Origin of the sequence: Psychrobacter sp. NPDC078929, from assembly GCF_050267985.1 — a bacterium.
Taxonomy (GTDB): domain Bacteria; phylum Pseudomonadota; class Gammaproteobacteria; order Pseudomonadales; family Moraxellaceae; genus Psychrobacter.
Genome location: NZ_JBNNFX010000022.1, coordinates 1 through 52177 on the forward strand (window position 1 = coordinate 1; position 52177 = coordinate 52177).

The 52177-nt window shown below is 41.8% G+C and carries 53 protein-coding genes; 39 read left to right on the forward strand and 14 right to left on the reverse strand.

Features of this window, described 5'->3' with window-relative positions; genetic code table 11:
• From ACQKCG_RS11500 to ACQKCG_RS11510, 3 genes are all read left to right on the forward strand, one after another.
• Positions 1 to 522 (forward strand): cation transporter (locus tag ACQKCG_RS11500; protein ID WP_427585405.1); only part of this gene is annotated, 522 nt, incomplete at its 5' end.
• A gap of 99 nt (positions 523 to 621) precedes the next feature.
• A complete protein-coding gene (locus ACQKCG_RS11505; protein WP_256713876.1) occupies positions 622 to 747 on the forward strand; it encodes a hypothetical protein in 126 nt (41 codons plus the stop codon).
• 208 nt (positions 748 to 955) lie between these two features.
• Positions 956 to 1114 carry a transposase gene (locus tag ACQKCG_RS11510; protein ID WP_224737862.1) on the forward strand — a complete coding sequence of 53 codons (159 nt, stop codon included), beginning with the start codon at positions 956 to 958 and terminating at the stop codon, positions 1112 to 1114.
• Between the two features lie 37 nt (positions 1115 to 1151).
• On the opposite strand, the gene ACQKCG_RS11515 is transcribed toward ACQKCG_RS11510, so the two are convergent.
• A complete protein-coding gene (locus tag ACQKCG_RS11515) occupies positions 1152 to 1361 on the reverse strand; it encodes a helix-turn-helix domain-containing protein (protein ID WP_058025361.1) in 210 nt (69 codons plus the stop codon).
• 84 nt (positions 1362 to 1445) lie between these two features.
• Here ACQKCG_RS11515 and ACQKCG_RS11520 point away from each other — a divergent pair, with 84 nt between their 5' ends.
• Together ACQKCG_RS11520 and ACQKCG_RS11525 are read left to right on the forward strand one after the other, a co-directional pair.
• Positions 1446 to 2738: a hypothetical protein gene (locus ACQKCG_RS11520; protein ID WP_057758801.1), complete on the forward strand. Its 1293-nt coding sequence runs from the start codon at positions 1446 to 1448 to the stop codon at positions 2736 to 2738.
• A 128-nt stretch (positions 2739 to 2866) separates the two neighbouring features.
• Entirely contained in the window at positions 2867 to 3115 is a 249-nt protein-coding gene (locus ACQKCG_RS11525) for an antitoxin VbhA family protein (protein ID WP_057758803.1), read from the forward strand.
• A 751-nt stretch (positions 3116 to 3866) separates the two neighbouring features.
• Here the strand turns inward: ACQKCG_RS11525 and ACQKCG_RS11530 are convergent.
• Positions 3867 to 4295 carry an elongation factor P hydroxylase gene (locus ACQKCG_RS11530; RefSeq protein WP_413786290.1) on the reverse strand — a complete coding sequence of 143 codons (429 nt, stop codon included), beginning with the start codon at positions 4293 to 4295 and terminating at the stop codon, positions 3867 to 3869.
• Positions 4296 to 4477: 182 nt separating this feature from the next.
• Between ACQKCG_RS11530 and ACQKCG_RS11535 the strand changes: the two genes are divergently transcribed.
• The 6 genes from ACQKCG_RS11535 to lysM all read left to right on the forward strand — a co-directional run bounded on the left by ACQKCG_RS11535 (position 4478) and on the right by lysM (position 8991).
• Positions 4478 to 5071 carry a YceD family protein gene (locus ACQKCG_RS11535; protein ID WP_134292644.1) on the forward strand — a complete coding sequence of 198 codons (594 nt, stop codon included), beginning with the start codon at positions 4478 to 4480 and terminating at the stop codon, positions 5069 to 5071.
• Between the two features lie 318 nt (positions 5072 to 5389).
• On the forward strand, positions 5390 to 5572 hold the full coding sequence (gene rpmF / locus ACQKCG_RS11540; protein WP_057758809.1) for a 50S ribosomal protein L32: 183 nt from the start codon (positions 5390 to 5392) through the stop codon (positions 5570 to 5572).
• A 425-nt stretch (positions 5573 to 5997) separates the two neighbouring features.
• Positions 5998 to 6966, forward strand: coding sequence for an ACP S-malonyltransferase (gene fabD / locus ACQKCG_RS11545; protein WP_201556119.1), 969 nt, complete (start codon positions 5998 to 6000; stop codon positions 6964 to 6966).
• Positions 6963 to 7691 (forward strand): 3-oxoacyl-ACP reductase FabG, encoded by a 729-nt coding sequence (gene fabG / locus ACQKCG_RS11550; RefSeq protein ID WP_057758813.1) that lies wholly within the window; start codon positions 6963 to 6965, stop codon positions 7689 to 7691. The genes fabD and fabG overlap by 4 nt, the downstream gene beginning before the upstream one ends.
• 271 nt (positions 7692 to 7962) lie before the next feature.
• Positions 7963 to 8199: an acyl carrier protein gene (gene acpP, locus ACQKCG_RS11555; RefSeq protein ID WP_057758815.1), complete on the forward strand. Its 237-nt coding sequence runs from the start codon at positions 7963 to 7965 to the stop codon at positions 8197 to 8199.
• 282 nt (positions 8200 to 8481) lie between these two features.
• Positions 8482 to 8991 carry a peptidoglycan-binding protein LysM gene (gene lysM / locus ACQKCG_RS11560; protein WP_057758817.1) on the forward strand — a complete coding sequence of 170 codons (510 nt, stop codon included), beginning with the start codon at positions 8482 to 8484 and terminating at the stop codon, positions 8989 to 8991.
• 146 nt (positions 8992 to 9137) lie between these two features.
• On the opposite strand, the gene queG is transcribed toward lysM, so the two are convergent.
• On the reverse strand, positions 9138 to 10295 hold the full coding sequence (gene queG, locus ACQKCG_RS11565; protein ID WP_227678838.1) for a tRNA epoxyqueuosine(34) reductase QueG: 1158 nt from the start codon (positions 10293 to 10295) through the stop codon (positions 9138 to 9140).
• A 244-nt stretch (positions 10296 to 10539) separates the two neighbouring features.
• Between queG and ACQKCG_RS11570 the strand changes: the two genes are divergently transcribed.
• Positions 10540 to 12363, forward strand: coding sequence for an NAD(P)H-hydrate dehydratase (locus ACQKCG_RS11570; protein WP_201556122.1), 1824 nt, complete (start codon positions 10540 to 10542; stop codon positions 12361 to 12363).
• Between the two features lie 22 nt (positions 12364 to 12385).
• On the opposite strand, the gene ACQKCG_RS11575 is transcribed toward ACQKCG_RS11570, so the two are convergent.
• Positions 12386 to 12883 (reverse strand): DUF4124 domain-containing protein, encoded by a 498-nt coding sequence (locus ACQKCG_RS11575; protein ID WP_102092415.1) that lies wholly within the window; start codon positions 12881 to 12883, stop codon positions 12386 to 12388.
• 990 nt (positions 12884 to 13873) lie between these two features.
• Between ACQKCG_RS11575 and ACQKCG_RS11580 the strand changes: the two genes are divergently transcribed.
• From ACQKCG_RS11580 to ACQKCG_RS11615, 8 genes are all read left to right on the forward strand, one after another.
• Complete coding sequence (locus ACQKCG_RS11580) at positions 13874 to 15586, forward strand: acetolactate synthase 3 large subunit (protein WP_201556139.1); 1713 nt, start codon at positions 13874 to 13876, stop codon at positions 15584 to 15586.
• Positions 15586 to 16083 (forward strand): acetolactate synthase small subunit, encoded by a 498-nt coding sequence (gene ilvN, locus ACQKCG_RS11585; protein WP_057758828.1) that lies wholly within the window; start codon positions 15586 to 15588, stop codon positions 16081 to 16083. The genes ACQKCG_RS11580 and ilvN overlap by 1 nt, the downstream gene beginning before the upstream one ends.
• 134 nt (positions 16084 to 16217) lie before the next feature.
• Complete coding sequence (gene ilvC, locus ACQKCG_RS11590; protein ID WP_101204856.1) at positions 16218 to 17234, forward strand: ketol-acid reductoisomerase; 1017 nt, start codon at positions 16218 to 16220, stop codon at positions 17232 to 17234.
• 331 nt (positions 17235 to 17565) lie between these two features.
• On the forward strand, positions 17566 to 17997 hold the full coding sequence (locus tag ACQKCG_RS11595) for a hypothetical protein (RefSeq protein WP_101204855.1): 432 nt from the start codon (positions 17566 to 17568) through the stop codon (positions 17995 to 17997).
• A gap of 363 nt (positions 17998 to 18360) precedes the next feature.
• Positions 18361 to 18573: a cold-shock protein gene (locus tag ACQKCG_RS11600; RefSeq protein WP_057758834.1), complete on the forward strand. Its 213-nt coding sequence runs from the start codon at positions 18361 to 18363 to the stop codon at positions 18571 to 18573.
• 267 nt (positions 18574 to 18840) lie between these two features.
• A complete protein-coding gene (locus ACQKCG_RS11605) occupies positions 18841 to 19410 on the forward strand; it encodes a DUF421 domain-containing protein (protein WP_179799542.1) in 570 nt (189 codons plus the stop codon).
• Positions 19411 to 19867: 457 nt separating this feature from the next.
• Positions 19868 to 20617, forward strand: coding sequence for an electron transfer flavoprotein subunit beta/FixA family protein (locus ACQKCG_RS11610; protein ID WP_057758837.1), 750 nt, complete (start codon positions 19868 to 19870; stop codon positions 20615 to 20617).
• 152 nt (positions 20618 to 20769) lie between these two features.
• Positions 20770 to 21702 (forward strand): electron transfer flavoprotein subunit alpha/FixB family protein, encoded by a 933-nt coding sequence (locus ACQKCG_RS11615; protein WP_057758839.1) that lies wholly within the window; start codon positions 20770 to 20772, stop codon positions 21700 to 21702.
• A gap of 206 nt (positions 21703 to 21908) precedes the next feature.
• On the opposite strand, the gene ACQKCG_RS11620 is transcribed toward ACQKCG_RS11615, so the two are convergent.
• Together ACQKCG_RS11620 and ACQKCG_RS11625 are read right to left on the reverse strand one after the other, a co-directional pair.
• A complete protein-coding gene (locus ACQKCG_RS11620; protein WP_101204852.1) occupies positions 21909 to 22703 on the reverse strand; it encodes a TrmH family RNA methyltransferase in 795 nt (264 codons plus the stop codon).
• 105 nt (positions 22704 to 22808) lie between these two features.
• Positions 22809 to 23792 carry a class 1 fructose-bisphosphatase gene (locus ACQKCG_RS11625; RefSeq protein WP_201556124.1) on the reverse strand — a complete coding sequence of 328 codons (984 nt, stop codon included), beginning with the start codon at positions 23790 to 23792 and terminating at the stop codon, positions 22809 to 22811.
• A gap of 389 nt (positions 23793 to 24181) precedes the next feature.
• Between ACQKCG_RS11625 and ACQKCG_RS11630 the strand changes: the two genes are divergently transcribed.
• From ACQKCG_RS11630 to ACQKCG_RS11640, 3 genes are read left to right on the forward strand one after another with little or no spacing between them, the layout of a single operon-like run.
• The gene (locus ACQKCG_RS11630) at positions 24182 to 25255 is read left to right on the forward strand and encodes an aspartate carbamoyltransferase catalytic subunit (RefSeq protein WP_201556126.1); all 1074 of its coding nucleotides are present in this window, start codon (positions 24182 to 24184) and stop codon (positions 25253 to 25255) included.
• A gap of 58 nt (positions 25256 to 25313) precedes the next feature.
• On the forward strand, positions 25314 to 26525 hold the full coding sequence (locus ACQKCG_RS11635) for a dihydroorotase (RefSeq protein WP_227673312.1): 1212 nt from the start codon (positions 25314 to 25316) through the stop codon (positions 26523 to 26525).
• A 55-nt stretch (positions 26526 to 26580) separates the two neighbouring features.
• A complete protein-coding gene (locus tag ACQKCG_RS11640) occupies positions 26581 to 27066 on the forward strand; it encodes a DUF2127 domain-containing protein (protein WP_406947850.1) in 486 nt (161 codons plus the stop codon).
• 78 nt (positions 27067 to 27144) lie between these two features.
• On the opposite strand, the gene ACQKCG_RS11645 is transcribed toward ACQKCG_RS11640, so the two are convergent.
• The 3 genes from ACQKCG_RS11645 to ACQKCG_RS11655 form a co-directional block, all read right to left on the reverse strand.
• Positions 27145 to 28419 (reverse strand): cation:proton antiporter, encoded by a 1275-nt coding sequence (locus ACQKCG_RS11645; RefSeq protein WP_101204848.1) that lies wholly within the window; start codon positions 28417 to 28419, stop codon positions 27145 to 27147.
• 154 nt (positions 28420 to 28573) lie between these two features.
• Entirely contained in the window at positions 28574 to 30190 is a 1617-nt protein-coding gene (locus tag ACQKCG_RS11650; protein ID WP_227678839.1) for a DUF2254 domain-containing protein, read from the reverse strand.
• Positions 30183 to 31766, reverse strand: a complete 1584-nt coding sequence (locus ACQKCG_RS11655) for a YihY/virulence factor BrkB family protein (protein ID WP_201556128.1) — start codon at positions 31764 to 31766, stop codon at positions 30183 to 30185. The genes ACQKCG_RS11650 and ACQKCG_RS11655 overlap by 8 nt, the downstream gene beginning before the upstream one ends.
• A 256-nt stretch (positions 31767 to 32022) precedes the next feature.
• On the opposite strand from ACQKCG_RS11655, the gene wrbA reads away from it, so the two are divergent.
• Both wrbA and ACQKCG_RS11665 read left to right on the forward strand, forming a co-directional pair.
• On the forward strand, positions 32023 to 32640 hold the full coding sequence (wrbA, locus tag ACQKCG_RS11660; protein WP_057758854.1) for an NAD(P)H:quinone oxidoreductase: 618 nt from the start codon (positions 32023 to 32025) through the stop codon (positions 32638 to 32640).
• Positions 32641 to 32794: 154 nt separating this feature from the next.
• Complete coding sequence (locus ACQKCG_RS11665) at positions 32795 to 33244, forward strand: hypothetical protein (RefSeq protein WP_201556129.1); 450 nt, start codon at positions 32795 to 32797, stop codon at positions 33242 to 33244.
• 110 nt (positions 33245 to 33354) lie between these two features.
• On the opposite strand, the gene ACQKCG_RS11670 is transcribed toward ACQKCG_RS11665, so the two are convergent.
• The gene (locus ACQKCG_RS11670) at positions 33355 to 34134 is read right to left on the reverse strand and encodes a DUF3108 domain-containing protein (RefSeq protein ID WP_201556130.1); all 780 of its coding nucleotides are present in this window, start codon (positions 34132 to 34134) and stop codon (positions 33355 to 33357) included.
• Between the two features lie 478 nt (positions 34135 to 34612).
• Here ACQKCG_RS11670 and groES point away from each other — a divergent pair, with 478 nt between their 5' ends.
• The 3 genes from groES (at position 34613) to ACQKCG_RS11685 (ending at position 37637) form a co-directional block, all read left to right on the forward strand.
• On the forward strand, positions 34613 to 34903 hold the full coding sequence (gene groES, locus ACQKCG_RS11675; protein WP_057758860.1) for a co-chaperone GroES: 291 nt from the start codon (positions 34613 to 34615) through the stop codon (positions 34901 to 34903).
• A 123-nt stretch (positions 34904 to 35026) separates the two neighbouring features.
• Positions 35027 to 36676 carry a chaperonin GroEL gene (gene groL / locus ACQKCG_RS11680; protein WP_101204842.1) on the forward strand — a complete coding sequence of 550 codons (1650 nt, stop codon included), beginning with the start codon at positions 35027 to 35029 and terminating at the stop codon, positions 36674 to 36676.
• 268 nt (positions 36677 to 36944) lie between these two features.
• A complete protein-coding gene (locus ACQKCG_RS11685) occupies positions 36945 to 37637 on the forward strand; it encodes a DUF6988 family protein (protein ID WP_145990537.1) in 693 nt (230 codons plus the stop codon).
• 173 nt (positions 37638 to 37810) lie between these two features.
• Here the strand turns inward: ACQKCG_RS11685 and ACQKCG_RS11690 are convergent, their stop codons facing one another.
• Complete coding sequence (locus tag ACQKCG_RS11690) at positions 37811 to 38266, reverse strand: Lrp/AsnC family transcriptional regulator (protein WP_057758867.1); 456 nt, start codon at positions 38264 to 38266, stop codon at positions 37811 to 37813.
• Between the two features lie 147 nt (positions 38267 to 38413).
• Between ACQKCG_RS11690 and ACQKCG_RS11695 the strand changes: the two genes are divergently transcribed.
• The 3 genes from ACQKCG_RS11695 to ACQKCG_RS11705 all read left to right on the forward strand — a co-directional run bounded on the left by ACQKCG_RS11695 (position 38414) and on the right by ACQKCG_RS11705 (position 41221).
• A complete protein-coding gene (locus tag ACQKCG_RS11695; RefSeq protein ID WP_227678840.1) occupies positions 38414 to 39331 on the forward strand; it encodes a DMT family transporter in 918 nt (305 codons plus the stop codon).
• 18 nt (positions 39332 to 39349) lie between these two features.
• Complete coding sequence (locus ACQKCG_RS11700) at positions 39350 to 40528, forward strand: aromatic amino acid transaminase (protein WP_201556131.1); 1179 nt, start codon at positions 39350 to 39352, stop codon at positions 40526 to 40528.
• Positions 40529 to 40594: 66 nt separating this feature from the next.
• Positions 40595 to 41221, forward strand: coding sequence for a glutathione S-transferase family protein (locus ACQKCG_RS11705; RefSeq protein WP_227678842.1), 627 nt, complete (start codon positions 40595 to 40597; stop codon positions 41219 to 41221).
• A gap of 109 nt (positions 41222 to 41330) precedes the next feature.
• Here the strand turns inward: ACQKCG_RS11705 and yaaA are convergent, their stop codons facing one another.
• On the reverse strand, positions 41331 to 42143 hold the full coding sequence (gene yaaA, locus ACQKCG_RS11710) for a peroxide stress protein YaaA (RefSeq protein ID WP_201556134.1): 813 nt from the start codon (positions 42141 to 42143) through the stop codon (positions 41331 to 41333).
• A gap of 497 nt (positions 42144 to 42640) precedes the next feature.
• Here yaaA and ACQKCG_RS11715 point away from each other — a divergent pair, with 497 nt between their 5' ends.
• The 6 genes from ACQKCG_RS11715 (at position 42641) to ACQKCG_RS11740 (ending at position 47413) form a co-directional block, all read left to right on the forward strand.
• A complete protein-coding gene (locus tag ACQKCG_RS11715; RefSeq protein WP_102092430.1) occupies positions 42641 to 43792 on the forward strand; it encodes a Re/Si-specific NAD(P)(+) transhydrogenase subunit alpha in 1152 nt (383 codons plus the stop codon).
• A gap of 115 nt (positions 43793 to 43907) precedes the next feature.
• Entirely contained in the window at positions 43908 to 44246 is a 339-nt protein-coding gene (locus ACQKCG_RS11720) for a proton-translocating transhydrogenase family protein (RefSeq protein ID WP_197707696.1), read from the forward strand.
• Positions 44243 to 45643: an NAD(P)(+) transhydrogenase (Re/Si-specific) subunit beta gene (locus ACQKCG_RS11725; RefSeq protein ID WP_413786291.1), complete on the forward strand. Its 1401-nt coding sequence runs from the start codon at positions 44243 to 44245 to the stop codon at positions 45641 to 45643. Before ACQKCG_RS11720 ends, ACQKCG_RS11725 begins: the two co-directional genes overlap by 4 nt.
• A gap of 278 nt (positions 45644 to 45921) precedes the next feature.
• Complete coding sequence (locus ACQKCG_RS11730; RefSeq protein ID WP_201556135.1) at positions 45922 to 46458, forward strand: acyl-CoA thioesterase; 537 nt, start codon at positions 45922 to 45924, stop codon at positions 46456 to 46458.
• Positions 46459 to 46634: 176 nt separating this feature from the next.
• The gene (iscX, locus tag ACQKCG_RS11735) at positions 46635 to 46844 is read left to right on the forward strand and encodes a Fe-S cluster assembly protein IscX (RefSeq protein ID WP_021812734.1); all 210 of its coding nucleotides are present in this window, start codon (positions 46635 to 46637) and stop codon (positions 46842 to 46844) included.
• Between the two features lie 65 nt (positions 46845 to 46909).
• The gene (locus ACQKCG_RS11740) at positions 46910 to 47413 is read left to right on the forward strand and encodes a GyrI-like domain-containing protein (protein WP_102093259.1); all 504 of its coding nucleotides are present in this window, start codon (positions 46910 to 46912) and stop codon (positions 47411 to 47413) included.
• Between the two features lie 142 nt (positions 47414 to 47555).
• Here the strand turns inward: ACQKCG_RS11740 and dapE are convergent, their stop codons facing one another.
• Together dapE and ACQKCG_RS11750 are read right to left on the reverse strand one after the other, a co-directional pair.
• Positions 47556 to 48773 carry a succinyl-diaminopimelate desuccinylase gene (gene dapE / locus ACQKCG_RS11745; RefSeq protein ID WP_201556136.1) on the reverse strand — a complete coding sequence of 406 codons (1218 nt, stop codon included), beginning with the start codon at positions 48771 to 48773 and terminating at the stop codon, positions 47556 to 47558.
• Between the two features lie 62 nt (positions 48774 to 48835).
• Positions 48836 to 49591 carry a 2OG-Fe(II) oxygenase gene (locus ACQKCG_RS11750; protein ID WP_201556137.1) on the reverse strand — a complete coding sequence of 252 codons (756 nt, stop codon included), beginning with the start codon at positions 49589 to 49591 and terminating at the stop codon, positions 48836 to 48838.
• Positions 49592 to 49732: 141 nt separating this feature from the next.
• Here ACQKCG_RS11750 and ACQKCG_RS11755 point away from each other — a divergent pair, with 141 nt between their 5' ends.
• The gene (locus ACQKCG_RS11755) at positions 49733 to 50620 is read left to right on the forward strand and encodes a 23S rRNA (adenine(2030)-N(6))-methyltransferase RlmJ (protein WP_057758888.1); all 888 of its coding nucleotides are present in this window, start codon (positions 49733 to 49735) and stop codon (positions 50618 to 50620) included.
• Positions 50621 to 50646: 26 nt separating this feature from the next.
• A complete protein-coding gene (gene pssA, locus ACQKCG_RS11760; RefSeq protein ID WP_227678841.1) occupies positions 50647 to 51561 on the forward strand; it encodes a CDP-diacylglycerol--serine O-phosphatidyltransferase in 915 nt (304 codons plus the stop codon).
• Positions 51562 to 52177: the final 616 nt, after the last annotated feature.

Below are 52177 nucleotides of genomic sequence, written 5' to 3' on the forward strand. Positions count from 1 at the left end.
AACTTTGCTTTCTTTATTATTGAAATGAGCACGGGACTGATTTCTCGTTCGATGGGGTTGGTCGCCGACAGCTTAGATATGTTAGCAGATAGCTTGGTGTACGGAATTAGCTTATTTGCGGTCGGTGGAACGGTCATTAAGAAAAAACGGATTGCTAGAATTGCCGGATATTTTCAAATTACGCTAGCGATTCTTGGTTTTTTAGAAGTACTAAGACGTTTCTTTGGCAATGAGCAGTTACCTGACTTTTCTACCATGATAGTCATATCGATTCTTGCGCTAATTGCAAACTTGATTTGCCTCTATTTACTACAAAAATCGAAAAGCAAAGAAGGAGAAGAAGCCCATATGCAAGCCAGTATGATTTTCACTTCAAACGATGTGATTATCAATTTAGGGGTAATTGTTGCAGGGATTTTGGTTAATTGGTTACACTCTAGTACGCCTGATTTGATTATTGGTAGCATCGTATTTGCTTTAGTTATTCAGGGCGCCTTTAGAATATTGAAGTTGAGTAAGTAGCCAAGCCTAATAACTGAAGCAAATAGCTCAAGTAAGTAGCTTAATTAAACCGCTAAGTGTAAAGTAACTGGGTTTGAAGCAAATAAACATCATAAGGATATGAGACCTCAAGCAATGATTGAACAAACTTTAAATCTAGTCACCACCAAAGACCATCAGCAAGTTGCCGTTTGGCGAATAATAGATGATGAAGTCTTTGATAAGAATCTGGTGGTGGTCAACTAATTTAGGACACTAATAAAATTCAAACCTACATCGCCATTACTTATAACCCTGAGTCGAGAACGGATAATAATTATAAGCGTTGGGGCAACTTTTATGACCGCCAAGATCTGTTAGTAGGTGACGAGTTGTGTCAGGTGGTTAATTTTCAGAGACCTTCCTAAATTTTGTGTAAGTATTTAATCTAAACGTCAGTTACACAGAATCTGGGATGGTCTCTCGTATTCTTTGGTTGCCACCCTACAGCCCTGATCTAAATCCCATTGAAAAGAAGTGGGCACAGGCAAAATTTCTACGTCAAGGCTGGATGGAGAATAATCTACCTAAGCTGTTTCATGATATGGGTTGTATCTCTTTTATTCTAGACTGACTATAGTTAACTATCATATTATTATGAATCGAACAATTTAGACTAGATCCTTAATATCTATATCCAATGCATCGCAAATATCATAGGCCTTTTTGAGAGTGACATTCTTCTCTCCACGCTCGATATTTCCCATATAACTTCGATCAATATCTGCCATCTCTGCCAGCACTTCTTGAGATATTCCTTTGCTTCTGCGCACATCACGGATACGCTTTCCAAAGGCTATCATGCGTTCATCTGTCTTCATCTCACCAACCACTGCTAAAAATAGCAATACTCACAGTGGTGGGCTATAATATCCACGGGATATAGTCGGTATTATGAGGTGAGTATGAAAACAAAACTAGAGTATCAGCCAGATATAACAGAAACTAATAAGCTGATCTGTGAGAGGTACTGGTTAAGAGAAGGCGATAAACGAAGTGGTTTTATATATACCTGTAAAGAAATAGGTCAAGAGTTTGATGTTAAGCATCAGGATATACCTAGTATCGTTAAAATAAATGCTCATCTTGTCGTACTAGACTGCCAATGCATAGACTGCGGTACAACTAAGATTTGCTATACTCGCTCACAGCTAACTCGATTGGATCTTATTAGATGGCGGTGTGATGATTGCAGGGCGGCGCTTGAAAAAAGAATGGATCAAGAGTACTTAGAGTATCGTCTTAAACAAGACCGTTTAGCAGAAGAAAAGAGACAGACCGCTCTAGAGTACATCAATCAATGCCGAAGCATTCAATTAAGCAGTATTCCTTCAGTCACTGAGCTTAACGATGTGGATAAACTTCTACTCGCAGCGACTGTAGAGAGCCTAGGGGCAGATAATATAAGGAATACAGTCTCTCTACGTGACAATTTATCATTACCTTTATCACCGTTCTCTAAATTAGATGAAGAGATACTACAGCATCTTTTTAACCGAAATCTGCTCATACTCGCTTCTGAAAATAGCTACGAATACGTAACTATCAACGAAGAAAAAGAGCTAGAGATAGATTTCTATCAAGCGATCTTTGAGTTTGCTTATAGTATTGAGAATCTTACTAAAATCTTGATAAACGCTAAATCTCAGAAAAATACCAGTGCTCTAGTAGCGAATGATCAATTTAAGAACTGGTGTGAAAAGTTACAGCTAGGAGAGTGTTTAAGCTACCTGATTACTAGGTCAAGATTGAACTATCTAGCACCGCCTATTGGCGAAAAGCTAATTAGTATTCTCAGATCATGTTTAGCTGAATGCTCTGTATCAACCATGCATTATATCATTTGGAAGTCTGTGGAAAATGCTGCTGCATACGTGCAAAAACCAGGTATTACTCGAAAACATGCTTCAAATTCTGTTTCTGGTAATATAGAGAGAGTATTCAATAAAATATACAGTGGTAGTTGGAGTCACAATAAATCTTTTCGCGATGCTAGCCACCCTCAGTCTGCAATGGCCAAAATATTTTTTGATTATGTATTTGCAGTAGATGATGGTGGTTTTCACCATACTCTTGATGAGCTATTCAGCCCATATAGGTCCCAAAAAACTTTAGAGCAAGTAAGTTACGCAACTCTAGGAGATGCTAGAAGTACGAATTATTCAGTCACAATAGCTCTTGATATTAAACAATCATGATTTACCGATGTCTAAATCACTAATACAATTAAATCAGCCGAATAAGACATAGCAATGAGAGAAAGATTGTCTAGATAGAAGACTATCTGACTTGCTGAACAATTTTATTACTACTGATAGGAGCTAGTATGGAAGATTCTAAATTTGAAGCATCGATTACCGATGATCGTCCTATCCTCGTTAGCAAACAAGAAATAGAAAAGCGCCGCCGCATTAACTTTGATACTTTGGGCAGCTTCGCAGTCGATAATATTCCTATTAACCCAGATACTCAGCACATCTTTCAAGACTTTGAGGAAGGTAAAATTGCAACTAGCAAGGAAGTAAAAGCTTTGCTACATGCTCACTATACTAAGATAGCGCTCGAAGATAATTAGCTCTTATAGTTTGAGCCCGACGTTGCTAAGCTATTATAGTATTGCTTTTCACAGCCAGTATCGAAAGATGAAACATAATTAATTGTGCTATTCAATCATATTTATCAAATCATTTCACCTATGTAAGATTACTAGTCCAGTATCACTAACTCTCGTCCAGCCATCTCCGAAATAAAGAATAACTATTCTGCCCACAAACATAATAATGCTATAGCTAGTCAGCTTATTCGCTTAGTGAATAGATAAGCATTAAGACCTAATATCACCGTGGTGAATTACATCCTTGGGTCTGCTTCTATCTACACTCGCGTGCTTTAATATTACCATCATTATATCCGTGTTCATATGATTCGATATCTTGCAACTGACAATACTATGTGCAAAGACGTTAATGATAAACATGAATAGCAGAAAACTACTTTTACTTCTACCTATCTGACATAGATAAAATCTACTGGATTAGAGGATGGTACGATTGATCAAAAGTAACCATTAATAGATAGACGTAGCGAAGCGCATCATGTCCGCGTTTATAGCTTAGATAGGATGATATTAGAAAGAATGCTTCTGAAGATGTGAAAGATACCTGAAAAACTTAATTGTTATGATACCTAATTGATAGAACGACCATTATCTTTTGGATAGGTAAAAGTGATTTGTTCTGATAGGTTGTAATAATCACCGAAGTGATAGTTTTAATTTAGATGCCTACAAATAATATAGCGATGTACACTATTAGAATAAGAGGTTTCTAGCATGTCAACCTATAAGGAGATGTGTGCAGCTCATGCAGAGCACTAGCAAAAAAGCCATGAGCGAATTCAATTCGAGCGGGTTCATTATTTTTAGCTGGAAAATACTCGGGTTCATCATTGCTACGAACCAATATAACTTGCTGATCAGCGAACAAAGTATTAAATAACTGTATGAGCCAGTCGGTAGCTAATCGTTCGCTATCAATTATCATTTCTGCTGAGTAGGTATTGTCAGATTGAGTACTAGACAATTCTTGCCACTGACTTCTCCATTCTTTTAAATACTCATTTTTATCATGAGAGAGTATATTGCTAGATGACTTTTCAGTATGACTCTTTAATTGAATAAGCTGTTGTAGCAACGAACTTGCTTCAGTAGAAGAAAGTAAATCAGAAAAATTCATTTTATTATCGGATAGATTCATAGAGAAGACATTGACTTAATAAATACTAAAGACAAAAAACTTTAGGTAAAAAGGTAAGTAATAAAAGAGCTTAAACAAATTTACTATCAAAAAATCTTAACATACTAGCGCTAGCAGAATATGGCACTTTCCGTTAGTATGGCAGGCTATATTATACACCGTTTTTATGAATGAGGCCGCGCATGTCAAGCACTCCAGAAACTAAACCGTCAGCACCTCAAGCTGACAATAAAAAAGCGCCTGTATCTACTGGCATGCCTGAGCATATTTCTTTAGATAAGTGGGCAGACACTGGTTATGAATGGTCAGGAGAGGTAAAACCAAGCTCGTTTGATCGTCTTGCTACTACTCTGAGCACTGAACATGAGCAGTCAGATATACAGCTCAACGCTAACTTGTATCGTCGCAACAACGTCTTGCATTTAGCATTTACTTTGACAGGTGATGTTTGGCTAACTTGTCAGCGTTGTTTACAACCAATCGCTATAGACTTATCTGATGATTATGACATCGCGCTACTCGAAAACGATAGTCAGGTTCGTTTAGTCAAAGATGAACAAGATTATTTATTACTGGATGAAATCGTCACTGAGCAGTCGCCAGAGCGTCTGTTACCATTTAAGAAGTTGGTAGAAGACGAGATCTTGCTCAAAACACCAATGGCACCAAAGCATGACGATTGTGAGATGTCTGTTGAGCAGTTTGGCGAGATACCAGAAGAAGAGGAAGGTGAAAATCCTTTTGCTGCTTTAGCCTCGCTAAAAGGCAAACTATAAGCGTCAAAATTATCTACTCGATGCATTTAAAAAACCTTTTATCAGCTTTGTACAGAAGAGTGCGAGGCAGGGCTTTATTAATTTAATAAACATGCGTATAATGTCCGGTTTATTGCATTCGAGCAACCTGTTGCTTGCTGATAGAAACTGACTGGGTAAATTTTTTATAGAATTCAGCCTTGGTCAGTGCTTTATGTGAGTGGCAATCTATTTAACTAATGATGCTTAAGACTTAGGTTGTTGTGATTATATAGCCTCTGTCAGTATCGACTTAAGCTGAATTTCAAGCTTATCCCTTTTAAGTATAGGAGCTATATCATGGCTGTTCAAAAAAGTCGTAAAAGCCGTTCTCGTCGTGACATGCGCCGTTCACATCACCGTATGGAAATTGCTGAACTAAGCGTAGATGCTACTACTGGTGAAAAACATCGTCGTCATCACATGACTAAAGATGGTTTCTACCGTGGTCGTCAACTGTTCAAAGTCAGCCAAGACGCCTAAGACATTGGCTCTATGATAGCTTAGGCGAAGATAATAATAGTACTGGTGACTATTATTGTTTTTGCCTAGTTATTATTAGTCAATAAGCTTTGAGCTAAAAAAAGCCAAGTTATTTCGCTATCATATATTATGTGGCTGGATAACTTGGCTTTTTGTTATTTATAACTAGACTTATTGCTTAATTCGCTTGTTATTTTTAGTAGATTTAAAAATGTGCTGATATAATCTGCTCCTTTAATTTGGGCAGCGTTACTCTTGCTGTTTGGTTTGCATCCGCTATGATAATAGTGTCTGTCAGTGTATAGTTTACTGACAATCCGTTTTCTTGCATAAATACTTGAAGTAGCGGCTTTGTATAGCATCTAATAATATAATACACCCCATTGTTTTTAGGGATATTTCTAATCAGATAAGGAATATTGGTTATGGCTTCTGTACCCGATATGGTAAAAAAGCAACCCGCTCGTATCGCGGTCATTTTTCCTGGACAAGGATCTCAAGCAGTCGCGATGACGAGCGAGCTTGCCGAAATCTATCCAGAGATACGTGATACATTTACCGAAGCGAGTGATGCGCTTGGTGAGGATTTGTGGGCAATCTGTCAGGACGAGGAAAAACTCAATCAAACCCAATATACTCAGCCTGCGCTTTTGACAGCTAGTATTGCTATTTGGCGTGTCCTACAACAAAAAATAGAAGAGACGCCTTGTTATTTAGCTGGTCACTCTCTGGGCGAGTACAGTGCCCTGTGTGCTGCCAATGTGATATCTCTGGGTGATGCAGTCACTTTAGTACATAAGCGCGGTCAGTTGATGCAAGAGGCCGTTGTAGGTGTCGATACTGCTATGGCAGCAGTACTAGGACTAGAAGACAACCGAGTCGAAAACCTGTGTGAACAGGCAACCGAACACGTAGAAAATGCGGTAGTCGGTGCAGCCAATTTTAATAGTCCAGGACAAGTGGTTATCTCGGGTAACGCTGCTGGTGTTAATGCTGTTATTGATAAAGTCAAAAATACTGGTAAAAAATCTGTTCCTCTAAAAGTGAGTGTGCCGTCTCATTGCGCACTTATGGAACCTGCCAGCAATGCATTGGCTGAGATACTAGCGGGTATCAAGTTTGATCAGGCAACCATTCCTGTTATACAAAATCGCTATGCACGCGTTGAAACCAGTGCGGTCGGTATTAAGCAAGCATTGACTGAACAGCTGAGCGAGCCAGTACTGTGGTCAAAAACCATGCAAGAGTTAGCTGACAAGCAAATCAATATCTTAATCGAATGTGGCAGTGGTAATGTACTGAGCAATTTGGCGAAGCGTCAGGCGCAGCCAATCGCCAGCTATCCTACTGACAAGCCTGCCCGTCTAGAAAAATTATTGGAGGTGTTATCATGAGCCGTACGATTACATTAGTGACTGGCGCTAGCCGAGGTATCGGCAAGGCAGTGGCCAAGCGTTTTGCTAAAGAAGGACATTTTGTCATCGGAACCGCGACCACTGAAAAGGGCGCTGAGCTTATCGATGACTACCTTCATGATACTGGTGGTATTGGTCGTGTTTTAGACGTACGTGATACTGCTCAAATTGACAAACTGTTTGAAGAGATTGAAAGCGTCTATGGTGCGGTGCAAGTATTGGTTAACAATGCCGGTATTACCCAAGATGGTTTATTGATGCGTATGAAAGATGAAGATTGGGAAAATGTTATCGATACCAATTTGACATCGGTATATCGCATGAGTAAACGTGCCGTACGCGGTATGATGAAAGCACGCCGTGGTCGTATTATCAACATTACCTCTGTCGTCGCTCAAATGGGCAATGCAGGCCAATCTAACTATGCGGCGACCAAAGCTGGCGTAGAAGGGTTTAGCCGTACACTTGCACGTGAGATTGGTTCACGCCAAGTGACCATCAACTGTGTGGCACCAGGCTTGATCGAAACGGATATGACAGATGAGCTTGATGAGCGCCTATTGAACTCTATGTTAGATGCTGTACCTATCAGCCGTCTTGGTCAGCCAGAAGACATCGCTGCAGCGGTACATTTCTTGGCTAGCGACGAAGCTAGCTATATTACAGGTGCTGTTATTCCTGTCAATGGCGGCATGTATATGTAGTCAATATATGAGCGTTACATAGTTATAATAAAAAACTGTGTGAACGAGTGTAAACTATAATAAAGGGTGCTATAATGACGGATACTTTTGAGTCAAAGCCCTGTATGATAACAGGGCTTTATTAGACATCAGACAGACTGTATAACATGTCATAGAGTACTCAGACAGCATTGCTAGTCTGGCAAACGCATTTTATATACCATGCTATAGCGTTTAAACAAGGCGATATAGCAGTTTATTAAAAATAATAGATGATAACGGAGTGATCTACATGAGTAATGATATCGAGCTAAGAGTAAAAGCAGCAGTAGCTGAGCAACTAGGTATGAATGTTGAAGACATCAACAACGATGCTTCATTCATGGAAGACCTAGGTGCGGATTCTTTAGACCTAGTTGAATTGGTTATGTCATTTGAAAGTGATTTTGGTATCACTATTCCTGATGAAGATTCTGCAGAATTGACTACTGTTCAAAAAGCAATTGATTACGTACAAGCCCAACTATAATTTGCTACTTATTTAGCAGATTTATAATGCCGCTTATCTGATTAGATAGGCGGTTTTTTTATGGGCGCGTGATTATTATCTTTAAACGCAGCAATCGAATTTAACATTGACTACGTCAATTCAACATTATTCAACATACTATTACTATCTACATCGACTCACTTTATCTATACTTATAATAGTAAGCCGTAGAAGAAGATGCCAGTTAGACATTTAAAATATTGTTTGATTGCGTGTTTTATTAAAAGAATGACAAATAATAATATTTCAAGGAGTATATATATGGGTATGTTTAGCTTTGCAAAAGATATCGGTGATAAGATTTTCAACCGTGATGACGAAAAGCATGATGCTAAGACAGAAACGAAAGCAGATGCTAATACACCAGTACAAAGCAGTGAACCGAGTGCACAGTCAGTTGCCAATATTTTATTGCGCCGTATTCAGCAGCAGAACCTCAATATCAGTAACCTAAAAATTAAATATAATGGTTCTACAGATACTGCAGAAATCAGTGGTAATGCTAAAACTCAAGCTGATCGTGAAAAAGCAATTATCGCTATCGGTAACGTGCAAAATGTTGCAAAAGTTATTGATAACATTGATATTGAAGAAGATGCACCTGAATCTACAATGTATACGGTAAAGTCTGGTGACAGCTTATCTAAGATTGCTAAAGAAGTGTATGGCTCATCTGGCGATTATATGAAGATATTCGAAGCGAACAAGCCAATGTTATCTGATCCAGATAAAATCTATCCAGGCCAAGTATTACGCATTCCTAAGCCATAATGTTAAAAGAAGCGTATAGAACAATAATATTTCAAATATGACATTCTAATCAAAAAAGCCTCTTATTATTAAGAGGCTTTTTTGATGTTGTACACTTCAAATAAACACTTTATTTCAGTGACATTTGATAGTCATAAAGTGATTGGTTAATTAGTCGAGTCTAGCTTGTTGTGCTGCTCAGCTAGAGCCCATTGGATATGCTCATCTAGCATGTCATTATGTATGGTTAATTTAGATTTTAACTGTTCGACTACTTCTAAGCTGGCATTAGCATTGCCAAGGCCGATAGCGATATTACGTAAAAAATTCACATAGCCAGTGCGTCTTAGCGGACTACCTTGAGTGTTCTTCATAAAGTCGGCTTCTTGCCACTGCCATAGTTCAAGCAAGCTACTATTATCCAGTTCATGCCTTGGTGCAAAATCATCAACGGTAGTTAGATTGGCATAACGATTCCATGGACAGATTAACTGACAATCATCACAGCCAAAGACCCGATTGCCAATTGCGCGTCGATATTTAGTATCGATGATGCCATCATGTTCGATAGTTAAATAAGAAATACAAGCAGAGGCGTTTAGCTCATGGGGTGCTACAATTGCTTGAGTAGGACATATATCAATACAAGCGCTACAACTACCGCAATGCTCCTTGACAGGTTTGTCATCGGGTAGCTCAAGGCTCAAAAATAGCTCACCGAGCACAAAAAATGAGCCAGCTTGCTTATTTATAAGTAATGTATGTTTACCTGTCCAACCGAGACCTGCTGCATCTGCAATAGGCCGTTCAAAGATAGGCGCCGAATCGCTAAAAGGTCTAAACACAAATTCTTTCTCTGAACCGATATCCAAATGTTGCCATTCAGGAAGCATTGTTTCTATCTTCAAAGCCAATTGCTTTAAACGACTACGCATCGTTTTATGGTAGTCGCGCCCTCTTGCATAACGCGCAATGATGCCTTTATTAGGGTGATCGTTATCAGTGACAGCACGCGGTATGGGTGCTTGAGTTAGATAGTCCATACGTACGCTGATGATGGTCTTTGCGCCTTCGACTAGCTGATCAGGATGAGCGCGCAGAACATGATTATTGTGCATAAACTGCAGTTGACCCTCATAACCTTTATCTAGCCACTTCTGTAGTTGTTCAATCTGCTTAGTAAACAAAGGATGATGCACAGATAAAAAACCACAATCAGCAAATCCTAGTGCCTGTGCTTGTGCTTTGATCCATTGCTTAACATCAGCTGTGGTTGCAAATACAGTTGGATTGGTAATGGTAATTTTATTTTTATCAGTAGGCATAGAGAGTAGGTGCTTATTAGATGTTTTCTCGTTTGTTTTAATCAGATTATTCATATCTGACAATCAGAGATAATGTAAATACCGCTATGATAAGCCAGTGAGCAATGAGTGCAAGTATAAAAGAAAATAAACTCACATTCATATTGATACATAAGTCGAGGTAAGCTTTTGCTAAGCTGATATGAGAAATGAGCAATCAAATTTAAATAGAATAAAAAATGAGTAGAAACACCAAGGATAAGTTATGAGAAATAATACCAATTTGTCACCTATAAAAAATACAAAACCTATTGCGCTATATAATAGTGAGCAGGTTTATGCGATGGAGCAGGCTTGGTTTGCAGAGGGATACGACAGTTTTGGTTTGATGAAACAAGCCGCTTGGCAAACGACACAGCAAATAGAACAGATTTATGAGCGAAAAAATGTCAGTGCCAGCCATTCTACCAATACTAACGTTTATCACCGTAGTGCTCATCCACGTCGAGCAAGTATCTGGGTAGGGAAAGGTAATAATGGTGGTGATGGTTGGCTTATCGCTCATTATTTACAGCAAGCTGGCTGGCAAATCGAGATAATAACGGTTGGTTTTAGTGAAAATGATTTTGTTATCGATAATCAATCAGTCACTTCTAAAAATTCTAACAATGAAGACAGTGACAGTGGGAATATAACGGACGCGACAAAGGCATTACAGGTAGCTTTAGCGAGCAGTTGTCACTATCAACTGTTTGAAGATATTATTAGTCACGATGATGCGGATAAAAGAGTTTTGCCAGCTGATATCTATATCGATGCATTATTTGGTATTGGCTTAGATCGTGCACCAGAGGGAGCCTATAAAGCAGCTATTAAAGCTTTTAATAACTTTACTCAACAAAATAACGCCTTAGCAATAGCAGTCGATATTCCGAGTGGGTTAGTAGCCTCTACTGGTGAGGTATTCGAGCATATAGCAATACAAGCTGACGTGACTTTATGTTTGATTGCGCGTAAGTTTGGTCTGCATACCAAAGACGGTACAGACTATAGCGGAGACGTAGTCGATATACCGTTGATACCTCATCAAATGGCATGTCCGCAAACAGCTAGCCATCATATGATACCTAAGAAAAATACCAGTCAAGCATTTGCGCCAGTTGCTACGCTGCTGACGGCTGCACATAGTATGAAGCCACGTCGCCAAAACAGCTACAAAGGCAGCTATGGTCATGTATTAGTCATTGGCGGAAATCGCGTCGATGGCTCTCAAGGTATGGGCGGTGCTGCCATACTGTCTGCGGCCAGTACGATGGCGACAGGTGCCGGTAAAATAACAGTTGCCTGCCATGAGGCTTTTCATGGGTCACTATTGACCTCATTGCCAGATGCGATGACCATTAATTTACATGACGCAAGCGGCGTAAAAAATTTAATCAAGCAGGCCAGTGTCGTTGCCATTGGGATGGGACTTGGCCATGACGAAAAAGCCAACGCATTATTTATTGATTACGTACAGGCTGCTATAGAGAATGAAAAATCAATCGTGATTGATGCTGATGGTCTTTATCACTTGGCATCACTACATGTGGACAATCATGAGCTGATAACAGAGCTACGAGAATATAGTACTAATCATCGGGTTTGCTTGACGCCGCATAGTGGGGAAGCAGCTAGATTGCTTGAGCAAAAAGTAAGAGAGATTGAGTCCAATAGACTGCAAGCTATAAAACAGTGCGCCGCGACATACGGTGGTGACTGGGTGTTAAAAGGGGCAGGATCGTTAGTGCTAGAGCAAGAAGAAGGAAAAGAGCAAATATACGTCTGTGATGTGGGTAATGCTGGCATGGCAACCGCTGGCATGGGTGATGTGCTATCTGGGGTGACTGCTGGACTATTGGCACAGCAAGATTTATCAGCAGAGGCGCGTAGCTTACATCAAGCAGTTCTTATACATGGGTTTGCAGGAGATGTATTAGTCAATCAAGCGAATAGCGACACCAATACATTACTAGTGGGGCAACAAGGGCTACAAGCTCAAGATATGCCAGCAGCCATTCGTCACGTCATGCAGCTTATGATAGTTTGATATTTGCTTTCAAGAGGTCTGGCTAGGTAGAAGGGTTGGAGCAATACTGAGTAATCGCTTGCTGTACGCGCTCGCGCTTAAGCTCAATCTCACGACCATCTAGGTACTGACGTTTGCCATTGGCATCCATCTCATAGATGCGTCCGCCTACATTTAGGTTGGTCAAGTTATTACGTAGTGATTGGCAGCGCTGAGCATTAGCCTGAGCTTCTTGTTCTTTAATACGTGCTTCAAGTGCGGCTACTCGTTGTTCTTCTGCAGTTTGAGCATTGCTGCTCTGGTTGGGATCTGTTTTTCCTGCCATTTGTCCTGCATTGTTCTGTCTACCGTCACTACGAAACTCAATCAGTTCGATATTTTTGCCGACTTGCGGCGCATGTTGGCTATACTTTACCTCACCATGTGCCCCAATAGATTTATAAACTTGAATAGCCTGACTGGCATTCATGGACAGCATTAGCATACACGCGGTACTCATCAACAGTTTGGCAGCGGTATTTATCTTAGACGCATATGCCATAGTAGCAATCCTCTTATTTAATAAAAATCAAATGTATATGGGTGTAAATATAACACTTGAACGTTTTATTGGTAGTAATAATGTATCGACTATCGATTCTAGCAAATAATACTTATCAATGTATATTATTTAATAACTAATAGTTTGGGATAGGCTTTAGAAGTTTTGCTTGACAATAACTCGTAAACCATCGAATATAATAGCAGTTGACTGGTCAGTGAGCGGCTTTTACGATGTTGCCGTGGCACTTGAGAAAGAGAACTACAAGTTACTTATCGGTAGCTTACGCAGTTTTATTTCCTTTGTGATAATGATATAGCAAGCATAGTGGCACAACGATCACTATTAATAGCGATACATTGTCTCCGGACTTATCTGTCTACAATGACTAAGATAAACTTATTATTTGAAATGTGCTAAATGTGTTTTTAGCAGTTGTATCAAACGCGATATAGTATGACGTTAAGAGATTTCCCCAAAGCCTATTGTAAGTTTTAAAAATCTTATAATTTAGCATTGGTTATGAAGTTTTTTTGCTTGTGTATATCGATGCATCTGTACAAATAGAGTCACACAAATAAAGTCACAATAGGTACTTGCTAGTATCAAATCTCAATAATAAGCCTCTTCTTTTATAGATGCACTCGCATCTTGTCACTGTATATCGATAAACATCCATCACAAAGCTGACCTAAAATACACTGCTATGTTTGATTAGTATTGTCCTATCAGACAGTGTTAATTAAACCTATTAGGCAGATATTCTTGATATGGACAAGAATTAGCGATCATTCAGTAAGTGAAAATAACGACGGTAAGTAATTATTTTTACTCATAGAATCCCGCAAATTCTCGCCGCAAAAAAAGGTGATGACAGTGACGCAAACCACGCAAAGTCCGAACATGACGGGACATACCCAAACGGGTAATGCCGCCAAAAATTTTGAACAAAAGCAACAACGTCTTGCAGAAGGTAGTGCACAGCCTGTGATGCTATCGGGCGCTGAAATGCTGGTGCAAGCACTGACTGACGAAGGTGTCGAATACATCTTTGGCTATCCAGGTGGCGCGGTCTTACATATTTATGATGCGCTGTTTCAGCAAGAAAATATTGAGCACATCTTAGTACGTCACGAGCAAGCAGCGGGCCACATGGCCGATGCTTATTCGCGAGTGACTGGTAATACTGGCGTCGTGTTGGCCACATCGGGCCCTGGTGCGACCAATACCGTGACAGCTATTGCTACTGCCTTTATGGATTCTGTACCAATGGTTGTAATCGCAGGTCAGGTGCCAAGCAGCCTAATCGGTGAAGACGCTTTCCAAGAAACAGATATGGTAGGCGTATCACGTCCTATCGTTAAGCATAGCTTTCAGGTACGCCATGCTAGCGAAATTCCAATGATTGTAAAAAAGGCATTTTATATTGCCCAGACTGGTCGCCCAGGCCCTGTCGTCATTGATGTGCCAAAAGATATGACTGCGCCTAGCGAAAAATTCGCTTATGAATATCCAGAAGAAGTTTTTATACGCTCTTATCAGCCTTCACTCAAAGGCCATAGCGGTCAAATCAAAAAAGCCATGGAAACGCTATTAGCAGCGCAGCGTCCTGTTGTATATGCAGGCGGCGGTGTGATTTGGAGCAATGCGCACGAAGAATTAACAGATCTTGCACATCGTTTGAATTTACCAGTGACTAATACCTTGATGGGTCTTGGTACATTCCCTGGCTCTGATCGTCAGTTCTTAGGTATGCTTGGCATGCACGGTACTTACGAAGCCAATATGAGCATGCATCACGCTGATGTGATTTTAGCTGTCGGCGCGCGTTTCGATGATCGTGTGACCAACAACGTCAAAAAATTCTGCCCTAACGCAACCATCATTCATATCGATATCGATCCTGCGTCAATTTCAAAAACGATTCTTGCGCACATTCCTATCGTAGGTGATGTGAAGTCGGTCTTAACGGACATGCTAGAGATCGTTGGTCAAGACAAGCAGTTAGAGCAGCACGCATTGCTCGATTGGTGGTCACAAATTAATGAGTGGCGTAAGCGTCATGGCTTACGTTATGACACCAGCACAGATAATGGCATTAAGCCACAAAGTGTCGTACAAGCTCTAGATAAAGTGACTAACAGTAACGCTATTATCACAAGTGACGTCGGTCAGCATCAGATGTTTGCGGCACTTTACTATACTTACAATGAGCCACGTCAATGGCTGAATTCAGGTGGTCTTGGTACCATGGGTGTTGGTCTGCCGTATGCAATGGCTGCCAAACTTGCCAATCCTGAGCGTGATGTGGTTTGTATTACTGGCGAAGGCTCTATTCAGATGAATATCCAAGAGCTATCGACCTGCTTGCAATATAACTTACCAGTTAAAATTCTCAACATTAACAATGCGCAGCTTGGTATGGTGAAGCAGTGGCAAGATATGCTGTATGAAGGTCGTCATGCCCAGTCTTATATGAACTCCTTACCAGATTTTGTCAAATTGGCTGAAAGCTATGGTCATGTCGGTATCAAAATTACTGACCCTGCGACCATGGAGGCACAATTGGCTGAAGCAATGGCTATGAAAGACAAACTGGTATTTATCGATGTTTACGTCGATCGTAATGAGCATGTATATCCAATGCAAATCGCTGGACAGGCCATGCGTGATATGTGGTTAACAAAAGGGGAGCGTACCTAATGCAACAACAACATCTGATTTCGGTATTGATGGAAAACGAAGCGGGTTCGTTGTCGCGGTTAGTCGGCTTGTTCTCACAACGTGGCTACAATATCGAAACTTTGAACGTCGCGCCTACTGATGACCCAAGTATCTCACGTCTAACGGTTACGACCATTACATCACCTGAAAGAATTGAGCAGATCACCAAACAATTGCATAAATTGATTGAAGTGGTTAAAGTGCTTAACCTAACGGAGAACGTACACGTTGAGCGTGAATTAATGCTCATTAAAGTCCGTGCAACAGGCGGTGTTCGTGAAGAGATTAAACGTAGCGCAGATATTTTCCGCGCACAAATCGTCGATGTAAATTCGAATTTATATACGATTCAAATCGTGGGTGACAAAGCCAAACTTGATGGTTTTATCGATGTGATTGGCCGTGAGCGCATTATGGAAGTGGTTCGCTCAGGTGTTATCGGTATTGCCCGCGGTGAAAAAACCCTCAGCATTTAATTATTTATCAAAACCAGTTTCAACCAATATTTATTTATCTAATCAACAAAGCGCTTATCTTAGTTATTATATTGACTACAGCATAAGCGTTTACTATCCATGGCAAGCCATGATTGAGAACAAGGACTCTATTTATGAACGTTTATTATGACAAAGATTGTGACCTATCTATTATCCAAGGTAAAAAAGTTGCCATTATCGGTTACGGTTCACAAGGCCATGCACACGCGCTTAACCTACAAGATTCAGACGTCGATGTCACTGTTGGTCTACGTGCAAATTCAAGCTCATGGAAAAAAGCTGAAAATGCTGGTCTAAAAGTTGCTGAAGTAGAAGAAGCAGTAAAAGCTGCTGACGTTATCATGATTTTGACGCCTGATGAGTTCCAAAAAGAGCTTTATAATGATGTAATCGAGCCAAATATCAAAGAAGGTGCGACGTTAGCTTTCGCTCATGGTTTCGCGATTCATTACAACCAAGTAGTACCACGTGGCGATCTTGATGTCATCATGGTTGCACCAAAAGCACCAGGTCATACTGTACGTTCAGAGTTCGCTAAAGGCGGCGGTATCCCTGATCTTATCGCTATCTATCAAGACGCTTCTGGTCAAGCCAAACAGTTAGCATTATCGTATGCTGCTGGTGTTGGTGGTGGTCGTTCAGGCATCATCGAAACAACGTTCAAAGATGAGACTGAAACGGATCTATTCGGTGAGCAAGCGGTTCTTTGTGGTGGTGCAGTAGAGCTAGTTAAAATGGGCTTTGAGACACTAACAGAAGCGGGCTATGCACCAGAAATGGCTTATTTCGAATGTCTACATGAGCTAAAGCTTATCGTTGACTTGATGTATGAAGGCGGCATCGCTGACATGAACTACTCAATTAGTAACAACGCTGAATACGGCGAATATGTTACTGGCCCTGAGGTTATCAATGAGCAGTCACGTGAAGCTATGCGTAATGCACTAAAACGCATCCAGTCTGGTGAATACGCGAAGATGTTCATCTCTGAAGGCGCAACCAACTATCCATCAATGACTGCGCGTCGTCGTAACAACGCTGATCATCAAATCGAAATCACTGGTGCTAAGCTACGTGGCATGATGCCATGGATCGGCGGCAACAAAATCATCGATAAAGACAAAAACTAAGTTTTATACAGATAAAAGTCTTATTCAGATAAAAGTCTTATACAGATAAAAGTCTTATACAGATAATAATCTGATTTAGATGAAGTAGCCCATGTTATCACTTGATAGCATGGGTTTTTTTATGCAAAGTATTTGATAGATACTTTTTGCTTTGATTTGAATCGAGGTCATCGGTTGAAAACAAGTAATTGCTGCCCAATATAAGCAGGCACCTTAACATTGGCTAAAGCGCCTTTGCGATTAACATTCATTATTGTTCTCATTCGTTTCTAAGTAATTGAATCGGGCGGATGCTTCATTCTCACTTTCTATAGATAATAGGTTGTATGCTGTGCAAATATCTTATTCAGACTGGCTAACGCCGCAATTCGTATATATTACTCTTAGCGCTGTGGTAGCAGTTTTAATTTGGATAGAAGGGGAGATGCTCAAACAGACCGATGGCAAACTGCCTCAATCTAAATTCTTCAAAGTCAGTTCATTGTTAGATACTCTATGGTTCTTCATATCAGTGGTGATTTTATACGTTATTGATTTGACCCCATTAGCTATCGCAGTGCCAGCAGCATATGGCATATACACGACCTTTGGCTGGATATATGGTACCAAGCTACTGAAGCGTAAAGGCATTCCTGACTCTCCTAAAGATTTGGTCATTCCAGCAAAATATATTGCCTACAGTCAGTCATTTTCATTGGTGTTTTTTGCGTTATGTTTGCTCGTATTGAGTTCAGCATGGCTACCGACATCACCATTGCAGTGATTGATATTCCAACCTGCTATCATCTATGTCGACTTAGTTAATTAGTGATTTACTGATGAAGTTGTAGTATATCTATAAATAAAAACTATTTTATATCAATAAGATATGAAACTGATTACTATCGATGTTCGCTTGCAACAATGGTTAGTATTTATTTACAAAAATCAGCAATTTAGACTGTTCCTACCATAGAAAACTGTTATAATCAGACTGTACTCAAAATATTTGAGGCAAAAAATTCAAATTTTCTTTAAGATTGTTTAGCATTTTTGGCCGCCGCATTTAGCAGAAAATATTAGGGTATATATCAATTAATCGGTGATGACACAAGTCTCGCCAACAGTTAAAGAGTCAGGAAAATTTATGTCAGATAAAGTTGAAGGCACTGTAAAGTGGTTTAATGAAGCTAAAGGTTTTGGTTTTATCGCTCAAGACAACGGCGGACAAGACGTATTCGCTCACTACAGCGCTATCCAAGGTAACGGTTTCAAAACTCTAGCCGAAGGCCAAAAAGTGTCTTTCATCTTAGGTGATGGCAAAAAAGGCCCACAAGCTGAGCAAATCGAAGCTATCTAATCTCATTTATTGTTAAGCTAACTGCTTGCCAGTAAGCTTAATGACAATAAGATTATCAATACGCATTGATTACTTTGTTTGTTAAAACAATAAAAATACTGTATCGACTTTAAAAAAAAGCAACCTCTTATCAGGTTGCTTTTTTTATGGGGCTTTTTTGGCATGACAAAGTGTTCTTTAGATAAAGTGCTATTGATTTTGACGGTCAACATCATCAGGTAATAGCGAACAATGATTTAATAAAAATGTAATAGATAAGGTTGTATTATGAAGTGGGAAAATTGGCTTTCAATTGACTGGCAACAGGTGCTCGGGATTTCTTTATCTGCTGTAGGCTTTTATGTAGGGCTGATGTTGTTTACTCGATTGATGGGTTTACGCAGTTTTTCTAAGTTATCAAGCCATGATTTTGCGATGACGGTTGGTATTGGTAGTATATTGGCGTCGACGGTATTGTCAGATAAGCCCTCTCTATTTCAAGGATTGTTTGCTGTTGCGGTATTATTCTTAATTCAGGGCGTTATTTCAGTTATCAGACGCAAAATAAAACCGCTAAAAGCACTGATAGACAATCAAGCTATTATCCTAATGGCTCATGGTGAGTATCTAGAAGACAACTTAAAAGAAGCCAATCTTAGTACCAGCGATGTGCAGGAAGTGCTACGTAAAAATGGTATCAAAGCGAAAACAGAAGTGTTTGCGGTGATTATGGAGACGACAGGTGATATGAGTGTCATCAAAAGTAACGATGTTGAACCTGACTGGTCTTTATTTGACGATATACGAGATAGCGAATTATTGCTTGGCGCTAGTAAGAATAGTAAGTCGCAGGTCTAGCTTGACTAATTAACTAACTATTCTTATCCGTTAACCTCAAAGAGATAAATAATAACAAAATATTAAGTAAAGCTAAGGCTTAGAATGCTATAAAGGTACGAGTATTTTAAGCTGTTGAACAACGCAAATCATGAAATGATGCGCTTATAGACTATTTATTGTAGAGTGTTGACAAATTTATGACGCATTATTCACGGCGTTGTCTTGACCTTATCTGCCTGCTGACGCAAGATACATAGGTCTGATAATAACGGTTGGCTTAGCTTTAGCAGATTTCATTAGTAAGAGATACAATGCTAATATGCTCTTAGATATTGGCTCATCTTTCTTAGTTAACTATATTCTGTTGATGTAGTAATAACCTTGAGCAGTATTTTGAACGACAATTTGAACCACAACGAACCTTTGGTTCTTAACTGACAATTTTTAACTCATAACATTAATAAACGAGGAACGTATGAAAGCATTAGTAGCGGTCAAGCGTGTCATTGATTATAACGTAAAAGTTCGTGTAAAAGCCGACAACTCTGGCGTTGACTTATCAAACACTAAAATGTCAATCAACCCTTTTGATGAAATCGCAGTAGAAGAAGCGGTTCGCCTAAAAGAAGCTGGCGTCATTGATGAGATCATTGTTGCTTCAATCGGTCCAAAAGAGTCACAAGAGCAGATTCGTGCAGCCCTAGCGCTAGGTGCTGACCGTGGTGTATTAGTAGTAAGTGACGAAAAACCATATCCTTTACAAGTTGCTAAGATTCTAAAAAGTATCGCCGAAGCTGAAAGCACTGATATTATCTTATTAGGTAAGCAAGCGATTGATGATGACAACAACCAAACTGGTCAGATGCTAGCGGCATTGATGGGTATCGGTCAGGGTACGTTTGCATCAGAAGTGAAAGTTGAAGGCGACAAAGTAAACGTAACGCGTGAAATCGATGGCGGCCTACAAACTGTTGCTCTTGATTTGCCAGCGGTTATCACGACTGATCTACGTTTGAATGAGCCACGTTACGCTAAATTGCCTAACATCATGAAAGCGAAGAAAAAGCCACTTGATGAGAAAACGCCAGCAGATTTCGGTGTTGATATGACATCTAAGCAAGAAATTATTAAAGTCGTGCCACCTGCTGACCGTAAAGCTGGTATTACAGTAGGGTCAGTTGATGAGTTGGTCGATAAGCTAAGAAACGAAGCAAAAGTCATTTAATTTTTTAATGATTGGATACTTCGCTACGGCATATCCTGTACAAGGCTAAGAATTTGACTGCTTTATTTCATACTAAATGATAGTTGCTCAAATAGCTTTGTACACAAACAACCGCATGAATAGATAATACGAATATATAAAGGACTAAAACCATGGCAATTTTGGTATATGCAGAACATGACAATGCCAGTCTAAAAAAGGCAACTTTAAACACGATCGCTGCTGCTAAACAAATGGGTGATGATATCCATGTATTGGTTGCAGGTAGTGGTAGCCAAGCTGTTGCTGATGAAGCGGCAAAAGCAGAAGGCGTGACTAAAGTACTATTGGCTGACAATGCTGCTTATGAGCATCAATTGGCAGGCAACGTGGCGCTATTGGTTGCTGATATCGCTGGTGATTACAGCCATATCCTAGCGGCTGCGACCACGACTGGCAAAAACTTTATGCCACGCGTTGCTGCGTTACTTGACGTAAGCATGTTGTCTGAAATCTCAGGTGTGGTAGATGCTCAAACGTTTGAGCGTCCTATCTATGCAGGTAATGCGACAGCGACAGTAAAAACAACAGAAGACAAAGTGGTACTAACAGTACGTACCACTGCGTTTGACCCAGTGGCAAGCGAAGGCGGTTCAGCTACTGTTGAAACTATCGACAACGTACAAGAAACTGGTAAAGCTAGCTTCGTTAACGAAGAAATGGCTAAGTCTGATCGTCCAGAATTGACATCAGCTGGTATTGTTGTTTCTGGTGGTCGTGCATTGGCAAACGGTGAAAACTTCACCAAGTACATTGAGCCATTGGCCGATAAGCTAGGCGCTGCTGTTGGTGCATCACGTGCCGCTGTTGACGCCGGATATGTACCAAACGATATGCAGGTCGGTCAAACGGGTAAAATCGTTGCACCGCAGCTATATATCGCAGCTGGTATCTCAGGCGCAATTCAGCATTTGGCTGGTATGAAAGATTCTAAAGTCATCGTTGCTATCAACAATGACCCAGAAGCGCCTATTGCTAGCGTTGCTGATTACTTCTTAGAAGCTGATTTGTTCGAAGCACTGCCTGAGCTAACTAGTAAGGTTTAATATATAGTCACAGAACTACTAAACGGCTACGGCGTTACCCTCCTTAGATGTACTACTTGTACAATCTGCAGTTGGATGCTTTATATCCGTTTTAGACCTCTTTGACTATATCAGTAGTAGGCAGATAATAAAAAACCCACTATCAATTGGTAGTGGGTTTTTTTATGCTTAATAAATTAGGCTTTAATAACAGTTATAAATGCATGCTAAGAGTATTGTCTTTGGCGTAAGGTCTCATACAGACATAAAGACCCTGCAATCGCTACATTTAAGCTCTCTTGACCATTTGGCTGCGGTAATGCTATCGGCGTGGCACATTGCATTAGCTCGTCGCTAACGCCTTGACCTTCATGACCCATAATCCATGCTACAGGTGCAGATAAATCGTGATTGTAAATGATAGTATCTGTATGTGAGCTAGTTGCCAAAAGCGGCACTTGTACTTGATCTAAAATATCTTGTGTACTCAAGCCCTCATAAATAGTCAGTGCAAACTGTGCACCCATACCTGCTCGTAGCGTCTTGGGAGACCAAGCTTGAGCGGTCGCACTGGTACATAAGATATTGCGGATACCAACGGCTGCAGCTGTGCGTAGTAGCGTACCAACATTCCCACTATCCTGTACGTCGTTCAAGATTAAGCAGTCTTCATTGATCATCGATAAGCTAGGCGTTGGTACTTTGATAATCGCCATGATATCGATGCCTGTACCCAAGCTACGAATACTCTCATAGAGTGAGTCTGACAAAGTAAGAATAGGCGTATAAGTGGGCAGGCGAGTCAATATCTGCTGAACTTCAGAGTGGCTACGCGCTGACTCAGACAGTAGTATTTGAGCGAAAGGATAATCACTACGCAGCGCAGCATCTATCAAATGGACGCCTTCTATGACTGTCTGACCGTTCTTTTTACGCTGGCGTGCTTGGGACAACAGTGCTTTTACAAGCTTCACGGTTGTGTTCTTATCTGAGGTAATCAGCTCGGTGGGATTTAATACCATAGTGGATCGCTTAGAGAAGAGTAAAGGAGTCGTTTAGATAACCAGCAAAATATCTATTATTAATTTAGCGTTCTGCTGACTGTTCTTAACAGGCGCGTCAATCAATTATTTCTCAGAATAATTGACGTGTAAGTCTTTCACGTAACTGACTTCGTTTTTGCTACCGAGTACTACTGGTACACGCTGGTGGATATCAGTCGGTTCGATATCTAAGATACGATTGACCGCGTCTGTCGCACCGCCACCCGCGCGTTCAATCAATAAGCTCATTGGGTTGGCTTCATACATCAAGCGTAGTTTACCCGCTTTATGAGCGTATTTGGTATCAAACGGATAAGTGAACAGACCACCGCGACATAAAATACGATGGACGTCACCAACCATGGCTGCTACCCAGCGCGTATTGAAATCACGTCCACGTACACCTGTTTCACCAGCGATTAACTCATCAATGTACTGCTGCATCGGCGCACGCCAGTAGCGATAATTTGAGCTATTGATAGCATACTCGCTCGTATCGGCATCGATTTGAACATTGTCTTCTATCAGCACATAGTCAGAAGTCTCTGGATCTAGGCTAAACATCACAACTTTATCAGCGACGGTTAACGCTAGGACAGTAGAGGTACCATATAGCAGATAACCGGCTGCTAGCTGTTTGTTACCTGCCTGTAGATAGTCGCTGTTTTCACTGGTTTGACCTTGACGTTCATACGGTAAGATAGAAAAAATCGTACCTACAGCCATATTGATATCGATATTTGATGAGCCATCTAATGGGTCAAATAACACCAATAGGCTACCGTCATCATTAGCAGGGGTCGCGTCATCGAGCTCTTCTGACGCAACACCAGCACAATGTGTATTTTTTGCCAATGCATCTAGTAGTAAGTCATTGGCTAGTACGTCTAATTTTTTCTGATCTTCGCCTTGGACGTTTTGGTTACCTGCTTCGCCCAAGATGTCTGCCAGAGCGCCTTTTCTGAGCAGTTGTGAAATCGTCTTACCGACATCAGTGACAGTGGTAATCACGTCGTTAAGTGCAGGGCTAGTAGCATGTTGGTTTAGATAGTCTGCTAAGGTCGTCATAAGGCTTCCTAATAAATAGTATGGAAAGTAAAAGAACGGATAGGTGTCAAAGTAAAGAAGTAGGTGGCATTTAGCACACCTGAAATAGGTAAATTCTTAAATAGCTAATACGGCATCTTTGTCCCGACCATAAAATCGGCTACACTATATCTATTGTTATTCATTTATAGTTTTGTCAGAATTATTCTCTATGAGAATACAGCATGTCTACTCACGCTTTCTGATTGTCTGCTGAGGCTATTTTTTGGTCGAATTTGATTACGGTAAATTGTAGCAAATAAGCGTCAAAATGTCCTTTGTATCTATGCCTATCAGTGATAAATGATCGAACAAAGATGAATAAGTGATTACTATAGACTCATATAAACCCACAATAAAGACTCGCCATTATGTCAAATTCTATCGATAGTAGCGCTACACAACCAGTCTCACCGACTGATTATGCAAAATTTGATCCCAATACGATTCATCAAAGGCTCAATACTTCACTAAGTCGTCCGCAGCTCAACACTGATGGCAGTATCCGGCATTTCTTAGGTGTTGAAGGTCTTAACAAAGCACAGCTCAAAGCTATTATCGCAAAAGCAGAGACTTTCTTTGATGAAAACGGACAGTTAATTAATCGTCCTGAGTTAGACGGCTATACGGTGATGAATTTGTTCTTTGAACCATCGACTCGTACACGGACGACATTCGAGGTGGCAGAAAAACGTTTGGGTGCCAATGTACTCAATATCGATATCGAACGTTCTAGTACCAAAAAAGGCGAGAGTCTGCGCGATACGTTGTGGAATCTACAGGCAATGACTGCGGATATCTTTGTAGTTCGACATTCAGCATCAGGTGCCGCGCATTTTATGGCGACAGAAGTGACGCCTGATATCGCTATTGTCAATGGCGGTGATGGCTGGCATGCGCATCCCACTCAAGGAATGCTCGACATGTTGACCATTCACCGTGAAGCTCCGCGCCCGTTTGAAGAGCTGTCTATCGCAATCGTTGGTGATATTAAGCACTCACGCGTGGCACGCTCTGATATCAGTGCATTGCAAACACTAGGTGTGACAGACATCCGTGTTTGTGCGCCGCGCACTTTACTGCCAAAAGGTATTGAGCGTTTTGGCGTGCAAGTATATGAAAACATGGACGAGTGTGTCACCGACTGTGATGTGATCATGGGATTAAGAATACAAAATGAGCGTATCGGTTCGCCGCTATTGGCATCCTCAAGTGAATACTATAAGCATTATGGAATCACGCCAGAGCGAGTAGCTCTCGCTAAACCTGATGCACTAGTGATGCATCCGGGGCCGATGAACCGCGGTGTTGAGATTGCCTCTAGTGTGGCTGATGGCGCGCAATCCGTTATCTTAAAGCAGGTAAATAACGGCATTGCCATTCGCATGGCAGTCTTATCACTTGCGATGGAAGGTCAACGCGCTCATCAAGCGGCTGGCAAATAATAGGCTGCCGAGCGACTTATTCTCATTTATTTAATTTTATTGATACGGTAATAACGTTATGTCTACCATGCTTAATACGGATGCACCCATTCTTGACCATTTACCAAAAGCATTTAAAGATGCATTGCCGCAAATTGCAACAGAAAAACTATCTACACTCGATTCTGACCGTGAGATGTGGTTATTGCCACCACTAGTAGATCTATGCGCGCGTTTGCGTGAGCCAGGCCAGCAGCAACACGGTACGCTAAAATCAGAAGGCAGCGCTGCTCGTGGTAATGGATTTTTACATGTGGTGACGCCACCTGATACCAATCCTATTTTAGAAAATGGCTCACTCTTAAAAGGTTTACGTGAGCGTGCCTTGAGTGATGGCGGGATTTACTTGCATATTTTGGGTGCATTGACCACAGGGTTAGAGGGCGAACGACCGTCTAACATTGCAGGGCTTAAAAAGGGCGGCTGTATCGCAGTATCTAATGCGCGTAGACCTTTTCGCAATGACTTAGTATTGCTACGCACATTAGAATATGCAGCAACCTTTGGCATGAAGGTATTCTTTTATCCTGATGAGCCAAGTCTGTCTGGAGACGGTGTGGCACATGAGGGCTATATTGCTTCTTATCATGGTTTGCAAGGGATTCCTTGGATTGCGGAAACTGTTGCACTGTCTACGCAGCTACTGATGGTTGAAGAGACCGGAATCGCTGCTCATTTTAGCCAGTTATCCTGTAAGTCTTCCATTGAGCTCATGCGCTGGGCAAAAGATAAAGGCTTGCCTGTTACGTGTGATGTTGCGATGCATCAGCTGTATTTAACTGATGACAATCTTGAAGGCTTTAATGCTCAGGCATATGTGTTACCACCACTGCGTAGTAACACGGACCAGCAGGCAATCCGCCGCGGATTAAAAGATGGCACTATCGACGCTATCTGTAGTCATCACGAGCCACTGAATAGTACCGCCAAAAAAGCACCGTTTGCTGAGAGTACGCCCGGTATCTCAAACTTTGATACGTTTATGGCGTTGGCTTGTCAGCTGGTAAATGACGATGTCTTAACACTCTCGCAATTAGTAGATAAAATCTGCCTGAATCCTGCAAAAATCGCAGGTATTAGCGAGCAGTATGAAGCTATCGGCGGTGCAGTATTAGTCGATCCTAACCTTGAGTGGCAAGTAACGGCACAATCTATGCTATCAAGTGGTAAAAACACGCCATTTTTCAATCAGCAGTTGCAAGGACGTGTTGTGGAGACATTCTTTGGCTAATTTGCCCCAACAGGATGACCGTCTGCCGCCATCCTCGAAGGATAAAGGGGTTGCCATGAATGGTCAGCAAGAAAAATCGCGCAGTACGGCGAGTGAGTCTATCAAAGCAGTGGCCATTTATGAGGTAGTCAAAGGTGTTGGTGCGTTACTAGGAGCAGGGGCATTATGGTGGTGGCATACCAATCTTGAGCATTGGCTGACGACGGCAACGGTTACTTGGCAGCGCAGCTTCGGCCATATGCTTGCCCCGCAAATCGATAGTGCCGTACGTATTGCTCAGCAGGCAAGTAAAAACTGGCCGATGTTTTTATTATTGATATTCGCTTATGCCAGTTTGCGTTTCCTCGAAGCCTATGGCTTGTGGCATGACAAAACATGGGCGTATTGGTTCGGGGTGTTAGGCTATGGGGTATTTATTCCTATAGAAATCTACTATCTGATCGTTAGCCCATTTGACTGGTTTAAGCTTGGGATACTGGTTTCTAATCTGCTCATTATTGTTGTGGTTTATCGCAATATGAAACGAAAGGGCTTGATATAACGTTTAAATTTAAGTTAAAAAATCCAGCATAAGATACTTGTCTGATGCTGGATTTTTTGTGCTTGCTATATTTTTAGCTTATACGTCTACTGTTTTTTCATCGGTACGAATGCTTTTAGCGACTTTTCCAACGCTGAGACCTTGTACCAAAATGGAGAAAATCACCACCGCATAAGTGAGTGCCAATAAAATCTCGCGTTCAGCCCCGATAGGTAGCTGTAATACTAACGCGACTGAGATGCCTCCGCGTAAGCCGCCCCACGTCAGAACTTTCCATGCGCCCGTAGGTAAATCAAGCTGACGATGAAAAGTCTTGGTCGTCATGCCTACCACGATAAATCTGGCAACGAGCGCAATCAAAATCGTCAAACCGCTCGCAATAAATAAATTGCCTGAATAAGCAATCATCACCACTTCTAGACCGATGAGTACAAATAAAATGGCGTTTAAAATCTCATCAATCAATTCCCAAAACAAGTCAATATAGTGCCGTGTCTTGTCACTCATGGCTAGCTCGCGACCACGATTACCAACCATCAGGCCCATCATGACCATGGCGAGTGGCCCTGATAAATGCCAATGACTGGCCAGCGCATAGCCACCGATGACGCCTGCTAATGTTAATAGCACCTCTTCTTGATAGCTATCAATACTTTTAAGCAAGTAATACAAAATTGCGCCAAGTACCAGTCCGAATACAACGCCGCCACCAGCTTCAACCGCCAAAGTATGTGCGACGTAGTTGGCAGTAGGGATATCACCGCTAGATAAAATCCCCAGCAGTAAGACGAAGATAACCACTCCGATTCCATCATTGAACAATGACTCGCCAGCGATGACAGTCTCGATACTCTTTGGAGCACCTGCTGACGACAGGATACCCATGACGGCAATAGGATCGGTAGGGGAAATAAGCGCCCCAAATAACAGGCACCAGAGAAACGGTAGGCCAAAACCAAACAACGGCAGCATAAAATAAATCGCGGTCGCAATAAGCATCGCCGATATGATCGTACCAAGTCCGGCAAGGATGCCGATAGGTAACTTGTAACGTCTTAAATCACCAATATTGACGTGTAATGCACCTGCGAATAGCAACATCGATAGCATGCCGTCTAAGAGTACTTCGGTAAAATCAAGCTGCTCCAATAAACTGACTTCGTAATCGATCAGCTGATCAAACCCTAAGAAGCCCAAAAATATCGCACCGATTGACAGTAAGATAGAGATGACCATGACACCGATAGTGGTCGGCAGACCAATAAAACGGTGATTAATATAAGTTAACGAAGCAGTAATCGACAAAAATATGGCGCTGATTTCTAGAATGGTGAGGCTGGTTGCAGATGCCATAAAAAGTAGGTCTCATATGAATATAAAAAGTATCTAAAGCGCAGGGCTTATAGGGACGTTATAAGTGTTGCTAGCTATAGGTATTGTGCTTATAAGTAATGTGCTTATAAGGGCTGATACGGCCGTTTATTTAAACAGTTAATTGGTCATGTCGTTAACTAGACTGTGTCTGTAACGCTTGACGAATATCAGCTTCAAAATCACTGACATAATTAAAATGCTTATGCTGCGCATCGTTATCAAGAATAAACTGCTTGGCTTGTTCGCACATAGCGACCAAGTCATCGACCAGCTCCTGATAATTTAAATTCTCTTCTCCAGCACGCTGAATTAGATGCAATTCATGTAATAGCGTTTGCTGCTGTGCGCTGTTTACCCGTGCATAGTTCAGATTGACCATTGCCTGACATAATGCTTTTAAGACCATTAGGTCAGCAGCTGCATAACGACGTATCTCACCGAGTGATACATTGATAAAGTCGGAAATTTTGGGGGTATGAGTGACTAGTGCCAATATGGCCAGTCGCTTCTGTTTGATAGTAGTTTCAGAGCTATCGTTAGTGTCTGACTGCGGTATGTGAAAATGATAAGGGCTTGGTGGCTGACGACGCATCATAATGCTTAGACAGCTGGTTAGAGATTGGACGCAATTGACCGCAGTCTTTGGATCATTGATACCAGGGGATAACGCGCGTACAGCAATTTCCGTCATCTGACCTAAGCTATATGCAATGTCGTTGGAGTGCGCCAATCGTTGCTCAAGTCGTAGGCAACCTGCAAGACGTTGCCAAAACAGTCCATCGGGTGCTCTCGGTATTATTGCCAGATGCGGAGTCGCTGTCCTTTGGCGATTATTTGGATGAGATTCAGGCCGCTGATAAAAGTAGCCAATGACGTTTTTGTCAGTGACGTAATTACCGAGGTTGACATGCATCTGTACCACGCCACCATAATCCTGTGACAGCGCAATCAATGACTCAAGATAAATCTGCTGTAAATAACCTGAATTTGGTGAATAAATCGGCATAGCAGGCCAGTTTTGGAACTGCTCGATATCGTGGTGCTCAGCATCGCGTTGATGTTGAATATCACATCGATCATTATACCAATAGTAAATGTTTGCAATCGCATCGTTGCTAGCATTTTGAATGACGTGTGATGCTTGAATGGCATGCACCATATGCTGTACAAAATAAACTAAAAGCAGCGCACAGATAATCGCCATGATAATGGCAAAGGTCACTGCCAATTGCGGCACACCAAAAGCTACGTCAGACTTATGGATAGACTTCAATACCAGTAAGCTATAGCTAAATGTACCGATAAAAGCGCCAAGGACAAACTGATTTGGGGTGTCGGTCAAAAAGTTACGTAGCAGTCTTGGACCAAACTGTGAGGATGCCATCGACAGGACGGCGATTGTAATCGAAAATGTCGTACCGGCCACGCCCAATACCGCACCAGCGATAGCTGTCATAATCGCGCGCGCAGCCTCGTCATCCCCAGTAAAGGCAAAGGAGATCTCTTTTACCGTTTCACGATCAAAATGCTGATCAATCGCGACTAGCAAAGGAGCAAGTAAAATACCGACGATGACACAAGCGGTTGGAATAAACCAATAAGAGCCAATCAGCCATTGCCACAAGTTATTTAAGCGATCAGGCAAGTCGGTCAGCGTTTGTATTGACCACAACTTAGTGAACTGCTTAAGCCTGTTTTGACCTGCATTGATCGTACGTGTCCAGACACTGTCTCCATCATTTTTATTCACTGTGATGAGCCTTAGGGTTATCTGCTTCTGTAATAATAGCGTTTTTGTGCGTACGTCTGCTCATATTTGTCTCAGCATGACTCTCACTAGTCCCTAGAGGTATGATGGCTTCATTGTCGTGATCGTCATACTCAATATCACTGTCTTTATCATAAGCCATAGGCTCTAGGTGCGGTGAGGCTTCAATATTTGAATCATTACCGTTATAAATATTCTCATTATGTCTATCTAGATTATCATGTCGTTGTACATTTTCAGTGGCGGCAGAGGTTTTTCTAAATAATTTATGGTCATCGCTATGCTTACTATTAGATTGTTTACGAGGTTCGCTATTGGCAAAGATAGCATTTAGCGGCAGATGCAGTTGCTGTTTGGCATACGCTTCAGTATTCTCAAAACGTTTTACCAATAAACTTAGCCAAGGCTTTTGACCTTCCAATTTCATCTCATCCAACTCGTCCTTGATAGGAAGTGGATAGGGCAAGGTACGATAAAAGTCCCATAACGTCATCCTACTCAGGTCTCTTTTGAGTACATAGTCGTCATCATCTGTCATGGTAATCAGATTGCTGTCTTGTAGGTAGTTAATATAGGTATACCATTTTGGCAACTCTTTGCGACCTAAGACATTGCGCAGCGCTTGTTCGCTAACGGCTTCACCTTTTAAGTGGTGGGTATAAACCAAGTTCAACATGTCTAACAAGCTGAGTAACGGGTGACGAGGGTAGACTTCTTCTGTCTCAAAAATCGTCAAGGTATAGCTGATTTCAACGCCTAATAAAATCAAATTCCACGACAGATAAATCCATAGTAGAAAAATAGGCAAGGCAGCAAAAGCGCCGTAAATCGCTTCATAGCTAGTAAAGTTAGCCATCACTGTACCAAACAGATGCTTCATTAATTCAAAGACAATGGCCACGAACACGCCAGCGATGGCTGCATTTTTTGCTGGTACGCGCGCCTTTGGAATAAACCAGTACATACCGATAAAACCCGCCATCGTAATACCAATCGATGCCATTTGTACCCAAAAGCTCCAGTCGATACCGTAGCCAGCAATTTGACGATTAAGAAAACTCAGACTCTGTACAGTACTTGAAGCGATAAAAGCGGTGCCCAATACCAATGGTCCCAAAGTAACGATAGTCCAATAACGCAGCATGCTTTTGATGCCACCAGAGCGATCTTCTACTCGCCAGATTTGATTAAAGGCACGCTCAATGGTGGTCAAGGTCATGATGGTGGTAAAAAATAGCACCATGGCGCCGATGATGGTTAGATTGGAGGATTTTTCGGCGAAGTCATTGATATACTCACTGACTTGCATGCTCGATTGCGGCAATAAGTTGCTATAAATGACCTCGTATATCTGCGCTCTGACGGATGCCAGTGCCGGTACAGAGGACAATATCATGAGCAAAACGGTTAATACAGGCACGATCGACAGCATAGTCGTATAGGTTAGCGATGCTGCTTTTTGCTGACAGTTGTCTTCAAAAAAATGCCGAGTCAAAAACCGTAAAAACTGAAACCAGCGCTGCTGTAAAAACGGGAGTTTTTGAGATAATTTTTCCATGTCGACCATTAAGCAAAAGTAAGAGTGACAATAGTGTAACAAAGATGAACGGTTATCATCTGCGGTTTAATTGTGTCAAAATGCACTGCGTAGCACATCAGATACAATATAAATCAGGTTATCAATCATGGTTATTTGCATGACAGTGAATGACTCGGGCATAATGTGCACATATTCTACAATGCTAGTTAGTCGTATATTTCGCCGCATTTTTAATGGCCAGTACGACTAACGATTTTATAAGGAAGCTTTGCTAATGAGTCAGACCGACCCTTATGTTTTGGTGCTTTATTATTCTAATTATGGTACGACTAAGACATTAGCATATGCTATCGCGCAAGGTATTGAAGATGCTGGCATGACTGCGCGTATCCGTACGGTACCGACAGTGGCACCTGAAACCACCTCGAGTAAGCCTGCGATACCTGATGAAGGTGATTTGTACTGTACGATGGACGATCTCAAGGACTGTAGCGGTCTTGCGCTTGGTAGCCCAACGCACTTTGGTAATATGGCCGCACCTATGAAGTATTTTTGGGATAATACCGTGACCCTATGGCTAGCAGGGAATCTACAAAACAAGCCTGCATCAGTGTTTACGGCGACAGGCTCTATGCATGGTGGCCAAGAAACGACGTTGTTGACGATGATGTTGCCCCTGATGCATCACGGCATGGTCATCGTAGGTGTACCCTATGCAGAGCCAGCATTGAACCGCACTCATCGCGGCGGTACGCCTTATGGTGCCAGCCATGTCAGCGGTGCATCGCATGATCAGCCTATATCTGCTGACGAGCGAGATTTGGGTATTGCGCAGGGTCGCCGTTTAGCGATTACGGCGGCTGCATTAGCACAGGCTAATTGGGGCCGATAAGCAACTGTTATAAACCTGCTGTCTAGAAGCGTCTAAGTTTCAAAATCTATGATTGAGTGCTTATAACTACTCGGTTATAAGCAAGTGGTTATAACAAAGAGCTACTTATTAATGTTCAGCAGTATATTATTCATTTAGGAAATCAAAATATCTAATGGCCACAACCCGCTCTAATACAAAGCCTCTTAAAACGGTTAAGCCTATCGCACCTATTGCACAGCGCTTGATGGTGACGTGGTTAATTTGGCTCATTTATAGACTGCTCGGATTGCCTATCTTTATTAGTATCTTTAATCCTAGTAGTCCTGATATCGTTGGCGGTATTGCTTGGCAGGCATTATGGCTAGTGCCCGCGTTGATTCTGACGCCGTGGATATTGCGCGGTCGTTCACCTTATGCGTTGTTGATAAGCAGTATGTTCACTCTGGTATATTTGGGCGCGAGTGGCGTGGTGTTATTTACTCGCATATATGGCAGTAGCTGGACAGAAATCGCCGTATACTTAACGGATTTTTTACTATTGCTTGCTATCAATGTTTGGCTATTTATTTTGCTTAAACGCCTGCCTTCGATGAACAACGTTGTGAAGAAACCTCGCCAATAATTAAACTTACCTGAAACCTAATAAATTATATCCATTAATCTAAAACCATAAAAAAGCGGCACTCCATCTGGAGCGCCGCTTTTTTGTTTATAACTTTAAAGATAAGTAGATTAGTTAATCTTAGTCAATTCTAAATCCATCTTCTTACCATCGTTAATTTGGCTAACTTTAACTGGCATATAGTCTAAGCTTGGGGCTAACCAAAAGCTGGTAGAGCGGCTATCGTCATCGTGGACGCGGTCAACACGTACTGTATCAAAGGTACCCGCTGGTACGGTAATCTTAGTGCTGCCTGATTTTTTAAATGGCGTCTTCTCAATTTTGTCTTTTTTCGCCATGTAATAATTACCAGAGAACTTACCGTTTAATAAATCCTGACGAATCTGTACCTCAAGGCTCAAATCATCAAAGGCTTGTTGCGACATGTTCATAGTCGTCGACTTGCCTTTATAGTTACTGGTGACTTTTTTGCTGCTTGGGTTGAAGTCTAGTTTATGCGTGCGCCCCATGCCAAGTAGTTTGTACGTAGTACTTGCCTGCGTCGGATTGACATTGTTGCCATTAATCGTAAAAGTGCTGTTTTGCGAGGCGCTAGCCACACCAGCGACGCGAGCCTTAACGTTATATTTCCACGTATTACCAGATTTGCTTAGCGTACGAGTTGCTGTGCCTTTGTATTTGTCCTCAACGGTAAAACTATAATCGGCAGACGATGGTTGAACAGTTTTTGCGCTGGCAAGGGTAGGTGCGGTCATACTCAAAGCTCCAACGGTAGAGATACTAATGCCTGTTACTAAGGCAGACAAAAATTTAGATGGACTGCGTTTTGCGTTATTAGCATTATCAACATTGTCGCTTGATGACTTTTTGTGCATTGATGAAAAACTCATAGATACCCCTTCATTAATTTATTGCCGTTATAGCAATTTTTTTCGTTCGTTCTTATTATGTTTACCAGACCTATAATGGTCATACGCTGTTACATTTTCAAGCATGGTGTCATACCGCTTCGTGTAGTGCTTGTAGCAAATGTTTCTATAGTTAATTTAGTATTGGTTAAAATACAAATTCAGCTCTTCAATATCTTTAAATATTCCTACTTCTTGTCCTTTACCTAACTAGCATAGCGGCTTTATTAAACGTAAAGCATCGATATGAGATGTTGATTGATCAATTTTTGCAAAATAATCTTGTAAATTTTTGGGCTTTACACTTGAACCGAACTCACCTTGCCCCCACTTTTTGTTACAAGCTCAAGGCTTATCTATAAAGCGTTGTTTTTGGCAGCGTTTCCTATAGATACTGGTATTGAGACCATTAATTCAAATAAACCCTTAATTTTATTAACCAACTTTTGGAGTCATATCGATGAACATTCGTCCTTTACATGACCGTATTGTCGTCCGCCGCATAGAAGAAGAAACAAAGACTGCTGGTGGTATCTTGCTTCCTGGTTCAGCACAAGAGAAACCTTCACAAGGTGAAGTGCTTGCAGTTGGTAATGGCCAAGTTCGTGACAACGGTGAAACTCGTGCGTTAGATGTAAAAGCTGGCGACAAAGTTTTGTTCGGTCAATATGCTGGTCAAACCGTAAAGGTTGACGGTGAAGAACTATTGATTATGAAAGAGTCTGATGTATTGGGTGTGTTAGAAGGCTAGTCCTTTTGAGTATTATTTTATACTCAGCACATTTTGATAGCAGTTTCTAATAATCGCTTTTGATAAGCAACTATCAAATCAATCAATTGTATTCTCATACTTATAATAGTGGAGTAATTTAACATGGCAAAAGACGTAAAATTCGGCATTGATGCCCGTAAACAAATGATGGACGGCGTAAACGTTCTAGCAAACGCAGTACGTGTAACACTAGGCCCTAAAGGTCGTAACGTTGTTATTGATAAATCATTTGGCGCGCCTACCATCACTAAAGATGGTGTATCGGTTGCCAAAGAAATCGAGCTTGAAAACAAATTTGAAAACATGGGTGCACAGTTGGTCCGTGAAGTTGCTAGCCGTACAAATGATGTCGCTGGTGATGGTACTACTACTGCAACTGTATTGGCTCAGTCAATCTTGCAAGAAGGCATGAAGTCAGTGGCTGCTGGCATGAACCCAATGGATCTTAAGCGCGGTATCGACAAAGCGGTACGTGAAGCAGTTAAAGAAATCCATAAACTATCAACGCCAGCTGACGATCACAAAGCAATCGCTCAAGTTGGTTCTATCTCTGCAAACTCAGACACCAAAATCGGTGAACTGATCTCGCAAGCGATGGAAAAAGTAGGCAAGCAAGGCGTCATCACTGTTGAAGAAGGTTCAAGCTTCGAAGATACCCTAGAAGTTGTAGAAGGTATGCAGTTTGACCGTGGTTATATCAGCCCATATTTCGCTAACAAGCAAGACAGCCTAACTGCTGAATTTGAAAACCCATATATCTTGTTGGTTGACAAAAAAATCAGCAATATTCGCGAAATCGTGCCATTACTTGAGCAAGTAATGCAGCAGAGCAAGCCATTGCTAATTATCGCTGAAGATGTAGAAAACGAAGCACTAGCGACACTAGTTGTAAACAACATGCGTGGCGGCTTGAAAACTTGTGCCGTTAAAGCACCAGGTTTTGGCGATCGTCGTAAAGCAATGCTAGAAGACATCGCAACGCTAACTGGCGGTACTGTAATCTCTGAAGAAATTGGCCTAAGCCTAGAGACTGCTACTCTAGAGCAACTTGGTACTGCTAAGAAAGTGACTGTCGGTAAAGAAAACACCGTTATCGTTGATGGCGCTGGCAACAAAGCTGACATCGAAAACCGTGTTGAGTCTATCAACCGTCAAATAGAAGAGTCTACTTCTGACTATGACAAAGAAAAGCTACAAGAGCGTGTTGCTAAACTAGCAGGCGGCGTAGCAGTGATCAAAGTCGGCGCAGCAACTGAAACTGAAATGAAAGAGAAGAAAGACCGTGTTGACGATGCGCTACATGCAACTCGTGCAGCGGTTGAGGAAGGTGTTGTACCTGGCGGCGGTGTTGCCTTAGTTCGTGCGATGAATGCATTATCTGAACTACGCGGTGATAACGACGATCAGAACGCTGGTATGAACATCCTACGTCGTGCGATGGAAGCACCACTACGTCAAATCGTAACTAACGCTGGCGAAGAAGCTTCAGTTGTGGTCAACGAAGTGAAGAGTGGCAGTGGTAACTACGGTTACAACGCAGCGACTGGCGAATATGGCGATATGCTAGAGATGGGTATCCTTGATCCAGCTAAAGTTGCTCGTTCAGCACTAGAAAACGCAGCATCTGTTGCAGGCTTAATGCTAACGACTGAAGTTATGATCACTGACTTACCGCAAGGTGATGACGGTATGGCTGCTATGGGCGGCGGTGCTGGAATGGGCGGTATGGGTGGAATGGGCGGCATGATGTAATTTTACTTCTGCTGCAAAGCGATTTATCTTTGTCAGATACGCTCAATGTACAACAAGTACTATTTTTGCTTATCTTACCTCGGTAAATCGTTTTTCGCTAAAAGTATGATTTTGTCATAAAGTCTATTTGACTATTAAAAGCTCTGTTATCGAAAGATAGCAGGGCTTTTTTATGCAATCTAATATGACGGTTTTTTTATGTGAAAAATCTTTGAGTTATGATAGATTGTTATTAAATTAGATTTGTATTTTTTGAAGAGGAAGTATATTGAGCGCTGCTTTCACAAGGTTTTATTCACAATCAATGGATTTCCGTAAATCTCTGTTAAGTGAAACGAATAAAATTCCTAATATCGATGATTTTAATCATAGAGAGATAGCAACTTTGATTTTGGCAGATATTTCATCTGAACATGGTCATGCTGTACACTTATTAGCTAAAGAAGGGTGTAATATTTCGGCTAGTAGCTTGTTGCGCCTGCAATTTGAATCATTAATAAGAGCGCAATGGATATATTGGGTTAGTAAAGATGATATCGTTGAAAGATTCTATAAACCTTTGACTCAACAAAATGCATCGCAAGCCGAGAAACGTATACCTACAATTAATATTATTTTAAAGGATTTAGACGACGCTGCAAAAGAGGGAATAGTTCCTGAGAGAGCAGTAGCAATGATGAGAGAGTTTAAAGAGTTAACGATGAAACCAGCAAATTCATATGTCCATACAGGTATGCATGCATTTTCAAGAAAGAAGGATGGTTTTCCTGAGCCGTTGATTATTCAGATATTACAGAACTCTAATGGGTTAGAAGCATTAAATGCAATGCTTTTAGCTACCGTGGTAAATTCTGCCGACATGATACAAAAGGTACTAGCTCTACAGTATCTTTATATAGATAGCCTACCGATGCACATACCTCAAATAATGGAGAAATTTTACAATATGCGTTATCAATAGATTTCTATATCAAACTACTGATCCACTGCATTCCTTCTAAGAACCCAAGTCTTATCATCAGACACTTCTTTATCATAGCCATATTCTATCAAATTCAAATGAACTCATTATGGGTCTTGCTACTCACGAATGATCGAGTGAGACATTGTTCTCCTAATCGGTATAAAAGAATCTCACACAAAAATAGGTAAAGTCGTCTTATTGATTACCTTTCTTACCGATAAATGAGTGTGTATATCTTTTACGCTAGCAAGCTTGTGTAGCTTACGGGTGAACCGCTCATAACCATCAAGATTTGGGCTCACCACTTCTAACAAATAATCATAAGAACCCGATACCACATGTCCATTGATTACCTCGTCCATATTGGACAGAGCACGTTCGAAGGCTGCGATAGATTCTTCTTGGTGGCTGTTGAGACTGACCTCCACAAAGAAACTCATCGCAATACCCGCTTTGGCTTTGTTTACGTTTGCTTGATAGTTCTCTATATAGCCTTCGTCCTCCAAACGTTTGAGGCGTCGCGCGCAAGGAGACGGTGACAGCCCTATACGTTCGGACAGTTCCGCCGTAGATAAGCGCGCTTCTTTTTGGAGCACTTCCAAGATATGGCGATCGATTTTGTCCATAATTTACCTTTTGGCTTTTTAAGCCAATAATTTTGATTTAGTTAGCATTATCCACCAAATATTTGTAAAATTGCAATGAATAAATAGAGATAAAAGCGCGTATTTTAATCGATAATTGGTCTTTGTATACCAGCATAAGACACGACTATGAATACGATATTCCACCCCTCATCGCGCAAAAATCCTTTGTTTGTAATGTCGCCACTAACAAAAGGCTATGTGGCGATGAGCGTCGTCTTATTGATTTGGTCAGGCTTTGCGTTGACTGTAAGAGCGGTTGGGGCGTCGTCGCTAAGCATTGCGGATGTCATGCTCATTCGCTTTAGTGTACCGCTGGTTTTGTTGACTCCTTGGGTACTCTCTAGTTGGCATGAAGTCAAAAATATCAGACTGCCAGATATCATGTTTGTTTTACTTGGTGGCGTGCCTTTTCTTTTATTAGCCGCTTTTGGTGCAAGTACGGTACCAGCAGCTTACGTTGGTACTATTTTGACAGGTACGCCAGTCTTCTTTGCCGCAATATTGTCTTTTATTTTTTATCGTCAACGAATATCATTGAGGAAATTTGCCGCATTAATCCTTATTCTTTTTGGTATCGCTACTATGATTGGCGGGCGTGCACAGTCAATACCTAATAGTCTTCTGTACGGTGTGGGGTTATTATTGATGGCAAGCCTGATTTGGGCGGGTTATACCTTAGGGTTAAAAAGCACCAAATTGAGTCCAATAGCGATCGCTATCGTGCTTTCTTATACCTCATTTTTTCTGACATTGATGATGGTCCTGTCTGGTATTGTGGAGACGAATATAGGTTCTGTATCTTTTGATGAAGCGCTTCCGTTTATCCTAGTACAAGGACTTGGTGTAGGGGTGGTATCAACCATTGCGTTTTCTTATGCAGTCAAAAAGCTGGGCTCCATTCGTACCTTATTACTTGGCTCTTTGTCACCAGGATTAACCGCTATACTGGCTACGCTGATACTTAATGAGTCTCTATCAGTCATTATGATATGCGGCATCGTACTCAGTACCATTGGTGTCATCTTGTCCAATCGAGCGACATAAATTAATTAAGGAAGTATCATGATGTTAGATAATATGCCTGTTATCAATGGTGATCCACTGTGGGCATTGTTAGGTAGGTTTCGCGCTGACCAACGCAAACATAAAATAGATCTATTGGTTGGTGTCTATCGAGACGAGCATGGCAATACACCTGTGATGAAAACCGTGCAAGACGCAGAAATACATCTTGCTCATGAAGCTCATTCGAAGGCTTATGGTATGCTATCGGGTAACGCTAATTTTAACCAGCAAATGGCAAAATTTGTACTGGGTGACAGTTCAAGTCTAAAAGACCAGTGCACGATTCAGACGGTTGGAGCATCAGGTGCATTACGACTCATTGCTGATTTGATTGCCACGCTCTCTCCAGATTCAACCATTTGGATCAGCGACCCTGGCTATATCAATCATCGTCCGCTGATGGAAGGGGCTGGGTTAACGGTTAATACGTATCCTTGGCAAAATAAAAATGGTCAGTTAGACATTGATGCGTGTTTTGCCGCGCTAGAAAAAGCAAAAGAAGGAGACGTGTTGTTATTACATGCGTGCTGCCACAATCCTACCGGTATAGATCCTTCTTTAGAACAGTGGCAACTGTTTTCTGATAAATGTAAACAGAAAAATATTGTCCCGTTTATTGATATGGCGTATCAAGGTTTTGGCGATGATCCTGATACCGATGCTGCAGGTCTTCGTCTAATGATCGAAGACGCTGACTTTGCATTTATCGCCGCCAGCTGTTCAAAAAATATGGGGCTGTACAACGAGCGTACGGGTATTGCTACGGTGATGACGACGAACCATGAGCGTCACGCAGATATACAGACACTTTTAGAAACCATCACACGTGCCAACTATTCTATGCCGCCCAATCACGGTGCCGCAGTTGCTTCTTATTTGCTAGACAAACCAAACGCATGGCTAGACGAACTAGCAGGCTACCGTGATAGGGTGGATACTATTCGACAAGCATTAGGCGCAGCATTAAAAGATAGGGGTGCACCTGCAGAGTTTTTGGATATTTCGCAACAAAAAGGCATGTTTTCTCTATTACCGCTAACCAAAAATCAAATGCTGATATTGCAAGATGAGTTCGCTATCTACGGCATGCCAAATGGCAGAATCAATATTGCCGGTTTGAAAATGACGGAAATCCCTCAACTGGCGGACGCTATCATGTCGATTATTTCACGTTAGAGAATAATCTTTATTATTCAGTGCAATATTTTATGCATTAATCGCAACATCAAGAAGGACACGACTATTTATACTTTATATTGGGATAAGGGTGGTGCCAATATGGCCACCCATGCTGTCTTTGAAGAGCTAGGCGTGTCTTATGAAATGATAGAAATAGACCTGTCTAAAAACATGCAAAAATCAGCTGAGTATCTAGCCATTAATCCAAATGGCAAAGTACCTACGTTGGTGCATCAGGGACAGGTCATTTATGAGTCTGCGGCAATTTTAATGTACGTGTTAGATCAGCACCCAAAGTCTGGGCTAGCACCTGACACAGGATGCCCTAGGCGCGGTGTCTATTACCAGTATTTGTTTTGGATGTCTTCTACACTGCAAGAAGCCGCTAATCACTGGGCACATCCCGAGCAGTACATTAGCGGTGAGCACAATTTGCAGCAAGTGAAAGATCAAGCGAATGATGTGCTAACCCACTGCTGGGATATTATTGAAAAGGGATTGGCGAGTCATGGTCCATGGTTATTAGGCGATAAATTAAGTGGGGCTGATTTTCATTTATTTATGATTGCTCATTGGAGTCAGCGATATGCGAGTCGAGCACAGGATTGGACACATTTAAACACACATTATCAAGCCATGCTAAACCGTGCCTCGGTACAAGAAATGATGGCACAAGAAGGATTGTTGTAATCTGTTCATATGTTCAACTAAAAGATATTAAATGACTGGACTAGAAGCACTGAATACAATGCTTCTAGTGACTTCTAGCGATTGTAGTAAATATAGTTTTTATATCAAGCTACTGATCCGCCGCATCTCGTCTAAACGTCCAAGTCTTATTATCAGACGCGTCTTCACAATAGTAATAGCCTGCCAAATCAAACTGCTTTAGCTGCTCAGCATTGGTCAGCTTATTATCAGCAGCATATTTCACCATCAAACCACGTGCTTTTTTGGCATAAAAGCTAATCACTTTGTATTGACCATTTTTCTCGTCTTCAAATCGTGGCGTAATGATATCTGCCTTCAGTGCTTTTTTCTTTACCGCCTTGAAGTATTCATTAGAAGCCAAATTCACTAATACCTTGTCATCGCTGTCAGCCATACGCGCATTGATAACGTTAGTCACTTCCTCATCCCAAAACTCATAAAGATTGTCACCGCGCTCATTTTTTAGCTTGGTGCCCATCTCTAAACGATATGGCTGGATCAGATCTAGTGGCTTTAGTACTCCATACAGTCCAGACAAAATACCTAAGTGCTCATTGATATAAGTAGCGGTATCTTTGTCCATATGATACATATCAAGTCCAGTATAGACATCACCATCGAATAAATAGCCTGCAGGCTTGGCGGCATTATCAGAGGCATCATTGGTAAATGGTTGCGCTTCGCTCCAATGCCATTGTTGATTGCGCGTGGCATTAAGCTGAGCCAAATCGTCAGATATGCTCATCAGCTCTTGTAGGTCAACAGGCTCTTTTGACTTCAGTACTTTCATCAATTCTTGTGAGCGCTTGATTAGCTCGGGCTGGCTATAGTAGTTGCCTAAATTCAATGGTATAGCGTCTGTTTCGTTCAGGGATTTGGCAGGGGAGAGCAAAAAATACATAGTTATTCCTTATTATAATGAATCGATGACGGGTTTTTTCGAGTGTCAAGTATTCTTATTATACGGTATGCATGGGTGGAACTTGACTTCACCTTGCTTATTTTATGTTTATTGACGTTATATTTTTAATAAAAAAACAGATTTAGGGTTAGAGAATAAATGGAGGTAGGCCTGTATCTATAAGGGCTAAGCGTTTTTTGGAAAAATAAAAGGCTTTAATATACCAACAAAAAGTATGCCAATGGTGTAAATACCTAAATTTTTATTTTACTTGTGGGTCATCATTAGACAATGAAACTTGACGAACGATATCTCTATAATAAAAAGGCATGATGGTAAAGTAGCTATCATTTATTAAATTGATAACCTTTGGTCGCTGTAATGGATTAATCATGATCAATGGGTTTTGTCCCCTGTGCTTTTTAGATGTGCGTTGAGGGTATTAAAGGTAGTCGTGAGACGTAAATATAGTCATTGGACGTAAGTAAGGAGACGGTATGAAAATCGGTGTAATCAGTGCAGATATCACGAGCGAGAGCCGTGTAGCCATAACCCCAGACGCAGTAAAAAAATTGCGTAAACTTGGGTTTGAAGTCGTCATTCAGTCAGGTGCAGGCCAAGCAGCATACTATGCTGATGAGTTGTATCAGGCTGCGGGTGCCGACATTGCCAGTAGTCGCACCGAGGTGATCACCCAGTCTAAGATTATTACCACCGTCAATGACCTACCAGCGGAAGCCACTGAAAGCTTGTCGTCTGGTCAGATCGTCATTGGCATGCTTGACCCGTATCGCAACACTCAGCTTGACACTTATGCAGCCAAAGGTGCGACAGTCTTTGCGATGGAGTTATTGCCTCGTACACTGTCACGTGCACAGAATATGGATGTATTGTCATCACAAGCCAACCTTGCTGGTTATAAAGCAGTATTGCTAGCGGCCAATGAGTATTCGCGTCCTTTCCCGATGTTTATGACCTCAGCCGGTACTGTTAAGCCAGCCAAAGTCGTCATCTTAGGTGTCGGGGTTGCAGGTTTGCAAGCGATTGCGACAGCCAAGCGTTTGGGCGCTGTGGTAGAAGCCAGTGACTTACGTCCGACCGCTCGCGAGCAAGTAGAGTCACTCGGTGGTAAGTGGCTAGATGTGCCGATGAGTGCAGAGGAAGCTGAAACAGCCAAGTCTACCGGTGGTTATGCGTGGACACCATCCGAGCAGTATGTCAAAGATCAAGCGGCAGTCGTGGACAAAGCCTTGAGCAATGCGGATATCGTCATTACTACTGCACAAATTCCTGGTCGTAATGCTCCGCGTCTGGTGCATGGTGCAACCCTCGCTAAAATGAAAGCAGGTTCAGTATTGATCGATATGGCGGCTGGTACTGGTGGTAACGTCGAAGGCAGTGTGCCGGACCAAACCATCACGACAGACAACGGCGTACGTATCGTTGGCGCTGCCAATATTCCATCTATGCTAGCCGCCCAGTCTTCAGATTTGTATGCCAATAACCTTGTTAACTTTATTACGACATTGATTGCACCTGCTAGCGATGACGCATCAGCCAGCTTGGCACTTAACGTAGACATGGAAGACGAGATTCAGGGCGCACTGGCAGTGACACATGACAGTCAGGTACGACTAGCCAAACGTTAGTTTGAACAGTCTATTACCACATACTTTGTCACTACACATTTGCCAGTAATGAATAAATTTTTAGGAGAATTAGATGATTGCCACTATTTTAGCTGCAGCGCCAGCCGGTGCGGCCATGAGTAGCACACCATTTGTAGCGATTTTCACTGTATTTGTGCTCGCTATTTTTGTCGGATACTACGTGGTTTGGGGCGTTACGCCTGCATTACATACGCCATTGATGGCGGTAACCAATGCCTTATCAAGTATCGTCATCGTGGGTGCGATGCTACAGACCGTCACGATTGATGGTTCAATGTTTACACCGACCAGTTTGCTTGGTGCCTTTGCGGTATTTTTAGCCAGTATCAATATCTTTGGTGGCTTTGCTGTGACTGAGCGTATGCTTGCGATGTTCAAACCGAAAGTGAAAAAAGCACCAGTAGCAACCACTGATGCCGGAGGTGACGCATGAATGATTTCTCAGCAATGATTGCAGCAAATGCAGATTGGTTCTATCTAGTCGGCGCTATCCTCTTTGTCTTAACGTTACGTGGTTTGTCTAGCCCAAAGACAGCGATTCGCGGTAACCGTTTTGGTATGGCAGCGATGGCGATTGCCGTTGTGACAACCTTCTTTTTAGCAGAAGGCCCTGTGCTTTGGTTGATTATCGGGGCGATGGTGTTGGGTGCCCTTGTTGGTATGTGGAAAGCGAAAACAGTCGCAATGACTCAGATGCCAGAAACAGTTGCTTTGATGCATTCATTCGTTGGTTTGGCAGCGGTTGCGATTGCACTTGCGACGGTATTGCACACTGAACAGCAGCATGGCGCCGTTGCCCGCATCGAGCTATTTATCGGTTGCTTCATCGGTGCAATTACGTTCTCAGCCTCAGTCTTTGCCTTTGGTAAATTAGCAGCGAAAAGCTGGGCAAAAACATTGGTTGGGGTCTGGGTAAAACCGGTCCAAGCGCTACTATTCATTGCGATGATTGGGTTCGGTGGCGTGTATTTCGTCACTGATTCATTACCAGCATTTTATGCGATGGCTGTGATTGCCGTTATCTTCGGTTGGATGTGGATTGCCCCAATTGGCGGCGGTGATATGCCAGTGGTTGTATCGCTATTGAACTCATTCTCAGGTTGGGCAGCAGCAGGTATTGGTTTTACCCTTGGCAACTCGATGCTGATTATCGCAGGTTCTCTGGTCGGTTCATCAGGTGCGATCTTGTCTTACATCATGTGTAAAGCCATGAACCGCTCACTACTTAATGTCTTATTCGGTGGTATGGGTACATCAGCTGTTGCCGCAGGCGGCGATGATGGGGCACCGAAGAACTACAAAGCAGGCTCAGCAGAAGATGCAGGGTTCCTGATGTCTAATGCTAGCAGCGTTGTCATCGTACCAGGTTACGGTATGGCACAAGGCCGCGCACAGAATGCAGTAAAAGAGCTATATGAGTTGTTAAAAGAAGAAGGCGTCAACGTTCGCTTTGCTATCCATCCCGTTGCTGGTCGTATGCCAGGTCATATGAACGTCCTATTGGCTGAAGCTGATGTACCTTATGATGATATTTTAGAAATGGACGAGATTAACTCAGATTTCGCAAGTACAGATGTGGTCTTAGTTATCGGTGCAAACGACGTTGTGAATCCATCTGCGAAAGATGATCCTACTTCTCCAATCTTTGGTATGCCGATTCTAGAAGTTAGCAAAGCCCAGACGGTCATGGTCATCAAGCGTTCAATGAGTACCGGTTATGCTGGTCTGGATAACAGCTTGTTCTACATGGACAAAACGATGATGATCTTTGGCGATGCCAAGAAAATGGTAGAAGAGATGGTACGTACTATCAATGGCGGCGGTCATTAATCTCTAAGCTATGTTTTTAACCATCATCATGCACAGATAAGTTTTAGATAAAGAAAGTCACTGAGGTGGCTTTTTTTGCGTTAAAGTGGGCAGCATTTATAAGCCGACTATAGACTGAGGTCGTTTACAATTATGGTCAGTTTCTAATGATCACAAAATTAACTGTGCTTTGTGTACTCACTATACGATTTGCGCTTGATTAACCTTTCAGCCCATCTGAATTGCTTTAACGATAGACAATCACCAATTATAAATACGATGAAATAAGAGAAAGATTTATGAACATGTTACTGCGCTTTTTTATTATGGTTAGCTTACTTAAACAACAGCTCAAGCATCAATCGACGAGCGAAATTATCAGTCTAGAGACATTGACTGCACCGACCGTCCGTCATTATCGAATTTTGCCCCACGATATGGGATTTCGCGATCATTTACCCAATTATCGTTATTTATCATTTATCGAGCTAAACGTCACACGCTGGGTAAAGGCGTGCTGTCACCAAAAAGGCATTAAACCGTTGAATTGGGTGATTGCCATGCAAGAGATGATTTATCTGAAGCAAATTAAATTTTTGGATAAAATGACGCTTAGCAGTGCAGTCGCAGGATGGGATCATAAATATGTGTATTTTGAGCATCGGTTCTTTGTTAAAAATCAGCTGATGGGCGTTGGTATGACTAAGTTTGTTTTTACAGATAGTAAAGGTATGCGCACACCAGAAGTATTAGACATGATGGGCGAGCAATTGACAGATACGATTAACACATGGAATGAGCACCAAGTCGCGGTAAAATCGACTAAATCAGTCTAAGCCATATCGCAAAACAGTCTTGAAACCCATTATTGAAAAACAACATCGTAAAATAACTTGGCTATAATCATTTGCTGAATTTTGGTAGGATAGAGCCCATCAAGTCGTCAGTATTAGGACGATGGCATCGTTTTTAATATGATGATTCTCAAAACGACTAAAAATAAGGTACCGTTATGACCCCACAAAAATTAAAATGGACAGACAGCTTAGATATCGCGATTGAGCTTTATGAAAAATTCCCAGAAACAGACCCACAGTATATTCGTTTTACTGACTTGCATCGCTGGGTAACTGAGCTTGAAGGCTTTGATGATGATCCACAAAAATCAAATGAAGGCATCTTAGAAGCCATTCAAATGAACTGGATTGATGAAGCCGATTAATCGATTCGGTCTGCCAGTATTACTACAAACAGAAAACTAAATAAACAGATAGAAAAGGCCGCATCATGACCTCACAAATTAAAGAGCTACCAGAAGCGATAGCTTGTAGCGGTATCAGCGTTCGTACCACTAATAACGCTGAGATAAGCCATGATACTGCCAAGCTTGGTAGATTATGGCAGAAGTTTTATCAAAATCACGCGGGTGAGCTCCCTGAAGGTGAAGACATTTATGGTGTCTATCACAACTATGAAAGCGATGATCTGGCAGGGGCGTTTGACGTTGTGGCCAGTTGGAAAGTAGCCAGCGAGCAAGATGCACAATCAGAAAGCGACAGTGTAGCCAATGCTAGTAACGTAGTGACGGTTGATATTCCTGCAGGAAAGTACTTGGTATTTTCTGAAGAAGGCTACATGCCTAACACTGTGATGAATGCATGGGAAAGTGCTTGGGAATATTTTAATACTGCAGATTGCGAGCATACCCGTACTTTTAACGTAGACTTCGAGCATTATATCGGTGGCAACTTAGAATATGGTCAAGTTGATGTCTATATTGGTATCGAGTAAAGCTAGTAATTGGCTTAAGTAATTTAAGCCGCTCAAGCCATTGTCGATAAAAACAATGACAAAAAAAGCGCTAACCTAAATTAGGTAGCGCTTTTTCTTTAGATAGATGTAATCAATTAGACAGTCGCAATTAATACTACATTCAATCTAGCAACAAATTTTCCAAAATGCCTTCGTAAATCTGCGCAAGCTTTCCTAGGTCATCGACTTCTACTTTTTCATCTACTTGGTGAATCGTCGCATTACGCACACCAAGCTCCACAACCTGGGCACCAGTTGGGGCGATAAAGCGTCCATCGGAGGTACCACCAGAAGTCGATAGGGTGGTATCGACATCGGTCACTTTTTTGATGGCATTTTGACAGGCCGAAACCAGTTTTCCTTCAGGGGTCAAAAACGGCTGACCAGATAACTTCCAATGAATATCGTAGCTCGCTTTACTGTTGGCAAAGTGCTTATCAAAAATAGCATGCGTTTTTGCCTTTAGTTCATCTTCAGTCGTTTCAGTTGAGAAACGGAAGTTAAAAACCACGTTTAGCGTTTCAGGAATGACATTGGTTGCGCCAGTGCCGCCGTTGATATTCGATATTTGTAATGATGTGGCTGGGAAGTAGTCGTTGCCGTTGTCCCATGCGGTAGAAGTCAATTCAGCAAGGGCAGACATCGCCGCATGAATCGGATTAGATGCCAGATGTGGATAGGCGACATGGCCTTGTTTGCCTGTAACGGTAAGCTCTGCACCTAGTGAGCCACGACGACCGTTTTTGATAATATCACCTAACGTATCGGTACTTGATGGCTCGCCAACGAGACAGTAGGTGATTTTTTCTTGACGAGCTTCTAGAGTCTCGATTACTTTGACCGTACCATTAATTGACGGGCCTTCTTCATCTGAAGTAATTAAAAAAGCAATAGAGCCATTGTGTTCAGGATGATTGGCAACGAAACGTTCGGCTGCAACGGTAAAAGCTGCAATACCCGTTTTCATATCGGCGGCACCGCGTGCCCACAGATACCCATCAGCGATAGTTGGAGTAAACGGAGGGTAGGTCCAGTTTTTCTCATCACCCGTTGGCACGACATCAGTATGTCCAGCAAAGCAAATCACCGGCTCGGTAGTACCGCGGCGTGCCCACAAGTTTTTGACTTCGGCATGTTCACCGCTTTGTTTTCTATCACCAAAATACATAAATTCGCAATCAAAGCCTGCTTGTTCTAACCGTGCTGACAACATATCTTGGCAACCATCGTCATCGGGCGTTACTGAAGGACGCTCTAACAGTGCAATACTTAAATCTAAGGTTTCTTGCTGATGAGTCGTTTGTTGAGACGCGCTTGATTGGTTATGAGAGTCAGACATGGATAAGCCTTTTATATAATAAATTAAGATGGTAAATATAAATAAAGAGTAGAGGATAAATGCTAAATGGCTACTTCGACAAAGGGTACAAGACCATCACGGCGCATCCAAGTAGCGATAGAGTAGCGTTGGCGATGCGCAGTTTGTACTTGATGACGTAAATCGCTATCAAAAATGATTAGTCTATTGGCAACTGGCATCACTTCATGGTGCGTGCCATGCTTATCAACGACTTCTAGTGCGCCGCCGTCAGTTGTTTCCCAATCATCATTGAGATAAAACACCGCCGAGATAACACGTTCATCACGTCCAGCAGGGTTGTCACTGTGCCATTGATAGCCAAAGCCAGTTGGATAGCACGCATAATGCGCTTCACTATGGCGAATACCAGCAAACAAGCTACGATTGAATAGCGAGGCCAAAGCATTGATGCTTTGCAGATAATAGTAGCCTGCAAAAAAATCTTCAGTAATCCAGCGTATTCTATCACCGCGAATATCACTGATGCGAACACCAGCGGTCAGCTCTGCATCACGATAGTCAATAAAACCGCTTTCTGCTTGTAGTGCTAATAAGGCAGTACTATTGAATACGTCATCAATAATGAGCCAGCCGTCAGTGACAAAGGTATCGAGCTGTTTATCCGTCAGCTTATCTTCCCAGTCCACCGCAAAGTCAGACATTTGCAATACGTGCTGAGTAGGAATTTCTTGGCTAACATTATGAGTATTTGGCAGCAGTAATGGTGGATTATCCTGACCTATCGGATGATCAACGACCAACGCTGTCTTGTTAAGGTTGCTAATAATCTGCGTCATTTCATCTCATTATTATCAATCAGCTGTCAATATACCGTCATTCAATACGTTTTTATTGAAAGCACTTACTAAAACCACATTATCTTTTACTCTGCCTATGCTACCATAGATGCAATTTTTCTTATTTAAACTTTTGAGATTATGAACTATAAACACGCCTACCACGCTGGTAACTTTGCTGATGTGGTTAAACACATTTTATTGGTACAACTGCTTAATCAACTGGGGCAGAAAAACAAACCTTTTTATGTGCTTGACGCTTATGGCGGTCGTGGACTGTATTCACTAAGCAGTGAAGAAGCGCGCAAAACAGGTGAGGCCAAAGGCGGTATTCAGGCTTTTCTAAAAGCAGATACCGAAAAAGCCCCAGCTGCTGTCAAAGATTATATGGAAGGCATTAAGCAAGCCAAATTCACTTACGACAATAAAGTCTATCCTGGTTCGCCATGGTGGGTGGCCCATCACGTTGAAAAAACCGCCGCTAAAAAGCCTGATGCTGGCGTGCGTGCTGAGGCTTTTGAAGCCAAAGCGACTGAATACGATGCGTTGAACTATCAGCTACATAAGTTGCCAATTGGTATCCAGCATCGTGATGCTTTTGAAGGTATTACCGCTGTTATTCCACCAAAAGAAAAGCGCGGTTTGATTTTCCTTGATCCTCCTTATGAGCAAGAGCACAAAGATTTTACGCGCCTGATCGACTTATTAGTCGCGGCTTATAACAAATGGCCACAGGGCACTTATGCGCTTTGGTTCCCAATCAAAAACATCGAAGCTGTAGAGCTCTTCTATAAAAAGCTCAAACGTACTGAAATGAGACGTCAGCTGGTTTGTGAGCTAAACATTTATCCTAATGATGTGGCAGTTGGTCTGAACGGTACAGGTCTACTGGTTATCAATCCGCCATGGCAGTTTGATAACCATGCACGTGAGATATTACGTTTCTTACAGCCAGTACTGAAAGTAGAAGACGCGCCAAACTTGACGCCTGATAGTGCGACCAATGTGCGCTGGCTCGTCGGCGAATAGCAATAACGGCCAATAAGGATATTAAGATGACGACTCAGCCACCTATCGGCCAGCCGAATAATGTACCTTTGAATAATTCATCGCTAAACGACGGCTCGTTGCAAGATAATGCAGCGACTCAGCCACCGTTTATTGATGAGCACGAGTTTAATATTCGCCTAGCGGATAACGACAGCTATGATGGTTTGACATTTGAGGTGATTGAAGCTGAAGTAGCCGAAGGTAAGCGAGTGGTTAGTCGCGGTGTTTATTTGGCACCCAATCTGATCACTACCTTATCGCTACTGTCAGGCTTTTACTCGATTTTGGCGAGTACGCAAGGCGAGTTCTATAAGGCAGCTTTGGCTATCTTTTTATCCGCTATTCTTGATGGCGCAGATGGACGTGTCGCACGTATGCTCAATGCGCAAAGTCCATTCGGTGAGCAATACGACTCTTTAGCAGATATGCTAGCGTTTGGTGTTGCTCCTGCTATTCTGATTTATAGTTTCGCTTTAGAGCCTTTGGGTCGTATCGGCATTGGCTGTGCGTTTGTCTTTACCGCTTGTGCTGCTTTTCGCCTTGCACGCTTTAACGTTCAGGTCGGCATCGTTGATAAAAAGTACTTTGTTGGTTTAGCCAGTCCGCTGGCTGCTATATTGGTAACGTCCGCTGTGATGGTTGCAGTCGATCATAATGAGTGGATTGGTCAATACGATACAGCTGTCATGCTATTGTTTGCAGCTTGGGTAGTGACTTGTGGTCTACTGATGGTCAGTAATGTCAAATACTATAGCTTTAAAGAATTTGACAAAAAGAAAGTACCTTTTGTAGTGCTTATCATTGGGGTGCTAGTCATGAGCATCGTGCTCTATGATATTCCCGTTGGTATCTTAGCCATCGGTATTATCTATGCGTTATCAGGTATCGTGACGACGATCAGAACAAAAGTAAAAGGTTAGACACTGTATTCAGATTCTACATAAAGGAACTTACCATCAGGTAAGTTCCTTTTTTTACGCGCTCTATATACTGCTGAAGTACGTCGACCACTGTAAAAAAGCTAAATCTGTAGATATAAAAGACAGTATTTAAAGTTTGATAGCGATAACAATAGGTTAGGTTAATACGATATCTTTGATAGAAAATAACTGAGATTATTTATAGAGTTTCCTTGTTTTCTATTTAAAATTCCGTATAATGCCACCCAGTCGAAAGGGAAGTGGGTTACTGATTTGAACGATGTAAATTGTTTGGATTAAATAGAAAATACTTCTTGACTAAATAAATATAGCGTCTATAATACGCACCTCATCAAGACGAGCTGGAAGTAGCTAGTGTGTAGATTACACATTAATAACCCAGTTAACTTGTTGAAACAAATTAAAAAAAGAAGTTGACAGACTATTAAAACATGATATGATGGTCAGCTCGCTAAATAGGATAAGCCACATTGGCTGACTTGGTTAGTTTGAAATACTAACACTGGACGACAGTGTCAGACATTATTTAAAAGCATAACTAAAGAACAACTTGTGTGGATTTTTGCTGATTCAGAATGCTAAAAAATAAAGTTGA

Bases quoted from the DNA above. Each gene is read 5' to 3' on its own strand.
- ACQKCG_RS11505 (WP_256713876.1), top strand. From the start codon at position 622: ATGAGACCTCAAGCAATGATTGAACAAACTTTAAATCTAGTCACCACC.
- ACQKCG_RS11510 (WP_224737862.1), top strand. From the start codon at position 956: ATGGTCTCTCGTATTCTTTGGTTGCCACCCTACAGCCCTGATCTAAAT.
- ACQKCG_RS11515 (WP_058025361.1), bottom strand. From the start codon at position 1,361: ATGAAGACAGATGAACGCATGATAGCCTTTGGAAAGCGTATCCGTGAT.
- ACQKCG_RS11520 (WP_057758801.1), top strand. From the start codon at position 1,446: ATGAAAACAAAACTAGAGTATCAGCCAGATATAACAGAAACTAATAAG.
- ACQKCG_RS11525 (WP_057758803.1), top strand. From the start codon at position 2,867: ATGGAAGATTCTAAATTTGAAGCATCGATTACCGATGATCGTCCTATC.
- ACQKCG_RS11530 (WP_413786290.1), bottom strand. From the start codon at position 4,295: ATGAATCTATCCGATAATAAAATGAATTTTTCTGATTTACTTTCTTCT.
- ACQKCG_RS11535 (WP_134292644.1), top strand. From the start codon at position 4,478: ATGTCAAGCACTCCAGAAACTAAACCGTCAGCACCTCAAGCTGACAAT.
- rpmF (WP_057758809.1), top strand. From the start codon at position 5,390: ATGGCTGTTCAAAAAAGTCGTAAAAGCCGTTCTCGTCGTGACATGCGC.
- fabD (WP_201556119.1), top strand. From the start codon at position 5,998: ATGGCTTCTGTACCCGATATGGTAAAAAAGCAACCCGCTCGTATCGCG.
- fabG (WP_057758813.1), top strand. From the start codon at position 6,963: ATGAGCCGTACGATTACATTAGTGACTGGCGCTAGCCGAGGTATCGGC.
- acpP (WP_057758815.1), top strand. From the start codon at position 7,963: ATGAGTAATGATATCGAGCTAAGAGTAAAAGCAGCAGTAGCTGAGCAA.
- lysM (WP_057758817.1), top strand. From the start codon at position 8,482: ATGGGTATGTTTAGCTTTGCAAAAGATATCGGTGATAAGATTTTCAAC.
- queG (WP_227678838.1), bottom strand. From the start codon at position 10,295: ATGCCTACTGATAAAAATAAAATTACCATTACCAATCCAACTGTATTT.
- ACQKCG_RS11570 (WP_201556122.1), top strand. From the start codon at position 10,540: ATGAGAAATAATACCAATTTGTCACCTATAAAAAATACAAAACCTATT.
- ACQKCG_RS11575 (WP_102092415.1), bottom strand. From the start codon at position 12,883: ATGGCATATGCGTCTAAGATAAATACCGCTGCCAAACTGTTGATGAGT.
- ACQKCG_RS11580 (WP_201556139.1), top strand. From the start codon at position 13,874: ATGCTATCGGGCGCTGAAATGCTGGTGCAAGCACTGACTGACGAAGGT.
- ilvN (WP_057758828.1), top strand. From the start codon at position 15,586: ATGCAACAACAACATCTGATTTCGGTATTGATGGAAAACGAAGCGGGT.
- ilvC (WP_101204856.1), top strand. From the start codon at position 16,218: ATGAACGTTTATTATGACAAAGATTGTGACCTATCTATTATCCAAGGT.
- ACQKCG_RS11600 (WP_057758834.1), top strand. From the start codon at position 18,361: ATGTCAGATAAAGTTGAAGGCACTGTAAAGTGGTTTAATGAAGCTAAA.
- ACQKCG_RS11605 (WP_179799542.1), top strand. From the start codon at position 18,841: ATGAAGTGGGAAAATTGGCTTTCAATTGACTGGCAACAGGTGCTCGGG.
- ACQKCG_RS11610 (WP_057758837.1), top strand. From the start codon at position 19,868: ATGAAAGCATTAGTAGCGGTCAAGCGTGTCATTGATTATAACGTAAAA.
- ACQKCG_RS11615 (WP_057758839.1), top strand. From the start codon at position 20,770: ATGGCAATTTTGGTATATGCAGAACATGACAATGCCAGTCTAAAAAAG.
- ACQKCG_RS11620 (WP_101204852.1), bottom strand. From the start codon at position 22,703: ATGGTATTAAATCCCACCGAGCTGATTACCTCAGATAAGAACACAACC.
- ACQKCG_RS11625 (WP_201556124.1), bottom strand. From the start codon at position 23,792: ATGACGACCTTAGCAGACTATCTAAACCAACATGCTACTAGCCCTGCA.
- ACQKCG_RS11630 (WP_201556126.1), top strand. From the start codon at position 24,182: ATGTCAAATTCTATCGATAGTAGCGCTACACAACCAGTCTCACCGACT.
- ACQKCG_RS11635 (WP_227673312.1), top strand. From the start codon at position 25,314: ATGTCTACCATGCTTAATACGGATGCACCCATTCTTGACCATTTACCA.
- ACQKCG_RS11640 (WP_406947850.1), top strand. From the start codon at position 26,581: ATGAATGGTCAGCAAGAAAAATCGCGCAGTACGGCGAGTGAGTCTATC.
- ACQKCG_RS11645 (WP_101204848.1), bottom strand. From the start codon at position 28,419: ATGGCATCTGCAACCAGCCTCACCATTCTAGAAATCAGCGCCATATTT.
- ACQKCG_RS11655 (WP_201556128.1), bottom strand. From the start codon at position 31,766: ATGGAAAAATTATCTCAAAAACTCCCGTTTTTACAGCAGCGCTGGTTT.
- wrbA (WP_057758854.1), top strand. From the start codon at position 32,023: ATGAGTCAGACCGACCCTTATGTTTTGGTGCTTTATTATTCTAATTAT.
- ACQKCG_RS11665 (WP_201556129.1), top strand. From the start codon at position 32,795: ATGGCCACAACCCGCTCTAATACAAAGCCTCTTAAAACGGTTAAGCCT.
- ACQKCG_RS11670 (WP_201556130.1), bottom strand. From the start codon at position 34,134: ATGAGTTTTTCATCAATGCACAAAAAGTCATCAAGCGACAATGTTGAT.
- groES (WP_057758860.1), top strand. From the start codon at position 34,613: ATGAACATTCGTCCTTTACATGACCGTATTGTCGTCCGCCGCATAGAA.
- groL (WP_101204842.1), top strand. From the start codon at position 35,027: ATGGCAAAAGACGTAAAATTCGGCATTGATGCCCGTAAACAAATGATG.
- ACQKCG_RS11690 (WP_057758867.1), bottom strand. From the start codon at position 38,266: ATGGACAAAATCGATCGCCATATCTTGGAAGTGCTCCAAAAAGAAGCG.
- ACQKCG_RS11695 (WP_227678840.1), top strand. From the start codon at position 38,414: ATGAATACGATATTCCACCCCTCATCGCGCAAAAATCCTTTGTTTGTA.
- ACQKCG_RS11700 (WP_201556131.1), top strand. From the start codon at position 39,350: ATGATGTTAGATAATATGCCTGTTATCAATGGTGATCCACTGTGGGCA.
- yaaA (WP_201556134.1), bottom strand. From the start codon at position 42,143: ATGTATTTTTTGCTCTCCCCTGCCAAATCCCTGAACGAAACAGACGCT.
- ACQKCG_RS11715 (WP_102092430.1), top strand. From the start codon at position 42,641: ATGAAAATCGGTGTAATCAGTGCAGATATCACGAGCGAGAGCCGTGTA.
- ACQKCG_RS11720 (WP_197707696.1), top strand. From the start codon at position 43,908: ATGAGTAGCACACCATTTGTAGCGATTTTCACTGTATTTGTGCTCGCT.
- ACQKCG_RS11725 (WP_413786291.1), top strand. From the start codon at position 44,243: ATGAATGATTTCTCAGCAATGATTGCAGCAAATGCAGATTGGTTCTAT.
- ACQKCG_RS11730 (WP_201556135.1), top strand. From the start codon at position 45,922: ATGAACATGTTACTGCGCTTTTTTATTATGGTTAGCTTACTTAAACAA.
- iscX (WP_021812734.1), top strand. From the start codon at position 46,635: ATGACCCCACAAAAATTAAAATGGACAGACAGCTTAGATATCGCGATT.
- ACQKCG_RS11740 (WP_102093259.1), top strand. From the start codon at position 46,910: ATGACCTCACAAATTAAAGAGCTACCAGAAGCGATAGCTTGTAGCGGT.
- dapE (WP_201556136.1), bottom strand. From the start codon at position 48,773: ATGTCTGACTCTCATAACCAATCAAGCGCGTCTCAACAAACGACTCAT.
- ACQKCG_RS11750 (WP_201556137.1), bottom strand. From the start codon at position 49,591: ATGACGCAGATTATTAGCAACCTTAACAAGACAGCGTTGGTCGTTGAT.
- ACQKCG_RS11755 (WP_057758888.1), top strand. From the start codon at position 49,733: ATGAACTATAAACACGCCTACCACGCTGGTAACTTTGCTGATGTGGTT.
- pssA (WP_227678841.1), top strand. From the start codon at position 50,647: ATGACGACTCAGCCACCTATCGGCCAGCCGAATAATGTACCTTTGAAT.